The sequence below is a fragment of the Pseudomonas sp. UYIF39 genome (assembly GCF_029963765.1).
GTDB lineage: Bacteria > Pseudomonadota > Gammaproteobacteria > Pseudomonadales > Pseudomonadaceae > Aquipseudomonas.
Genome location: NZ_JALBYU010000016.1, coordinates 55924 through 111657, shown reverse-complemented (window position 1 = coordinate 111657; position 55734 = coordinate 55924). Strand labels below are relative to the sequence as shown.

The 55734-nt window shown below is 58.8% G+C and carries 53 protein-coding genes, 3 tRNA genes and 1 pseudogene (2 of these 57 cut by a window edge); 23 read left to right on the top strand and 34 right to left on the bottom strand.

Annotated elements, in window-relative coordinates; all coding sequences use genetic code 11:
- The 4 genes from mprF to MO767_RS20805 form a co-directional block, all read right to left on the bottom strand.
- Positions 1-1171: the 5' end (the start) of a bifunctional lysylphosphatidylglycerol flippase/synthetase MprF gene (gene mprF, locus MO767_RS20820; RefSeq protein ID WP_282482040.1), read on the bottom strand. Its footprint begins 1472 nt before the window's first position; 1171 of the gene's 2643 nt are visible here — the first part of the coding sequence; its start codon is at positions 1169-1171; the stop codon falls past the left edge of the window.
- 278 nt (positions 1172-1449) lie between these two features.
- Positions 1450-1526: transfer RNA gene (locus MO767_RS20815), tRNA-Met, on the bottom strand.
- Positions 1527-1758: 232 nt separating this feature from the next.
- Positions 1759-1835: transfer RNA gene (locus MO767_RS20810), tRNA-Met, on the bottom strand.
- 231 nt (positions 1836-2066) lie between these two features.
- A tRNA-Met gene (locus tag MO767_RS20805) sits at positions 2067-2143 on the bottom strand.
- Positions 2144-2442: 299 nt separating this feature from the next.
- Between MO767_RS20805 and dinB the strand changes: the two genes are divergently transcribed.
- Entirely contained in the window at positions 2443-3504 is a 1062-nt protein-coding gene (dinB, locus tag MO767_RS20800; protein WP_282482039.1) for a DNA polymerase IV, read from the top strand.
- Between the two features lie 47 nt (positions 3505-3551).
- Here dinB and MO767_RS20795 read toward each other — a convergent pair whose 3' ends face one another.
- From MO767_RS20795 to MO767_RS20780, 4 genes are all read right to left on the bottom strand, one after another.
- On the bottom strand, positions 3552-4505 hold the full coding sequence (locus MO767_RS20795) for a hypothetical protein (RefSeq protein WP_282482038.1): 954 nt from the start codon (positions 4503-4505) through the stop codon (positions 3552-3554).
- Between the two features lie 17 nt (positions 4506-4522).
- Positions 4523-6238, bottom strand: coding sequence for a proline--tRNA ligase (locus tag MO767_RS20790; RefSeq protein WP_282482037.1), 1716 nt, complete (start codon positions 6236-6238; stop codon positions 4523-4525).
- A gap of 143 nt (positions 6239-6381) precedes the next feature.
- A complete protein-coding gene (locus MO767_RS20785) occupies positions 6382-7947 on the bottom strand; it encodes an AmpG family muropeptide MFS transporter (protein ID WP_282482036.1) in 1566 nt (521 codons plus the stop codon).
- Between the two features lie 44 nt (positions 7948-7991).
- A complete protein-coding gene (locus MO767_RS20780) occupies positions 7992-8345 on the bottom strand; it encodes an MGMT family protein (protein ID WP_282482035.1) in 354 nt (117 codons plus the stop codon).
- Positions 8346-8508: 163 nt separating this feature from the next.
- Here MO767_RS20780 and MO767_RS20775 point away from each other — a divergent pair, with 163 nt between their 5' ends.
- A complete protein-coding gene (locus tag MO767_RS20775; RefSeq protein WP_282482034.1) occupies positions 8509-9516 on the top strand; it encodes a DUF481 domain-containing protein in 1008 nt (335 codons plus the stop codon).
- A gap of 109 nt (positions 9517-9625) precedes the next feature.
- On the opposite strand, the gene MO767_RS20770 is transcribed toward MO767_RS20775, so the two are convergent.
- Complete coding sequence (locus MO767_RS20770; protein ID WP_002554837.1) at positions 9626-9835, bottom strand: cold-shock protein; 210 nt, start codon at positions 9833-9835, stop codon at positions 9626-9628.
- A gap of 354 nt (positions 9836-10189) precedes the next feature.
- Between MO767_RS20770 and dcd the strand changes: the two genes are divergently transcribed.
- Entirely contained in the window at positions 10190-10756 is a 567-nt protein-coding gene (dcd, locus tag MO767_RS20765) for a dCTP deaminase (RefSeq protein ID WP_074874089.1), read from the top strand.
- A gap of 106 nt (positions 10757-10862) precedes the next feature.
- Positions 10863-11072: a hypothetical protein gene (locus MO767_RS20760; protein ID WP_282482033.1), complete on the top strand. Its 210-nt coding sequence runs from the start codon at positions 10863-10865 to the stop codon at positions 11070-11072.
- Between the two features lie 93 nt (positions 11073-11165).
- On the opposite strand, the gene MO767_RS20755 is transcribed toward MO767_RS20760, so the two are convergent.
- The 6 genes from MO767_RS20755 to MO767_RS20730 form a co-directional block, all read right to left on the bottom strand.
- A complete protein-coding gene (locus MO767_RS20755; protein WP_282482032.1) occupies positions 11166-11930 on the bottom strand; it encodes an ATP-binding cassette domain-containing protein in 765 nt (254 codons plus the stop codon).
- Between the two features lie 13 nt (positions 11931-11943).
- Positions 11944-13062 carry a succinylglutamate desuccinylase/aspartoacylase family protein gene (locus tag MO767_RS20750; RefSeq protein WP_282482031.1) on the bottom strand — a complete coding sequence of 373 codons (1119 nt, stop codon included), beginning with the start codon at positions 13060-13062 and terminating at the stop codon, positions 11944-11946.
- A 23-nt stretch (positions 13063-13085) separates the two neighbouring features.
- Positions 13086-13796, bottom strand: a complete 711-nt coding sequence (locus tag MO767_RS20745) for an ABC transporter permease (RefSeq protein WP_282482030.1) — start codon at positions 13794-13796, stop codon at positions 13086-13088.
- On the bottom strand, positions 13793-14521 hold the full coding sequence (locus MO767_RS20740; RefSeq protein WP_282482029.1) for an ABC transporter permease: 729 nt from the start codon (positions 14519-14521) through the stop codon (positions 13793-13795). Before MO767_RS20740 ends, MO767_RS20745 begins: the two co-directional genes overlap by 4 nt.
- A 56-nt stretch (positions 14522-14577) precedes the next feature.
- Complete coding sequence (locus MO767_RS20735; RefSeq protein WP_282482028.1) at positions 14578-15360, bottom strand: transporter substrate-binding domain-containing protein; 783 nt, start codon at positions 15358-15360, stop codon at positions 14578-14580.
- Positions 15361-15581: 221 nt separating this feature from the next.
- On the bottom strand, positions 15582-18032 hold the full coding sequence (locus tag MO767_RS20730) for a penicillin acylase family protein (protein ID WP_282482027.1): 2451 nt from the start codon (positions 18030-18032) through the stop codon (positions 15582-15584).
- A 358-nt stretch (positions 18033-18390) separates the two neighbouring features.
- Here MO767_RS20730 and MO767_RS20725 point away from each other — a divergent pair, with 358 nt between their 5' ends.
- Positions 18391-18948 carry a cysteine hydrolase family protein gene (locus tag MO767_RS20725; RefSeq protein WP_282482026.1) on the top strand — a complete coding sequence of 186 codons (558 nt, stop codon included), beginning with the start codon at positions 18391-18393 and terminating at the stop codon, positions 18946-18948.
- 56 nt (positions 18949-19004) lie between these two features.
- Here MO767_RS20725 and MO767_RS20720 read toward each other — a convergent pair whose 3' ends face one another.
- The 4 genes from MO767_RS20720 to MO767_RS20705 are packed head-to-tail and all read right to left on the bottom strand — an operon-like array spanning position 19005 to position 20729.
- Entirely contained in the window at positions 19005-19214 is a 210-nt protein-coding gene (locus MO767_RS20720; RefSeq protein ID WP_007906737.1) for an SEC-C metal-binding domain-containing protein, read from the bottom strand.
- Entirely contained in the window at positions 19211-19705 is a 495-nt protein-coding gene (locus tag MO767_RS20715) for an LEA type 2 family protein (RefSeq protein WP_282482025.1), read from the bottom strand. Before MO767_RS20715 ends, MO767_RS20720 begins: the two co-directional genes overlap by 4 nt.
- A 45-nt stretch (positions 19706-19750) precedes the next feature.
- On the bottom strand, positions 19751-20227 hold the full coding sequence (locus tag MO767_RS20710; RefSeq protein ID WP_282482024.1) for a YchJ family protein: 477 nt from the start codon (positions 20225-20227) through the stop codon (positions 19751-19753).
- Positions 20228-20231: 4 nt separating this feature from the next.
- Positions 20232-20729 carry a DUF6231 family protein gene (locus MO767_RS20705; RefSeq protein ID WP_046056366.1) on the bottom strand — a complete coding sequence of 166 codons (498 nt, stop codon included), beginning with the start codon at positions 20727-20729 and terminating at the stop codon, positions 20232-20234.
- A 190-nt stretch (positions 20730-20919) separates the two neighbouring features.
- Here MO767_RS20705 and MO767_RS20700 point away from each other — a divergent pair, with 190 nt between their 5' ends.
- The 4 genes from MO767_RS20700 to MO767_RS20685 all read left to right on the top strand — a co-directional run bounded on the left by MO767_RS20700 (position 20920) and on the right by MO767_RS20685 (position 23600).
- The gene (locus MO767_RS20700; protein ID WP_282482023.1) at positions 20920-21615 is read left to right on the top strand and encodes an OmpA family protein; all 696 of its coding nucleotides are present in this window, start codon (positions 20920-20922) and stop codon (positions 21613-21615) included.
- A 90-nt stretch (positions 21616-21705) separates the two neighbouring features.
- Positions 21706-22422 carry an OmpA family protein gene (locus MO767_RS20695; RefSeq protein WP_282482022.1) on the top strand — a complete coding sequence of 239 codons (717 nt, stop codon included), beginning with the start codon at positions 21706-21708 and terminating at the stop codon, positions 22420-22422.
- A 148-nt stretch (positions 22423-22570) separates the two neighbouring features.
- Entirely contained in the window at positions 22571-22849 is a 279-nt protein-coding gene (locus MO767_RS20690; protein ID WP_134418797.1) for a DUF1145 domain-containing protein, read from the top strand.
- On the top strand, positions 22842-23600 hold the full coding sequence (locus MO767_RS20685) for a collagen-like protein (protein ID WP_282482021.1): 759 nt from the start codon (positions 22842-22844) through the stop codon (positions 23598-23600). Before MO767_RS20690 ends, MO767_RS20685 begins: the two co-directional genes overlap by 8 nt.
- Before the next feature lie 46 nt (positions 23601-23646).
- Here MO767_RS20685 and MO767_RS20680 read toward each other — a convergent pair whose 3' ends face one another.
- Positions 23647-24111, bottom strand: a complete 465-nt coding sequence (locus MO767_RS20680) for a DUF2269 family protein (protein WP_282482020.1) — start codon at positions 24109-24111, stop codon at positions 23647-23649.
- Positions 24112-24210: 99 nt separating this feature from the next.
- Between MO767_RS20680 and dinG the strand changes: the two genes are divergently transcribed.
- From dinG to pdxH, 5 genes are all read left to right on the top strand, one after another.
- On the top strand, positions 24211-26355 hold the full coding sequence (gene dinG, locus MO767_RS20675) for an ATP-dependent DNA helicase DinG (protein ID WP_282482019.1): 2145 nt from the start codon (positions 24211-24213) through the stop codon (positions 26353-26355).
- 96 nt (positions 26356-26451) lie between these two features.
- Positions 26452-28980 carry a beta-galactosidase gene (locus MO767_RS20670; protein WP_282482018.1) on the top strand — a complete coding sequence of 843 codons (2529 nt, stop codon included), beginning with the start codon at positions 26452-26454 and terminating at the stop codon, positions 28978-28980.
- A 139-nt stretch (positions 28981-29119) separates the two neighbouring features.
- Positions 29120-30265 carry a serine hydrolase domain-containing protein gene (locus tag MO767_RS20665; protein ID WP_282482017.1) on the top strand — a complete coding sequence of 382 codons (1146 nt, stop codon included), beginning with the start codon at positions 29120-29122 and terminating at the stop codon, positions 30263-30265.
- Positions 30266-30377: 112 nt separating this feature from the next.
- Positions 30378-31496 (top strand): OmpA family protein, encoded by a 1119-nt coding sequence (locus MO767_RS20660; RefSeq protein ID WP_282482016.1) that lies wholly within the window; start codon positions 30378-30380, stop codon positions 31494-31496.
- Positions 31497-31520: 24 nt separating this feature from the next.
- Positions 31521-32168 carry a pyridoxamine 5'-phosphate oxidase gene (gene pdxH / locus MO767_RS20655; protein ID WP_282482015.1) on the top strand — a complete coding sequence of 216 codons (648 nt, stop codon included), beginning with the start codon at positions 31521-31523 and terminating at the stop codon, positions 32166-32168.
- A 5-nt stretch (positions 32169-32173) separates the two neighbouring features.
- Here the strand turns inward: pdxH and MO767_RS20650 are convergent, their stop codons facing one another.
- Entirely contained in the window at positions 32174-32410 is a 237-nt protein-coding gene (locus MO767_RS20650) for a hypothetical protein (protein WP_282482014.1), read from the bottom strand.
- A gap of 167 nt (positions 32411-32577) precedes the next feature.
- On the opposite strand from MO767_RS20650, the gene MO767_RS20645 reads away from it, so the two are divergent.
- From MO767_RS20645 to MO767_RS20630, 4 genes are all read left to right on the top strand, one after another.
- The gene (locus MO767_RS20645) at positions 32578-33042 is read left to right on the top strand and encodes a glycine zipper 2TM domain-containing protein (protein WP_282482013.1); all 465 of its coding nucleotides are present in this window, start codon (positions 32578-32580) and stop codon (positions 33040-33042) included.
- A gap of 687 nt (positions 33043-33729) precedes the next feature.
- A complete protein-coding gene (locus MO767_RS20640; protein WP_282482012.1) occupies positions 33730-34380 on the top strand; it encodes a hypothetical protein in 651 nt (216 codons plus the stop codon).
- On the top strand, positions 34380-34811 hold the full coding sequence (locus MO767_RS20635) for a phage holin family protein (RefSeq protein ID WP_282482011.1): 432 nt from the start codon (positions 34380-34382) through the stop codon (positions 34809-34811). The genes MO767_RS20640 and MO767_RS20635 overlap by 1 nt, the downstream gene beginning before the upstream one ends.
- The gene (locus MO767_RS20630) at positions 34808-35632 is read left to right on the top strand and encodes a DUF3618 domain-containing protein (RefSeq protein ID WP_282482010.1); all 825 of its coding nucleotides are present in this window, start codon (positions 34808-34810) and stop codon (positions 35630-35632) included. Before MO767_RS20635 ends, MO767_RS20630 begins: the two co-directional genes overlap by 4 nt.
- A gap of 66 nt (positions 35633-35698) precedes the next feature.
- Here MO767_RS20630 and MO767_RS20625 read toward each other — a convergent pair whose 3' ends face one another.
- The gene (locus tag MO767_RS20625) at positions 35699-36484 is read right to left on the bottom strand and encodes an MBL fold metallo-hydrolase (protein WP_282482009.1); all 786 of its coding nucleotides are present in this window, start codon (positions 36482-36484) and stop codon (positions 35699-35701) included.
- Positions 36485-36571: 87 nt separating this feature from the next.
- Here MO767_RS20625 and MO767_RS20620 point away from each other — a divergent pair, with 87 nt between their 5' ends.
- Positions 36572-37540 (top strand): helix-turn-helix domain-containing protein, encoded by a 969-nt coding sequence (locus MO767_RS20620; RefSeq protein WP_282482008.1) that lies wholly within the window; start codon positions 36572-36574, stop codon positions 37538-37540.
- 170 nt (positions 37541-37710) lie between these two features.
- Here MO767_RS20620 and MO767_RS20615 read toward each other — a convergent pair.
- A pseudogene (locus MO767_RS20615) lies at positions 37711-37914 on the bottom strand (toxin); the annotation flags it as partial.
- A gap of 121 nt (positions 37915-38035) precedes the next feature.
- On the bottom strand, positions 38036-39223 hold the full coding sequence (gene nhaA / locus MO767_RS20610; RefSeq protein WP_282482007.1) for a Na+/H+ antiporter NhaA: 1188 nt from the start codon (positions 39221-39223) through the stop codon (positions 38036-38038).
- A gap of 240 nt (positions 39224-39463) precedes the next feature.
- Between nhaA and MO767_RS20605 the strand changes: the two genes are divergently transcribed.
- Positions 39464-40558 (top strand): PLP-dependent cysteine synthase family protein, encoded by a 1095-nt coding sequence (locus tag MO767_RS20605; RefSeq protein WP_282482006.1) that lies wholly within the window; start codon positions 39464-39466, stop codon positions 40556-40558.
- 181 nt (positions 40559-40739) lie between these two features.
- On the opposite strand, the gene MO767_RS20600 is transcribed toward MO767_RS20605, so the two are convergent.
- From MO767_RS20600 to MO767_RS20590, 3 genes are all read right to left on the bottom strand, one after another.
- The gene (locus tag MO767_RS20600; RefSeq protein WP_282482005.1) at positions 40740-42353 is read right to left on the bottom strand and encodes an NAD(P)/FAD-dependent oxidoreductase; all 1614 of its coding nucleotides are present in this window, start codon (positions 42351-42353) and stop codon (positions 40740-40742) included.
- A 95-nt stretch (positions 42354-42448) separates the two neighbouring features.
- Positions 42449-43102 (bottom strand): hypothetical protein, encoded by a 654-nt coding sequence (locus MO767_RS20595; RefSeq protein WP_282482004.1) that lies wholly within the window; start codon positions 43100-43102, stop codon positions 42449-42451.
- 59 nt (positions 43103-43161) lie between these two features.
- A complete protein-coding gene (locus tag MO767_RS20590) occupies positions 43162-43761 on the bottom strand; it encodes a short chain dehydrogenase (protein ID WP_282482003.1) in 600 nt (199 codons plus the stop codon).
- 105 nt (positions 43762-43866) lie between these two features.
- On the opposite strand from MO767_RS20590, the gene MO767_RS20585 reads away from it, so the two are divergent.
- Positions 43867-44787 (top strand): LysR family transcriptional regulator, encoded by a 921-nt coding sequence (locus tag MO767_RS20585; RefSeq protein ID WP_282482002.1) that lies wholly within the window; start codon positions 43867-43869, stop codon positions 44785-44787.
- 172 nt (positions 44788-44959) lie between these two features.
- Here the strand turns inward: MO767_RS20585 and MO767_RS20580 are convergent, their stop codons facing one another.
- The 5 genes from MO767_RS20580 to MO767_RS20560 form a co-directional block, all read right to left on the bottom strand.
- Complete coding sequence (locus tag MO767_RS20580) at positions 44960-45661, bottom strand: ABC transporter ATP-binding protein (protein ID WP_008147292.1); 702 nt, start codon at positions 45659-45661, stop codon at positions 44960-44962.
- Entirely contained in the window at positions 45662-46429 is a 768-nt protein-coding gene (gene livG, locus MO767_RS20575; protein WP_129441792.1) for a high-affinity branched-chain amino acid ABC transporter ATP-binding protein LivG, read from the bottom strand.
- Positions 46426-47682, bottom strand: a complete 1257-nt coding sequence (locus tag MO767_RS20570) for a high-affinity branched-chain amino acid ABC transporter permease LivM (RefSeq protein ID WP_282482001.1) — start codon at positions 47680-47682, stop codon at positions 46426-46428. Before MO767_RS20570 ends, livG begins: the two co-directional genes overlap by 4 nt.
- Entirely contained in the window at positions 47679-48602 is a 924-nt protein-coding gene (livH, locus tag MO767_RS20565) for a high-affinity branched-chain amino acid ABC transporter permease LivH (RefSeq protein WP_282482000.1), read from the bottom strand. The genes MO767_RS20570 and livH overlap by 4 nt, the downstream gene beginning before the upstream one ends.
- A 232-nt stretch (positions 48603-48834) precedes the next feature.
- On the bottom strand, positions 48835-49962 hold the full coding sequence (locus MO767_RS20560; RefSeq protein WP_123366878.1) for a branched-chain amino acid ABC transporter substrate-binding protein: 1128 nt from the start codon (positions 49960-49962) through the stop codon (positions 48835-48837).
- 338 nt (positions 49963-50300) lie between these two features.
- Here MO767_RS20560 and MO767_RS20555 point away from each other — a divergent pair, with 338 nt between their 5' ends.
- A complete protein-coding gene (locus MO767_RS20555) occupies positions 50301-50606 on the top strand; it encodes a DUF2288 domain-containing protein (RefSeq protein WP_282481999.1) in 306 nt (101 codons plus the stop codon).
- 291 nt (positions 50607-50897) lie between these two features.
- Here MO767_RS20555 and MO767_RS20550 read toward each other — a convergent pair whose 3' ends face one another.
- Positions 50898-53093 carry a hypothetical protein gene (locus tag MO767_RS20550; protein ID WP_282481998.1) on the bottom strand — a complete coding sequence of 732 codons (2196 nt, stop codon included), beginning with the start codon at positions 53091-53093 and terminating at the stop codon, positions 50898-50900.
- A gap of 197 nt (positions 53094-53290) precedes the next feature.
- On the opposite strand from MO767_RS20550, the gene MO767_RS20545 reads away from it, so the two are divergent.
- Positions 53291-54187, top strand: coding sequence for an NAD(P)-dependent oxidoreductase (locus MO767_RS20545; protein ID WP_282481997.1), 897 nt, complete (start codon positions 53291-53293; stop codon positions 54185-54187).
- On the opposite strand, the gene MO767_RS20540 is transcribed toward MO767_RS20545, so the two are convergent.
- Positions 54078-55734, bottom strand: the 3' portion of a protein-coding gene (locus MO767_RS20540; protein ID WP_282481996.1) for a bifunctional diguanylate cyclase/phosphodiesterase. The gene runs 626 nt beyond the window's last position; the window shows 1657 of its 2283 coding nt (coding positions 627-2283); its start codon lies beyond the right edge, outside the window; the stop codon is at positions 54078-54080. The genes MO767_RS20545 and MO767_RS20540 overlap by 110 nt on opposite strands.

Sequence of the window (55734 nt, the reverse complement as noted above, 5' to 3'; positions counted from 1 at the left end):
GGATGAGAAAGCCGATGTGTTCCAGGCGGGTGTCGATTTCTGGGGTGGCACCGGAGAACAGCAGGACCACGCCGGACAGAAAGACCAGGACCGCCAGAATCGGTGCGGCCAGGCCGGACGCCACCCTTAAGGACTGACGCGATTGAAACAGGCGCTGACCTTCATTGATCAACAGGAATACGCAGGCCACCAGCAACGGCAGCACCACGTAGATCAGGCGATAGAGCAGCAGGGCGGCAGCGAGTGGCGCGGCGCCGAGTGTGTCGGAGAAGGCAGCCAGCAGAATCGCTTCGAACACCCCGACCCCGCCGGGAACATGGCTGAGCACACCGGCGGCCAGGGCCAGCAGGTACACCAGTAGGAACGCGCCGAAGGGCGGTGCTTCCGGCAGCAACAGATAGAGCACGGTAGCCGCGGCGGCGACGTCCAGCGCAGTGATGATCAGTTGCAGAAACGTCAGGCGACGGCCCGGCAGGCGCAAGGTGCGGCGTCCGACCTTGACCAGCAGGTTGTCCGGGTAAGGTTGCTCTGGCAGGCGGCGACGGTAAATCCCGATGGCCAATACGCTGAAGAGCAGCAAAACGGCCGCGGCGACGGCACCCAGCAACGTCTCGGACAGACCCAGGGCGGCAGAAGCGCCAGGCAGGTTGCTGAGGGTGGCGAGGGCGGCCAGCGGGGGCAGGGCGCAGCCGAGCGACAGGCTGGCGAATAGCGTCATGTGAGCGACTTCAGAAGCGCCCAGACCGTGACGTGCATATAAACGATAGCGAACCGAGCCCCCCGAGAGCATCGAAAGGCCGATGGCATTGCCGATGGCGAATGCGGTGAACCCGCCCAGGGCCAGGACTCGCGGCGCCAGGTTCACGCCCGCGTAGCGGCTGGCTGACCATTCGTAGCCCAGCAGGATGATGAAGCCGACTACGGTCGCGCCCAGCGCGCCCAACAATGCCGGTTTCGGAACGTCGAGAATCGAGTCGTGCAGAGCGTACAGATCGAGTTCGCTCAGCAGGTGGCGACAGGCAATCAGCGCGATAGCGAACAACAGCAAAGTGACTGCCAGGCCAATGGGTTGGCGGTATTTGCTGATTCGATCAAGCAGGCGCAGACGCTCGGCCTTGATCGGTTGTGTCGCTGTGACGGTGTCTTGTGGATCAGACGAGTTGGCGCGCATCAATCACCTCTTGGATTGTGCGCGACAGGATGGGGGTATCCAGCCAAGTTACCAATCCCTGTAGAAAAAAATAATCACAAATATTAACGTCTCTCACCGGGTGTCGGCGATGGTACGTCATTAGTCGTAGGGGCTTCTGTCTGTAGCTCAGCATAGTCTGGGCTCAGAGCATTGGGGATCCCGAACGGCTCGCTACACAGTGGCAGATCATTGTTGCGAAAGGACTTTTTCAACAGATACAAAAAAGGCCACTCTTTCGAGTAGCCTTTTTTGATGTTTGGTTGCGGGAGCCGGATTTGAACCGACGACCTTCGGGTTATGAGCCCGACGAGCTACCAGACTGCTCCATCCCGCGTCTGTGTGGCGGCATTCTACAGGCGAACGCCGGAGTGTCAACCGTTAATCCTGAATAGGGTCAAATAAGCGTATATGAGTGGCGAACGGTCGTGGAGGAGACTTAAGTTTCGGAATCAGAACGATTTCTCATTTCTGCGCCGTCAGTCGTTGCCCTCTCGTATATAGGCTCATATTTACAAAAGAGACGCGCACAAAAAAGGCCACTCTTTCGAGTAGCCTTTTTTGATGTTTGGTTGCGGGAGCCGGATTTGAACCGACGACCTTCGGGTTATGAGCCCGACGAGCTACCAGACTGCTCCATCCCGCGTCTGTGTATCGGCATTCTACAGGCGAACGCCGGAGTGTCTACCGTTAATCCTGAATAGGGTCAAATAAACGTAAATGAGCGGCGAACGGCCGTGGGGGAGACTTAAGGCTCGGAATCAGAACGATTTCTCAATCCTGCACCGTCAGCCGTTACCCGCTCTTTTCTATCCTGTGTTTACAAAAGAGACGCGCACAAAAAAGGCCACTCTTTCGAGTAGCCTTTTTTGATGTTTGGTTGCGGGAGCCGGATTTGAACCGACGACCTTCGGGTTATGAGCCCGACGAGCTACCAGACTGCTCCATCCCGCGTCTGTGTGTCGGCATTCTACAGAGGATCGGCAGGCTGTCAACCTTCAACCCAGAGAAAACCTCTTCCCGTTCAATCGCTTAGCTTGAAAACAGGGCTGAGTGATGGGCTGTAAGGTCGGTGTGGCAAGGCTTTCAGCTCTATCGGGTGAAGCTTTTCGATTAAGAAAATAAATTCATCGGCACTTTCCTACAAGTAGAAAAGAACATTCAGAGTACTGGTGCTATATACAGGTGTCAGTGAGATACTGCCGATCTGACAAGCCAGTACTCCATTTCTTCACCATGAACACTGCTTTTATATGACGCAGCGAAAAATCATCCACGTCGATTGTGACTGCTTCTACGCCGCCATCGAGATGCGTGACGACCCGCGCCTGGCCGGGAAGCCTCTGGCAGTGGGCGGTGCTGCGGATCGACGTGGAGTGATCGCCACCTGCAATTATGAGGCTCGGGCTTATGGGGTGCGCTCGGCCATGTCTTCCGGACATGCCTTGAAGCTGTGTCCGGACCTGACCATCGTCAAGCCACGCATGGAGGCCTATAGAGAAGCCTCTAAGGAAATTCAAACGATCTTTCGCGATTACACCGACTTGATCGAGCCGCTTTCCCTGGATGAGGCCTACCTCGACGTATCCGACAGTGCGCATTTCGGTGGCAGCGCCACGCGGATTGCCCAAGACATTCGCCGTCGCGTCTCTAATCAGCTGCACATCACTGTTTCGGCGGGCGTTGCGCCGAACAAGTTTCTGGCCAAGATCGCCAGCGACTGGAAGAAGCCTAACGGCTTGTTCGTCATTACGCCGGATCAGGTCGAGGATTTTGTCAGTGGTTTGCCAGTGAGCAAGTTGCACGGCGTTGGCAAAGTGACCGCAGACAAATTAGGTCGGCTCGGCATCGTCGATTGTTCGCATCTGCGCGAATGGGACAAGTTGGCGCTTGTGCGCGAATTCGGCAGCTTCGGCGAGCGACTCTGGAGCCTGGCCCGTGGGGTCGATGATCGGTTGGTGCACAACGACAGTCGTCGACAGTCGATCAGTGTCGAAAATACCTACGACGTGGACTTGCCGGATCTGGTGAGCTGCCTCGATAAATTACCCGAGTTACTGGAAACCCTGGCCGGCCGCATGGCGCGAATCGACAGCAGCTATCGACCCGGCAAGCCGTTCGTCAAAGTGAAATTCCATGACTTCACCCAGACCACTCTGGAGCAGGCCGGGGCAGGGCGGGATTTGGGGAGCTACCAGTTGTTGCTGACCCAGGCGTTCAATCGTGGCGGGAAACCGGTGCGGTTGCTGGGGATTGGGGTGCGACTGGAGGATTTGCGGGGCGGGTTTGAGCAGATGGAGTTGTTTGAGCGTTGAGACCTGAAAGCAAAAGATCGCCCATGCGGACGATCTTTTAGGGGGGCTTAATTCGGTCCCGGATCCGCGACCAGTCGCCCGCCATCCTTGGTCAACGACTTGAGGAATTCGCTCTGCAACTCAGGATCGTTGCGCGTCAGTTCGATCAGGCTTTGTTCCAGTTCGGTGGCTTCTTCTTCCAGCCCCAGTTCCGACAAACGTTTGACCCGGTGTACCCACTGGCTCACTTCGTCGTCTTCGAGGTCGTCGTAAATCAGCCCATGAGCTTCGAGCAGCTTGCCGCGCAGGGAGCTACTGACCGCCAGGGACGAATTGGTGTGCACATCGTCCTGAGCATTCTGGACACTGATCAGCAGCCGGCTCAAATGATTGATGTCGTGTTCGGCAAACGGGCTGTCCAGCAGGTTCACGCGCAATACACCGTTTTTGTCGGTGGTCATCTCGAACGTTTCCTTGCCGGCCTTGACCTCAACCGGGCGCTCGCTCCATGGCAGGCTCGAGTACTCGGTGCGCTTGTCGAGCTGGACCTCGTCGATTCCCGCCAGATTCTGCTGTGCACGACCATGAGACTGCGTGTTCATGAACGGGTTGAGCCCGGCGAAACCGTAGCTCAACCAATCCTTGGTCACGCTGTCCGGCAGATTGCCGAGAGCGAACACGTTGACCACGTTCGCTCCGACGCCGGCCACTACGGCCACCGCGCCCAGCGGAATCTCGTAAACCTCCCGCCAGGGTTGGTAAGGCGTGTAGCGGTCGTAGTGGCGTGTGACTTCGAATTCGGTGACTTCGAACGTCTTCTGCTCGTGGATCTTCACCCGACGTTGCGGCAGCTCAAGCACCTTGGGCTCGCCGACATCAATCTGCAGGCTGTGATCGAGCAATTTGCGCTCGACACGTTCCTCGTGCTCGCTGCGTTGTGACATGTGATTGGCACAGCCGCTGACCAGCAGGGTGCCGCACAGGGCGGCACCACCGAGGCCTAAGGTGTTTCGCTTGAACATGACTTCTCTATCTGGTGTCAGCGGCGGATACGGGACTGAAGGAAGGACAACACGTCTGCGACCGGCAGCGCTTGCGCTTCGGGCTCGGTGCGGCTCTTGTATTCAAGATTGCCTTCGGCGAGGCCGCGGTCACTGACCACGATCCGGTGAGGAATGCCAATCAGCTCCATGTCCGCGAACTTGATGCCCGGGCTGGTTTTCTTGTCGCGGTCGTCCAGCAGTACTTCGAAGCCGGCGGCAATCAGTTCTGCGTACAGCTTGTCGGTGGCTTCGCGAACCTGTTCGGTTTCGTAGCGCAGTGGTACCAGGGCGATCTGAAACGGGGCCAGCGTGTCACTCCAGATGATCCCGTTGGCGTCGTTGTTCTGCTCGATGGCCGCCGCCACCACGCGGGAAACGCCGATACCGTAGCAACCCATTTCCAGGGTGACTGGCTTGCCATTCTCGCCCAGCACTTCGCACTTCATCGCTTTGCTGTACTTGTTGCCCAGCTGGAAGATGTGCCCGACTTCGATGCCGCGCTTGATTTCCAAAGTGCCCTTGCCATCCGGGCTCGGGTCGCCGGCGACCACGTTGCGCAGGTCGGCAACGGTCGGAACCGGCAGATCACGCTCCCAGTTCACGCCGAAGTAGTGTTTGTCGTCGATGTTGGCGCCGATGCCAAAGTCGCTCATCAATTCGACGGAACGGTCAATGATGATTGGCAGCGGCAGGTTCAACGGGCCCAGGGAGCCAGCGCCGGCGCCAATGGCGTCGCGTAGTTCACTTTCGGAAGCCATGACCAGCGGGCTGGCAACGCCAGGCTGGTTGCCGGCCTTGATTTCGTTCAGCTCGTGGTCGCCACGGATGATCAGGGCAATCAGCTTGCCTTGCTCTTCAGCGTGAACCACGAGGGTCTTGATGGTCTTTTCAATCGGCAGGTTGAAGCCTTCGACCAGTTGCGCAATGGTCTTGGCGTTCGGCGTGTCGACCAGACGCAGCTCTTCGGCAGGTGCGGCGCGGGAGCTCTCGCGTGGCACGGCTTCGGCTTTCTCGATGTTCGCCGCGTAGTCGGAACCGTTACTGAAGACGATATCGTCTTCGCCGGATTCGGCCAGTACGTGGAACTCGTGGGAGCCGGCACCACCGATCGAGCCGTTGTCGGCTTCAACCGGGCGGAATTTCAGGCCCAGACGGGTGAACACGTTGCAATACGCCTGGTGCATGCGGTCGTAGGTGACCTGCAGCGATGGCTGGTCAGCGTGGAAGGAGTAGGCGTCCTTCATGATGAATTCGCGACCGCGCATCAAACCGAAGCGTGGACGGATTTCGTCACGGAATTTGGTCTGGATCTGGTACAGGTTGATCGGCAGCTGTTTGTAGCTGCTCAACTCGTTGCGCATCAGGTCAGTGATGACTTCTTCGTGAGTCGGGCCGGCGCAGAAATCGCGACCGTGGCGATCCTTGAAGCGCAACAACTCAGGGCCGTATTCTTCCCAGCGACCGGATTCCTGCCACAGCTCAGCCGGTTGGGTGCTCGGCATCAACACTTCGAGAGAGCCAGCGGCGTTCATTTCTTCACGAACGACGGCTTCGACCTTGCGCATCACTCGCAAGCCCATCGGCAGCCAGGTGTACAGGCCCGAGGCGAGTTTGCGGATCATGCCGGCGCGCAGCATCAGCTGATGGCTGATCACGACCGCGTCGGAAGGCGTTTCTTTCTGTGTGGCGAGCAAAAATTGACTGGTGCGCATGGTTGGCCGTTGTCGGTTGCTGATGACGGGAAATGACGGAGCATTGTACGGGCGAGATCTGCTGGCGTACAGGTGTGCGGTCGGCGGGTGTAGCGGGAGGGCGGGAATCCCCGCGCCCTCTGCGCTGCTTACTGCTTGAGAGCCTACGATTCTTCCGCGACCTGGGTCGGAACCGGTTCTGGTGCCGGCGTTGGCGTCGGGCCTTCGCGGCGGCTCTCCTGGAACCAGTGCAACGCGATCAACAGCAGCGTCGGAACGCCCAGCAGGGCGGTGATCAGGAAGAAATTGTGATAACCGAATTTCTCCACCATGACCCCCGAATAGCCGCCGATCAGGCGTGGCAGCAAGAGCATGATCGAGCTGAGCAGGGCGTACTGGGTTGCGGAGAACTTCAGGTTGGTCAGGCTCGACAGGTAGGCGACAAACGCCGAGGTCGCCAGGCCCGAACTGAAGTTATCCAGGGAAATGGTGAGGATCAGCATGTTCAGGTTGGCGCCCATGTCGGCGAGCATCAGGAACAGCAGGTTGGTGCCGGCTGATGCAATGCCGCCGATGAGCAGAATCGGCAAGATGCCGAAGCGCACAATCAGCAGGCCGCCCATGCCGGCGCCGACCAGGGTCATGATCAGGCCAAAGATCTTGCTGACGCTGGCAATCTGATCCTTGGTGAAGCCCTGGTCGATGTAGAACACGTTGGCCATCACGCCCATGACTGTATCGGACATCCGATAGGTGGCGATCAGCCCAAGCAGCAGGAACGCTTGCCAGCGGTAGCGCAGAATGAAGTCGTTGATCGGCGTCAGCACCGGCGCCAGGCCACGGCGGCCAATGGCTGACAGGCACAGGGCGGTGAGCGTGGTGTAGAGGATTGCCCGCAGGAGCGCGCGGTCTTCGAGCAGCAGGTTGAGCACGCTCACGCCTTCGAACAGCACGCTGGCAAAATCGGTGTTGTACAACTGAGTGAACATGGCCGGCACGGAAACCAACAGCACGATCAGCACAAACACCGATGCCAGTTGATGCACAAAGCTGTAGCGCCCGGCCTGAAGCTGCGTGCGTAGCGGCACCGGCGGTTCACGCATGAAAAAGGAGGTCAGCAGCGCCGGAACCATCAAGGCGCCGAACAGGATGTAGGTGCCGGCCCATGCCGAATGCTTATAGTTGAAACCGGTGGAGCCGAAGCCTTCAGCGAAGAACAGGGCGCCGGCGGTGGCCAGCAGCGCGGCGATCCGATAACCCGACATGTAACTGGCGGCGAGCGCGGCCTGACGGCTGTCTTCAGCGATTTCCAGGCGATAGGCGTCGACTGCGATGTCTTGCGTCGCCGAGGCGAAAGCAACGACCACAGCAATAGCGATCAACCAGGACAAATGCTTTTGCGGGTCGCAGAAACCCATCCCGATCAGGCCGAGAATGACCAGTGCCTGGGAAAGCACCAGCCAGGAACGTCGTCGACCGAGCTTGCCGAGAAATGGCAGGCGCCATTGGTCGAGCAGCGGTGACCAGACCCATTTAAAGGCGTAGGCCAGGCCGATCAGGCTTGCATAGCCGATGGTTTCGCGAGCTACGCCGGCTTCGCGCAGCCAGACCGAAAGTGTCGAAAACACCAGCATGTAGGGCAGGCCGGCGGCGAAACCAAGCAGCAACAGTACAAGCGTCGAGGGGCTGGCATAGGCGGCGAGCGCGGCGCGCCAGGTTTTACGGGGCATGGGCTGGAGTCTGCCTCAAGAAATACGGAAACAAAGCGCGCACTCTAACCGCTGTGCTCTACCGGGCGCCAGCCATGGCGCTGAATATCAACACGATTGTTCAGGATACTGATGCCCTCCATGCGCAAACGCGCGCGTTGTTCATCCCCCGACGGGCTGCCCACGGGCAGGCTGATACGCCCGCCGGCGCCAAGCACGCGGTGCCAGGGTAATTTGCTGTCACCCGGCAGCAGGCTCAGTGTCCGTCCGACGAAGCGGGCGGCGCGACCCAGTCCCGCCAACTCGGCGAGCTGACCGTAACTCACGACTTTGCCCTTCGGGACTTGCGCCAGTGTCAGGTATAGCGCCGTGCGTCGGATTTGCGCCGGACTATCGGTTTCGGTGGTGGAGTCGGTCACGTCGGCAGTTCCTGAAAAAAGTTCGCCTTACCGTCTGTAGAGTAAATCCTGGATCCCCCGTTGAGAAATGAACTCAATAGAAATAGTCGGGTCAGTCCTTGCTAGGGTCTTATTCCTACGGATAATGCCGACTTTTTTCGCAAACTTGAGCCTGTATTTGCTTATGTTGTCCAGAACCTTGCTGTGCCTCGCTGTCGTCAGCGCCTCTACGCCCTTGCTAGCCGATACCGTCTGGTTGAAGAACGGTGACAAGCTGAGCGGCAAGATCACCGTTTTCGATGGCGGCAAGCTGTTGATCCAGACCGAGTACGCCGGTGCCGTCCCGATCGACTGGAAGCAGGTTAAAACCCTGGAAAGCGATCAGGAATTGCTGGTCAAGCAGGATGCCTACACCGGCGAAAAGGCCAAGGCGCTGCATGCGGCAGGCGACGGCAAGGTCACCCTGGCTAACGGCGAGGCGCCCAAGACTGTGGAGCTGGCGAGCATTCAGCAGATTCTCAAGCCCAAGCCTATCGTCGAGGATTTGGTGTGGAAGGGTAATGTCGATGCAGCGCTGGATTATCAGCGGGCCGAGAAAGACACCGACGATTACGATATTGGCTTCAAGACCACTGCGCGTCATGGCAGATGGCGACACACCGCAGAAGGCGAGTACAACCGCGAGTTTCAGGATGACGTGATCACTACCGACAACTGGCAGGCCGAATACTCGCTCGACCGCTTCCTGACCGAAAAATGGTTCTGGGAAGGGCGCGCGGTCTATAAGCGTGACAAGGTCGAAGAGCTCTCTCGTCAGCGCACCGTCGGTACCGGCCCCGGTTACCAATTCTGGGACGACGAGCTGGGCGCATTCTCGCTGGGCTCGCTGGTCAACCGCACGGACTATGAGTTCGCTGACGGCGGCAAGGAAAACTTCTATTCCCTGGCGATGAAGTGGGATTACAACCGCTACCTGATTGGCAAGAAGGTGGAATTCTTCACCAATGGCGAAGTGGGCAAGCCGTTGTCGGGTGTGGCGGATTACGCGCTCGATGCCGAAATGGGCTTGCGCTACAAGGTGACCGAATGGGCATCGCTTAATCTGAAGGCCGAGAGAGACATCATTAGCGGCACCGACGATGCAGATTTGGATAAGACCCGGTACACCGCCGGGTTTGGCGTGGCCTGGTAAGACGCAAAAAATCGCAGCCATGGGCTGCGATTTTTTTTGCCTGCAAAACAGACAGACACAAAAAAGCCCCGCTTTTGAGGGCGGGGCTTTTTACTAAAGCAAGTACAAGTTAGATAACTTGAACTTCTTCAGCTTGCATGCCTTTCTGACCGCGGGTAGCGATGAAAGAAACCTGTTGGCCTTCTTTCAGGCTTTTGAAGCCGTCGGATTGGATAGCTTTGAAGTGAACGAACAGGTCGTCACCGGATTGTGGAGTGATGAAGCCGAAGCCTTTTTCATCGTTGAACCACTTAACGGTACCAGTTTGGCGATTAGACATGGTGTAACTCCTTGAACAAAGATAACTGCGACTCAGGAAGAACCCTGGCCGAGACTGAGTGCAAAGAGCAGGAAAAATTCTTGTAGATGGTTGGATCGAAATTCAACATATCGTGTAGAGATTCTCAGTGACACAAGCAGCACAGTGGCGCCACCTTAACCCTTTTTCCGGAACGTGCCAATGCTTACTGCGAAGGTTTCTCTGTTTTCATGACTGACGGTCCGCCGGTTTACCCGCAAGGGCCGGAAATTACGGGGGATCGGCAAGATTTGTGACCCGGACTTTGAACCCGAAGCGCGCGCCCGGTAAGATGCCGGACAGATTTTTTCCACCTCGCTATTCAGGACACCCGCCATGAGCATCAAATCGGACAAGTGGATTCGCCGCATGGCGCAAGAGCACGGCATGATCGAGCCCTTCGTAGAGCGCCAGATGCGCGGTGAAGGCGCCGACCGAGTGATTTCCTACGGCGTGTCGAGCTATGGCTACGACGTACGCTGCGCCGATGAATTCAAAGTGTTCACCAACATCAATTCGGCGACCGTTGATCCGAAGAACTTCGACGAGAAGAGCTTCGTCGACGTCAAGAGCGATGTCTGCATCATCCCGCCGAACTCCTTTGCCTTGGCACGCACCGTCGAATTCTTCCGGATTCCGCGCAATGTGCTGACGATCTGCCTGGGTAAAAGCACCTACGCGCGTTGCGGCATTATCGTCAACGTGACGCCGCTCGAGCCTGAGTGGGAAGGCCACGTGACCCTGGAGTTCTCCAACACCACCACGCTGCCGGCAAAAATCTACGCCAACGAAGGTGTGGCTCAGATGCTGTTCTTCGAATCCGACGAAGAGTGCGAAGTGTCCTACAAGGACCGTGGCGGCAAGTATCAGGGCCAGCGCGGCGTTACCCTGCCACGCACCTGATCCGTTCGTCTGGCAAGTCGTGGGAATTCTTGAGCGGGTGGACACTCTATTGGGTGTACTGCCCGGTTCGCGCAACGCGGACGGGGCCATCGCTCAGGAGTGCCCTATGAAGATCGATCCGCGAATAAGTGCCGAGCTGGCAAGGCTTGAGCCCAATCAGGTTGGCGTTTTGGCCTGGTCGTTGTTGGCACATCCACCTATCAGCACGGCGGGGGGCATCCCCGGTCAGCCTGATCCCGATACCCCCAACGAACAACCTACCGAACCCGGTGAGCCTACGCTGCCGGATGAGCCGCCTCCCGCGCCCGTTGCTTGATCGCCGCCTTCGAAAAACGAATGGCCAGTCAGCTGATGTCTTCAAAGACTTCAGCTGACTGGCCATATTTCGTTGTAGAGGTGGGAAGTGAGGCTATTTCAGGTTGCCGCTCAGGAACTGCTTCAACCGCTCACTCTTCGGATTGCCCAGCACGTCGTCTGGCGCCCCTTCTTCCTCCACCAGTCCTTGATGCAGGAACAACACCTGGCTCGATACTTTGCGGGCGAAGCTCATTTCGTGGGTCACCATGATCATGGTCCGGCCTTCTTCGGCCAGGCCCTGGATCACTCTGAGCACTTCACCGACCAGCTCCGGGTCGAGTGCCGAGGTCGGTTCGTCGAACAGCATGACTTCTGGTTCCATGGCCAACGCGCGAGCAATGGCGACTCGTTGCTGCTGACCGCCGGAAAGAAACGCCGGGTACTGATCCGCCACCCGCGCCGCCAGCCCGACCTTGTCGAGATAACGCCGCGCACGGTCTTCGGCTTCCTCTTTGCTGCAACCCAATACCCGGCGCGGGGCCATGGTGATGTTTTCCAGCACCGTCATGTGGCTCCACAGGTTGAAGTGCTGGAACACCATGGCCAGGCGCGTGCGGATCTTTTGCAGTTCATCGGCGTCGGCCACGTGCATACCGTAGCGATCCTTGATCATGCGGATGTTCTGGCCGTCCAGGCTCATGGCGCCGTCGTTGGGTTGTTCGAGAAAGTTGATGCAGCGCAGGAAGGTACTTTTGCCCGAGCCGCTGGCGCCTATCAGGCTGATGACGTCGCCGGTGTTGGCCTTGAGCGAAACACCTTTGAGTACTTCATGATCGCCATAGCTTTTATGCAGGCCTTCAATGGTCAGTTTGTACATAGGACATGCATCCTCAAGGCGAAAGTAGGTAGCCGCTGCGATAGGCTTCGGTGCCCGCAATGTGGGCGATCACCATACCGGCAGTGGCCATGCGCCGTAGTGAGCGGGCGTACATCAACCCGGCGACGGTGCAATGAACGGGGGTGACGCGGTCAAGGATCGGGTCGATGATTTCAGCAATCAATTGCCCGGCTTCGAGGTATTCCCCTGGCAGCGCGGTGAACACCAGCAGCCCGCCGACCGGTGTTGCCACCGGTTCAACACCGGCCAGCGGCGTGGCCGGGTAGGGCAGTTCGGGCAGCGACGCGGGTTCGCCGGCAATGGCGCCGAAGTGAATCAGGTAATTGATCAGCGCCTGGCAATCGAGGCTGGCCAATGGGTGATTGACGTCACCCTGACCGCGCAATTCGACGGTGACCGAAAAACTGCCCAGCGGAATATCGAAGTGTTCGCCGAAGCGTTCCTTCAACTGCCACCAGAGCAGGGTGAAGCATTCATCGAACGACTGACCGCCGGAGTCGGTAGCCAGCAGGCTGGCTTCGGCGCCGATGTACCGCGCCAGCGGCTCGACCTGCGGCCACGCCTCGGGCGTGGTGTAAAGGTGGGCGACCGCTTCGAAATCGCAATGCAGGTCCAGCACCATGTCCGCATCGCAGGCCAGCCGTTGCAGGGTGAGGCGCTGGGATTGCAGTTGTGTGCTGGCCGTCTGCTGAGCGAGGGCATTGCGTAGGCTGCTGCGAATCAGTTCGAGGTTGTGCTGTGGATCGTCGCCGAGCAGGCCTTCGATCTCGTTGCCAACGGCTTCGCTCAGATCGACGAACCAGCGGTTGAAGTTCTGCCCGCTTTCGAGGTCGTAGCGGCCGAGTGGTACATCCATCAGCACTTGTTCGAGGCCGGCCGGGTTGGCCACCGGCACCAGCACGATTTCGCTGCGCAGGCGGCCGGCGGCTTCGAGTTCCGCCAGACGCTGCTTGAGGTGCCAGGCCACCAGCATGCCGGGCATTTCGTCGGCATGCAGGGATGACTGGATGTAAATTTTGCCTTTGGCCGATGAGGGGCCGAAGTGAAAGCTGTGAATCTGTCGAGCGGTCCCCGGCAGCGGGGCCAGCAGGTCATGAATCTGGTGGAGCATGTCTCTTTATTCCTAAAGCGGGTCTAGTGGGTCGGCCCAAGGAAGGCCAGCCATCGGCGTTCGGCGAGGCGGAACAGGCCGACCAGCGCAAAGGTAACGGTCAGGTAGATCAGCGCAGCGATGCCGAACGACTGGAACGTCAGGAAGGTCGCCGAGTTGGCGTCCCGCGCGACTTTCAAGATGTCCGGGATGGTCGCGGTGAATGCCACGGTGGTTGAGTGCAGCATCAAAATCACTTCGTTGCTGTAATAAGGCAACGAACGACGCAGGGCCGAAGGCATGATCACGTAGGCATAAAGCTTCCAGCCTGTCAGACCGTAAGCCTTGGCCGCTTCGACTTCACCGTGGTTCATGCTGCGGATCGCCCCGGCGAAAATCTCCGTGGTGTAGGCGCAGGTGTTCAGGGCGAAGGCCAGGACCGTGCAGTTCATCGCATCGCGAAAGAACGCATCCAGTACGGGTTGGGCGCGCACGGCGGCCAGGCTGTAGATACCGGTGTAGCAAATCAGCAGCTGGATGTACAACGGCGTACCGCGGAACAGGTAGGTGTAGAACTGCACCGGCCAGCGGATGTAGAAGTTCGGCGAAACCCGGGCGATAGAGAGTGGAATCGACACCAGAAAACCGATGAAGATCGACGCACTGAGCAGCCACATGGTCATGGCCAGGCCGGTGATGTTGTAGCCGTCGGTATAAAGGAAAGCTTTCCAGTATTCCTGCAAGAGTTCGATCATCGTACGGCCTCCCGGGAACCGGCAGCGTAGCGGCGTTCGAGCCAGCGCAGGACGAAGTTGGAGGCGCTGGTAATCAGTAGGTAAATCAGTGCTGCAAGCACCAGGAAGTAGAACAGCTGATAAGTGCTTTTGCCGGCATCCTGCGCCGCCTTGACCAGGTCGGCCAGGCCGATGATCGAGACCAGTGCGGTGGCTTTGAGCATCACCATCCAGTTGTTACCGATACCCGGCAGGGCAAAACGCATCATTTGCGGGAAAATAACGATCCAGAAACGCTGGCCGCGCTTGAGGCCATACGCGGTAGCGGCTTCGACCTGGCCCCGTGGGACCGCGAGAATCGCTCCACGGAAGGTTTCGGTGAAATACGCGCCATAAATGAAGCCCAGGGTGATGACCCCGGCGCTGAACGGGTTGATCTCGATGTATTCCCATTCCATGAAATCGGTAAACGACGTCAGCCAGGTTTGCAGGCTGTAGAAGATCAACAGCATCAGTACCAGGTCCGGCACACCGCGAATCAGTGTGGTGTAGATCTGGGCCGGTACGCGCACCAGTTTGACTTTTGACAGCTTGGCACTGGCGCCGAGCAGCCCGAGCAATACGGCCACCAACAGCGACAATACCGACAATTTGATGGTCATCCAGGTGCCTTCCATCAGCAACGGACCGAAGCCCTGAAGGCTGAAGGCTGAGAGCCCCAGGTTTTGTAGTAGGTTTTCGAGCATAAATCAGCAACCTGATCGGATGAAAAAAGCGCCCATCGCAAGATGGGCGCCGGGCATTATTTGCCGCTGTACAGATTCAGATCGCCAAAGTGTTTCTTCTGAATGGTGGCGTAGGTGCCATCGTCGTGTAACGCTTTGATACCTTTATCCAAAAGTGCCTTGAGGTCTTTGTTACCTTTCGAGATACCGACAGCCGTTTTGGCTGGCAGTAATTCGCTGTCCACCGGCTTGCTGATTTCGTAATCGGCGCCATTTGGCGATTTCAAAAAGCTCAGTTCGGCTTGCAGCATGTCCTGGATCGCTGCGTCGAGGCGACCGGAAGTCAGGTCGGAATACACCTGATCCTGATTCTGATAGGCCTGGGTTTTCACGCCAGCCTTGTCCAGAACGGCCTTGGCATAGGCTTCCTGAATGGTGCCTTGCTCGTAGCCGACGGTTTTGCCCTTCATCGAAGCGACGTCTTCGGTCAGGCCGGAACCTTTCTTGAATACGTAAGCGGTTGGGCCGGAGAACAGCTCGCTGGAGAAGTCGATGACTTTTTCGCGGGCCGGGGTGACGGTCATCGAAGAGATCACGCCGTCGAATTTATTGGCCTTCAGGCCCGGAATCATGCCGTCGAAATCGCTTTCAACCCATTTGCACTTGACCTTCAACTCGGCGCAGATCGCGTTACCCAGATCGATGTCGAAGCCTACCAGGCTACCGTCAGCCGCTTTTGACTCAAACGGAGCGTAGGAAGGATCAACGCCAAAACGCAATTCCTTGTATTCCTTGGCCAGCGCGGAACCGGCTGCCATGCACAACGCCAGTGCAGAAAGGGTCAGCAATGCTTTTTTCATTATTCAATCCCTAAAAACCAATATGAGCGCTTGTGGCGCAGAATTATTGTTACTGGAAAGCGTAAGACCTTACGAAAGTAGCAATTTCCGAACCAGAGTCCCGAACAAGTGTTTTAAAAGGTGATTCAAGAAATGGCAAGGAGGGATTTGTGCACGAAAACGGGCGCCGGAAAATAGCCGCACCAACTTGGTTCGCAATGGCACAAATCCATGTGGGAGCCTTACTTGCCAGGTGTTAGCGTCAACCGCTTGTTGCCATACACCTTGTCAAAGTTCTGCGGCTGCATCGGCAAGCTCATGTATTGCCCCTTCAGCCAAGGATCAATGCTGTCGAGGTAGTTCGCACTCGCCGGATTGCCGGATTGCCCCGTACCGTTCTGCCCCATCAGCGGTTCCGCCTGGCCGAAGTCAACGATAAAGCGCATGGCTGGCGCCAGGGTGGTGTTGAAATCCTGACCCCAGGCGAACGCCGAGGTATTCAGCGTGGTGTGGTCGCCGCCGGCCGCAAGCGGACCGCGCACCGACTGGCCGCTGGTGTTTTTCCATTCGTAGCGGTGCAGTTTGCCCCACTGCCAGGCTTTGTGATCGCCGCCTAACTGACTGTCGCCCGCGCTGATCGCTGCCGCCAGACTGCGGGCGAGGATCGCCGGTTTATCTTCTTTCTGCGGTGTGCGAGTGTCATCCCAGAACGGACTGTCCTCACGACCCAGCAGGTGATCGGCCTGGGCCGCGTAGGACAACTTGCCGTTGGCGATAAAGGCTTTCCACGCCGGGCTGCTTTCCGGGCCCAGTTCGTCGAGGAAAATCTGTTGGGTGCTTTGCTGCAGGAACAGCTCGTAAATCGCTGCATCAGCGGAGGTCGGGCTGAGTTTGCCGTCGAAGGCCATCAAGCGGGTATAAGCCTCGCGAGCCTTGCCACGATCCGTCTCAGGCAACGCTTCGATGGCCTGCTTGAGTGGCTTGGCCATGCCCGGTGCTTCGAACATTTTCTTCAGCTTGGCAGCGAAAGTGGTGGTCTGGTCGTATTGCATCGCGATCAGGCTGCGCGTGTCGTGTTTACCCACGCCGGCCAGTTCGGCCAGGCGTTCGCCACGCTCCGGCGCCGACCATGAATTGGACAGCTGCATGCCGTAGCCATGCGGAATGACTCGCTGGTTGGCGGTGCCGAGCCAGCCTTGGGCCGGATCCTGGTCATAGGGATGGAGCATCGGGTCGGCGTAACCATCCCAATCGTAACGACTTTCCCAGCCCGGCGACGGCAGCAGGCCTTCACCTTCGCGACGGTTCGGGTAACGCCCGGTGACTTGCCAGCCTATGTTGCTGGCGTCGGCAAATACCAGGTTCAGCGCAATGGCGCGGATTTCACGGCTGGCGTCCGAGGCTTTCTCGACGGTCTGCGCCCGGGACAGGTCGAAAAACGCGTCCAGGGTCTTGTCATCGGTGAAGTTCGGCGTCTGCAAGGCCAGGCCGAAACCGTTGGCCAGCGTCGTGCCTTGGGCACTGTTGAGCAGCGGGCCATGGCGGGTTTCGTATACCACTTCGCGAATCGGCCGCTGGCCTTTGACGAAGTAGGTTTCGTTTCGCACGATTGCCGGCTGCCATTTGCCGCCGACCTCGTAGGAAAGACCATTGCCCTGGCGTTTGATTTTTTCCAGGAACAGGTCCTGGTTGTCGCCCATGACGGTGGTCATGCTCCAGGCCACTTTGCCGTTGAAACCGCCGAGTACCATCGGTAAACCGGCAATGGTTACGCCAGAAGCCTGGTACTTCGGCGCGCGGATCTGCACGTAACTGAACAACGACGGCACGCCCAGTGGTCCGTGGCTGTCGCTGGCCAGCAGGCTTTTGCCGCTGCGGCTGCGTTGCGGGCCGATCGCCCAGTTGTTCGAGGAGGTGGCGCCCAGCAAATTCAGATCGGACAGTTGGCTCGTGGCTTTGCTGATCTCGGCCAGGCCCGGGATTTGCCCGTTGAGCTTGATGCCCTGAAGTTTTTCAGCTTCGGCCAGCGGCAGTTTTTCATCGGGGGCAGATGGCGTCAGCCACGGGAGCTTGTCGGTGCTGACGGTCTGGGCCAGCATCAGCGAGGCAATCTCTTCCGGCAGGTTGGCCGACTGGCTGAAGTTCAGCAGGCAGAAAATCAGCGCCGAGTCTTCCGGTTTCCAATATTCAGGCTTGTAGCCGGTGGCCGCGAGGTCTGCCGGCAGTTTGTCGCGATAGCGGAACAGGTAGGCGTTGACGCCGCGGGCATAGACTTCGAAGAAGCGTTTGAGGCGCGGCGAAGACGCCTTGTACAGCTCGCCGGCGCTTTTCTTCAGATTGACGGCGCGCATGTAGCGGTCAGCGTCGAGCAGGTCCGAACCGGACATCTCCGACAAACGGCCCTGAGCCAACAGGCGCAGGGTGACCATTTGCGTGATGCGGTCGGTGGCGTGGACGTAACCCAGGGTGAACAACGCGTCGTGGAAAGTGTTGCTTTCGATCAACGGCATGCCCATGGCATTGCGGCGTACCGAAACGTTCTGCGCCAGGCCTTTGAGCGGCTGCACACCGGTGGTCGGCGGGAGGGTGTCCTGGGTGTTCCAGGTCTGACAACCGGTCAGGCTCAAAACACTGGCCACTGCTGCGGCAACGCCGAACCGGGGAAGAAAATGTGAAAGGGCTGGCGAGGCCATGGCAAAGCTCCTGCGGGGGGTAGTGGTGCCCGGCCTCGAAAGTCGCCGTTCACTTTTGACGGCGTCTAATGTCGCCAGACTGCGTTGCCGTTCCTCGCCATAGCGGGCTATGACTGGTCGCGGCGCCTTGTCTGACAACATTAGCCACTCGTCAAAAGATGAACGGACTTCCGAGGCCGGGCACAGTAAAGGCGCTACGTTAGTGAGCAGGAGGTGGCCGCGCAAGCGGGGTATCAGGTTATTTCAGGATTTGTCTGTGGAACGGAAAAAGATCGCCGCCTCTATCAATAGCTTGCCTGTAGGAAGAGGTGATGCTGAAGTGCGGGAAATTCAATGACCCCGCATGAGAAAAACCGGCATGGAGCTCAAAACCAACGCGGCGCTGATCATCATCGATCAACAAAAAGGCATCCTGCATTCCAAGTTGGGTCGCCGAAATAATCCTCACGCCGAGCAGCGAATTCTCGATTTGCTAGCGCATTGGCGTCGAACCGGGCGACCGCTCATTCACGTGCAGCACTTGTCCCGTTCACCTGACTCGGTGTTCTGGCCGCAGCAATCGGGGGTGGAATTTCAGGAACGGTTTCAGCCACAGACCGGTGAGCTGCTTATTCAAAAGCAGGTGCCGGATGCGTTTTGTGCGACGGGGCTCGAGCGAACTTTGCGAGAGGCGGGGATCGATCAGTTGGTCATTGTCGGCGTAGCGACCAACAACTCAGTGGAATCCACGGCGCGAACGGCCGGTAATCTGGGGTTTGAAACGTGGGTCGTGGAGGATGCGTGTTTTACCTTCGGCAAGGCTGACTACTTTGGTAAAGCCCATACAGCCGAAGAAGTGCATGCGATGTCGCTGGGTAATTTGCAGGGCGAATATGCGACGGTTGTCAGCACTGAAAAAATGCTTGCCGCTGGCTAAAACGTTGTAGGAGCCGGGGGATGCCCGACTCCTGCGCAGAGCAGTGCTTCAACGCACTATGCGCCGTGGCACTTCTTGAATTTCTTGCCGTTGCCGCAGGGGCAAGGGTCGTTGCGGCCGACGTCTTTGAGGGCGTTGCGCACCGGTTCCTGGTGGGCGTGGCCGCAGTTCGGGCCGTGGACATGGCCATGGTCGTGATCGTGGTGGTCGTGATGGTCATGATCGTGGTTGCAGTCAGGGCCATGGACATGGGGTTGCTGGGTCATCGGTTTTGCTCCGGAATTAAATCGGCGGGGATTATCACGCCATTGCGCGCCAGGTGCACGTAGTGCGCGATGAATAAACCGGTTTCCAGTTCACCTTCCAGACGATAGGGAATGGGCTGCTTGGGTTTTTTCAGCAGTTTCACCAGCTCCCGCACCTTGGGCCACAGGTTGGTACGGATAGGTACTTTAAAGTAGGCACTGTGTTTGGGACCGACCGTAAACCAATGTTCGTGCTCGCCTTCGGTCAGCAGCATGTCGCCCAAGTGTATGCGGTACTCGATGCCCCGTACTGTCAGATCGCTGTCGTTGGGGTTGTCGACGCGAAAGTGCAAAAGGAATCGTTGCTGCATCAGTTTGGCCTGGACGACTTCGACCTTGACCAGATGCACCTGCGGTTCCGGTTCATCGTCGCCGAACCAGGACGCACAGCCGCCGAGCCCCAGAAACAGGAGCAGGGTGAGGGTTTGAAAGACGCGCCGCTGACTGAGCATGGGGTGACTCCCTTTGATGCCCAGTCTAGCCTCTCGGGGGTTACATCAACTGCTGAAATAACCCGCACAACATTTCTTGAACTTCTGCCCGCTGGCGCAAGGGCACGCATCATTGCGTCCGGCCTTGAGTTGTACGGTCGGGTCGATGAAGTACCAGTGGCCGGCGTTCTGCACAAACGACGAGCGCTCGCGGTGGCTGTGCTCACCGCTGCCGTCGTGCCAGCGCGCGGTGAAGGTCACGAAGGCATGTTCCGGCTGACCGCCCAAGACCTCGGAGCTTTCCACTTCAAGGCCCAGCCAGGTGCTTTGGGCGCTCCAGTCGCTGATGGACTGCCGATCGAGGCCTGCCTGTTGTGCGGGCAGGGTGGTCGCCACCAGATAATCGATCAGCCCCAGCACATAGGCGCTGTAGCGCGAACGCATCAAGGCTTCGGCACACGGCGCCGGATGACCGGAATGGTAATGGCCGCAGCAGGCATCAAGGAGGGTGCCGCTACCGCAGGGGCAAATGGATGTACTCATTGCGTTACCACCAATATTTCCCGAAGTTTTCCGGATTGGCCCAGAACCGTGAGTTAAGCCAGTCGGGTACTTGTTTGTAGTCAAGCAGATCATAGGTGAACAGGGTCAGCACTTGATCGTCGCGCTGGAAGCGTTCGCTGGCTTGCAGGGCCAGGGAGAAAAAATCGGTCTCCTGCCAGCCGCTGGCCGGCAAGTCCGCCAGCACCGCGATGCGACTGGCGTTGAGGTTACGGATCCCGCCCAACAGGTTCAGGCCATCGCGTTTGGGCAAGTGTTCGAGGCAATCGACCACCAGCGCCAGGTCAAACCGGCGCGCCGCCAATTCGGCCGGCAATGCCCCAGGTGCCGCATGGGCAACACAAGTGTCCGGGTGCGCCAGCTTGAAGGCCTCAAGCGCGGGGAACTCGCTGGCGCCAATCAGCAACAGGCGCGCGGGGGCATAAAGATCAAGCAAAGCGGCCAACGCCTGCTGGGGCGTGCGCGAAGAAATACCTGCAATCATCGAAGATCCTCAATCAGAGCTGCCAAGACTAGCTTGCTCAAAGGGCCGGGCCTAGAGCTGGTTTGTCCCAAAAGCGCCGATGTGCCGTGAACACGGGTCAAAACTGCAATGGCCTATTGCTGGCGGAGATTAAAACTCGGGTCTTTACTACCTGAATCGGTTCTAAGCCGATCCTTCAGGAGAAAACTAGATGAGCATAGTTCGCACAGCATTACCCTTGGTTCTGCTAACCAGTGTGTTGACTGGTTGCGCAGGTTTGCAGAAAACCGACTGGCCGACCTGTGCGGCGGTCGGTGGTGTCGTGGGTGCAGGTCTCGGCGCGACCGAGAGCTCGGCATGGGCGGGGTATGGCGCGCTGCTCGTCGGCGGCACAGCTGCGGCCTATTGCTGGGTTCACGGTGATGGCGACGAAGACGGCGATGGCGTGCCGGATAGCCGCGACAAGTGCCCGGGTACACCTAGAGGCGTGCGCGTCGATGCCGACGGTTGCCCTCCACCGGTGCCTGCGCCAGTGGTCGAAGAAGCGGTTGTGGTTAAAGAAGAAGTCATCGTCATTCGCGATGTTCACTTCCAGTTCGACAAGGCCACTCTGACCCCTGCCGACAAAGTGGTACTCGATAAAATCGCCACTCGCTTGAAAGGGGAAGCGCCTAACGCCCAACTGACTGTAACCGGTCACACCGACAGTGTTGGCAGCGATACCTATAACCAGAAACTGTCGGATCGTCGTGCGCACTCGGTGGTTGAATACCTGATTTCCCAAGGCATACCCCGCAGCGAATTCGTGTCTGTTACCGGTGCCGGTGAAAGCCAGCCGGTTGCCGATAACAAAACCGCTGACGGCCGCTCGATGAACCGTCGCACGGAAATCAAAATCAACCGCTAAACCCCTCGTACTCCGCGGCTTGTGCAGTCGCTGATGCGGGTCTTTACTCCTGTGTGACCGGCATTGGCCGGTAACACAGGAGCTTTCACCATGAGTGTTCTCACACGGACCGTCTTGCCGGTTGTGCTGCTTGGCAGCCTGTTGACCGGTTGCGCTACTCACAGCGATGGCACCGCCCCCCTCAATCAACGAACCTGGCCAATCTGCAGCGTTATCGGCGGCCTGGTCGGCGGAGGTCTGGGCGCTCTCGAAAGTGGCGGTTGGGCGGCCGGCGGAGCGGCGCTTGGTATCTTGACCGGTGGCTTGATCTGTTACGCCCAGGATGGCGACGAAGACAACGATGGTGTCTTCGATCGACGTGATCGCTGCCCTGATACGCCGGCCAATACCCCCGTCGAACATCATGGTTGCCCATTGCCGCAGTACCCGGCCAGTGTGAAACCAGAACCTGCTCAATCGGAGGTCATCACCCTGAGCGACGCGGGCGACGTGCTGTTTGCCTTCAACCAATCCGAACTGACCCCTGCCGCGCAGAGCAAGCTGGATTCGCTGATGCCGAAACTGCAAAGCGCCGATGTGGTGAGCATCAAGGTGATCGGTCATACCGACAGCGTCGGCTCGGATACCTATAACCAGGCACTCTCGGAACGTCGCGCCAGTAGCGTGGCGGCCTACCTGTTGAGTCAGGGCGTGACGCCGAACAAGCTCACCAGCGAGGGCAAGGGCCAAAGTCAGCCGGTGGCCGATAACGAAACGGAAGAAGGACGGGCGAAAAACCGTCGAGTGGAGTTGCACATCAATCGCTGAGCCCCGTGATAGAGCCGTCGGACCACAATTGAAGTCAGTCCGGCGGCCATTCGGCGGCCTTCATGAAGAATTTTCCGTTGCCCTCTGGCTTATCCCGCGTGTAAGCCGGTACTGTGCGCGCAAAGAATAATTATCAACGGTGGAGCGAATGAATGTGTTTTGGGGGCTGGGCAAGTTGTTGACCCTGCTGTTCTGGCTGGTGGTGCTGGTCAATCAGCTCATGCCGTTTGTCAATCCTCTGCATCTGCTGGTCGATCTCGCCGGTAGCCTGCTGGCATGCCTTCATCTTCTTGAGGCGGTGTTCTGTTTCCGCAGCCTCAGAGGTCGCGCTCACCCTTGGCTTGATCGCCTGAAGATCCTCTTTTTCGGCGTTTTCCACCTGCAAACCATCCCGGCTCCGACCGCGCCTAAGGCTTCCCATGCGTAAACTCTGTCTGCTCGCTGCACTCATCAGCCCGTTGGCCTGCGCCCAGGTGGTGAGCGTCGAAACCAACTCGCTGATGCGTTTGCCCAACACCGCCAGCACCTTGCAGCTGGAACGCCTGGAAGTGGCCGACTACGGCACGTTGTTGATTCCCTCGAATGTGACCGAGGTATCCGTCGGTGAATTGCGTCTGGGTCGTGAAGCGCGGATCGCTATCGTACCCGGCGAACAGCCGCTTGAGCTGAAGGTCAGTCGTGCGCAGTTGTCGGAAGGCAGCCAGATTACGGCTCGCGGCGCGCCGGGGACCTACCTCAAGGCCGCCCGCTCCGGGCGTAACCTGAACATGCAGATCAAGGCACTGAGTGCGCCGCTGTTGTTGGTGGACGCTCGCGGCGGTGCGGGCGCACCGGGTTTCGTCGGTCTCGATGGGGCCAACGGTCAGGCACCGGGTTGTACCTGGGGTCAGGCCGGTCGTGGTGCCGATGGCAGTGATGGCAGCGACGGTCAGCCGGGCGCGCCGGGTGCACTGGTTCGTCTGGAAGTGCCGCGCGATTACCCTGCGCAACTGATCAAGGTCCAGGTGGCCGGCGGTGACGGTGGTGTGGCCGGGCCTGGCGGTAAACCGGGCGCGGGTGGCAAGGCCAAGGGCTGTTTCGTTTACAAGGCCGATGGCGGCAAGAACGGCCGCCCTGGGGTTGATGGTCAGCCGGGGGCCGCGGGTGCGGCGGGTTCGGTGACTGTGCAGCGGTTGTAACCCTTACTGATCGTTCCCACGAGAGCGTGGGAACGATCATGAAGCCCTAGAACATCGGCCGAGCCGTAGCAATCGCCACCAGCACCAACCCGACAATCAGATTAATCCCCACCAACTTGCGAATTTTCCCCAGCGTCGCAGCCCCGGTCGGCCAGTCCTGCGCCGCCACCGCCGTGCGCAACTCTGGCAACAACAATGCCTGAATCCGGATAAACAGCGCTGTCATCACCACGTACAACCCCATCATCACTTGCACATAGCGCGGCGCCGCTTCAAAACCGCTGTACTGCAAATGAATCATGCCCACACCGCTGACCGGCAACAGCACCACCGCGATCCAGACCCAGCGGAAAAAACCTTGAAACACTTCTACCCACAGCTTCAAGCGGGCAGGGCCTTCCAAAGCCTTCAATGCTGCGGGGCGCAAGACCATCCACGCGAAAAACATGCCGCCAACCCACACCAGGGCTGACAGTACATGCAGGGTATAAACAAGGCCAAAAGGTGTCATTGGGGTACTCCGTTCTGCGCGGGATTAATTAGCGGGGTATGATAGCGGCCGAACCGAACCACTGAAAATTTATCCAGCGTTTTTTGCGCCCGACAATCCATGATCAGCACCGAACTCAAAACCACGATCCAGGGCGCCTACTCGCGTTTTCTCGAAGCCAAGAGCCTCAAGCCGCGCTACGGCCAACGCCTGATGATCGCCGAAATTGCCAAGGTCCTCGGTGACATCGACACCGACGACGAAGGCCGGCGCAGTGGCGACCCCGCGATTGTCGCGGTGGAAGCCGGCACCGGTACCGGCAAAACCGTGGCCTACAGCCTGGCCGCCATCCCCACTGCCAAGGCCGCCGGCAAACGTCTGGTGATTGCCACGGCCACCGTGGCCCTGCAAGAGCAGATCGTCTACAAGGATTTGCCCGACCTGATGCGCAATAGCGGGCTGAATTTCAGCTTTGCCCTGGCCAAGGGGCGCGGGCGCTACATGTGCCTGTCCAAGCTCGACATGTTGCTCCAGGAAGGTCACGCGCAAACCGCCACGGCGCAGCTGTTTGAAGAAGAAGGTTTCAAGATCGAGGTCGACGAGGCCAGTCAAAAGCTGTTCACCAGCATGATCGAGAAACTCGCCGGCAATAAGTGGGACGGCGACCGCGACAGTTGGTCCACCGCCCTGGAAGACGCCGACTGGGCGCGCCTGACCACCGATCACAGCCAGTGCACCAACCGCCATTGCCCGAATTTCGGCCAGTGCGCCTTCTACAAGGCCCGCGAAGGCATGGGCAAGGTCGACGTGATCGTCACCAACCACGACATGGTCCTGGCCGACCTGGCGCTGGGCGGCGGTGCCGTGCTGCCGGACCCGCGCGACACCATCTACGTGTTCGACGAAGGCCACCACCTGCCGGACAAGGCCATCGGCCATTTCGCCCATTACACGCGTCTGCGTTCCACCGCCGACTGGCTGGAAACCACCGCCAAGAACCTCACCAAATTGCTGGCCCAGCATCCGCTGCCGGGCGACCTGGGCAAGTTGATCGAGCAAGTGCCGGAGCTGGCGCGGGAGATCAAGACCCAGCAGCAGTTCATGTTCACTGCGTGCGAGCAGGTCGCCGATTTCAAACCCGGTGAAGATGTCGAGGGCCGTGAGCGGCCGCGTCATCGCTTCGTCGCCGGGGTGATCCCCGAGCACATGCGTGAAATGGGCGTCGAGTTGAAGAAGGGCTTTGCCCGTCTGACCGACCTGTTCACCCGGCTCACCGAACTGCTCAAGGAAGGCATGGACGGCGAGGTCAACATTGGCATCGCCAGTAACCAGGCCGAAGAGTGGTATCCGCTGTTCGGCAGCCTGTTGTCCCGTTCTTCGGGCAACTGGGAATTGTGGGGCGCTTTCACTGCTGAAGACCCGGAAGACAACCCGCCGATGGCCCGCTGGCTGACCCTGGCCGAAAGCGGTTCGCTGTTCGACATCGAGGTCAACGCCAGCCCGATCCTCGCGGCGGAAATGCTTCGTCGCAATTTGTGGAACGTGGCTTACGGCGCTCTGGTGACCTCCGCGACCTTGACCGCGCTCGGCACCTTCGACCGTTTCCGCATGCGCGCGGGTCTGCCGAAAAAAGCCGTGACCGCGGTGGTTCCAAGCCCGTTCCATCATGCTGACGCTGGCGTGCTGCGGGTGCCGGACCTGAAGGCCGATCCGCGTGATGCGCCGGCCCACACCGCGGCGATCATCCGTGACTTGCCAGCTTTGGTGGAAGGCTCGCGCGGCACCCTGGTGCTGTTCTCCTCGCGCAAACAGATGCAGGACGTGTTCGACGGCCTCGACCGCGACTGGCGCAAGCAAGTGTTCATTCAAGGCAACCTGTCGAAACAGGAAACCCTGAACAAGCACAAGGCGCGGGTCGATGGCGGCGATTCCAGTGTGTTGTTCGGCCTCGCGAGTTTCGCCGAAGGGGTCGACTTGCCCGGTGCGTACTGCGAACACGTGGTGATCGCGAAGATTCCATTCTCAGTGCCCGATGATCCGGTCGAAGCGGCCCTGGCCGAGTGGATCGAGGCTCGGGGTGGCAATCCGTTCATGGAAATCTCCGTGCCGGATGCTTCGCTGAAGCTGGTCCAGGCCTGTGGTCGCTTGCTGCGTACCGAAGAAGACCGCGGCACCATCACCTTGCTCGATCGACGCCTGGTCACCCAGCGTTATGGCAAAGCGATCCTCAATGCGTTGCCACCCTTCCGTCGTGAAATTTCCTGATACACCGGTGGGCAAATTTGCCCACCGCGTTGTCTATCTCTCTGCCATCGCATTTCCACTGGCCCATTGAAGGTCGTTAGGGAGAATTTCGTTCTCATGATTCGCCGTTCGCTGCGCCGTTCGTTACCTGCCGTTTTCGCTCTGATGTTCGCAGCCCCTTTGCTGGCGGCTCCTGCCGGCCAACAGACGCTGTTCAACTTTGTGCGCCCCGCCGATGTGGTCCAGGTGGCGACTCAGGACGCCAGCCTGCCGCAATCCAACGCCGAGCAAACGGCCGAAGGCGAAGTGCTGCGTCGGGTGACGTTCAACCCGGTGGCACAACCGACCTTGCGTCTGACCCCGCAGACTGGCGCCTGGGACTGGTCGCAGTCGGGCTTCATGAGTTTGCGGATTCAGAGCGCAATGGACTGGGCTGTGACCCTGTACGTGAAAATCCAGAGCAACGACGGCAAGACGTTGGTCAGCCGCGTCGACTTGCCGGCAGGCCCTGCGCAAACTTTGTGGGTGCCGCTGCAGCCCTTTACGCCATTGAGCCTGGGCCTGAAAGCCGGCCCGCCGATGCCGATCACTTTTGAGGGGCAGCGGGTATTGCTGGCCAGCAGCGCCGGTGAGCTGGAGCGCAGCCAGGTAGTGTCGGTGACCTTGTCGATGGATCAGCCAAAAGTTGCCCAGAGCATCCTGCTGGAACGCTTTGGCGTGCAGGACGGCGATGCGGTTACCCAAGCGGCTTTTGGCGGCCTTGTAGACGCTTACGGCCAGTCGACCCGGGCCAAATGGCCAGAGAAAGTCAGCAGCGACGAGCAACTGAAAAACGCTGCCGCCAAGGAACATCAGCAACTGAAAACCTGGCTGGCCGAGCGCGAGAAATCGTCCCTGGACAAGTTCGGTGGCTGGAACAAAGGCCCGGCATTCAAGGCCAGCGGCTTTTTCCGCACCGAAAAACGCGACGGTCGCTGGTACCTGGTGACGCCGGAAGGGCATCCGTTCTATTCGCTCGGGGTCAACAGCGTCACCCCGGACGTCGACCAGACCTACGTCGCCGGCCGCGAGTGGATGTTCGAGTCCCTGCCCAAACCCGACGAGCCGCTGGCCAGCCACTATGGCGAAGGCGATAACCGTGGTGGCAACGGCGTCGATCAGGGCCGAGGCTACAATGCCGGTCGCTGGTACGACTTCTATGGCGCCAACTTGCAGCGTCTGTATGGTCCGCCGTGTGTGGTGACCAGCGACTCCAAGGCCGGTGTCGCCGAAGCGGCCAAGGCTGACGCGGTTGCGGCAACGGCAACGGTGGAGAAGGCTGCTGAGCAACCCGTCGTTCCTTCGACGGCCGAATCCGGTGTCGCCGAAGCCGCCAAGACCGGCGCCGTCGAAGCAACCGCCGCGAAAGCAGCTGAGCAAACACCTGCCGAACCCTGCAGAGCGGTGGTTGATGAACAGCGCTGGGCCAGCCACACCCTTGATCGCCTGCAAGCCTGGGGTTTCAACACTCTCGGCAATTGGAGCGCCCCGGCGCTGGCCAACGCTGACCGTGTGCCCTATACCTTGCCGCTGTCGATCGTTGGCGATTACGCCAGCATCAGCACCGGCACCGACTGGTGGGGCGGTTTGCCCGATCCGTTCGACCCACGATTCGCCATGGCCACCGAACGTGCCGTGGCCATCGCCGCGCGCGACCATCGCGACGATCCATGGCTGATCGGCTACTTTGCCGACAACGAATTGGCCTGGGCCGGTCCCGGCGACGACCCGAAAGCCCGTTACGCCTTGGCCTACGGCACCTTGAAAATGACCACTGACGTGCCGGCCAAACGCGCGTTCCTCAAGCAATTGCGGGATAAATACCGCAATCAGGCGGGCCTTTCCAAAGCCTGGGGCATTGATTTGCCGGCCTGGGAATTGATGGAAGACCCGGGCTTCGAAGCGCCGCTGCCAAGTGCCGAACACCCGGAAATCGAAGCCGACTTCAAATACTTCCAGAAGGTCTTCGCCGACACTTACTTCAAGACCATTTCCGATTCGCTCAAGTGGCACGCGCCGAACCAGTTGTTGCTGGGAGGCCGGTTTGCCATCAGCACCCCGGAAGCGGTTGAGTCCTGCGCCCAGTATTGCGACGTGCTGAGCTTCAACATGTACACCCTGCAACCGCAGGACGGTTACGACTTCGCCACGCTGCGCAGCCTGGACAAACCGGTGCTGATCACTGAGTTCAACTTCGGCTCCGCGGATCGCGGCCCGTTCTGGGGCGGCGTGACGCAATTGGCGAAGGAAGAAGACCGTGGGTCCGCTTATGCCAATTTCCTCAAACAGGCGATGAGCGAACCGTCGATCGTCGGCGTGCACTGGTTCCAATACCTTGATCAACCGGTTACCGGTCGCCTGCTGGATGGTGAGAACGGTCACTTCGGGCTGGTGGGCATTACCGATCAGCCGTTCCAGGGTTTCGTCGATAGCGTGCGCAAGAGCAATTTGCAGACCGTCGATCAGCTTGGTAAAGAGGCCGAGAAGGCCAAGGCTGAGGCGGATAAAGCCGGTCAAGCAGCACAGGGCGGCAGAAAAGGCGAGGCTGGCAAAGGCGCAGGGCAGGGCGCTGGCCATGCGGGTGGGCATTCCGGTAATGGCCACTGAGTGCTGGCAGCTGCGTAAGATTTTCTGAGTGTTTCACCCGGGCTGGATGGCGACCGCCCGGCCCGGCCCTGTTCCCAAAACCGTCAATGGCTGGAACAATGCGGCCACTTTGTAGAACGTTTATCCAGAGGAGTTGCGGGTGCAGATTCAGGGTTTTTACGAGCTGAAGTTCGAAGCGGTGCGTGAGGCTTTCGCGGCGCTGTTCGACGATCCTCAGGAACGTGGCGCAGCGTTGTGCATCCAGATCGGCGGTGAAACCGTGGTCGACCTTTGGGCCGGCAGCGCTGACAAGGATGGTACCGAAGCCTGGCACAGCGACACCATCGCCAATCTGTTCTCCTGCACCAAGACCTTTACCGCTGTGACCGCGCTGCAACTGGTGGCCGAAGGCAAGCTGCAACTGGATGCCCCGGTTGCCCGCTACTGGCCCGAGTTCGCCGCCGCCGGCAAAGAGTCCGTGACCCTGCGTCAATTGCTCTGCCATCAGGCTGGTCTGCCGGCGCTGCGTGAGCTGTTGGCACCGGAAGCCCTTTACGACTGGCAAACCATGGTTGACGCCCTGGCCGCCGAAGAACCGTGGTGGACGCCGGGGGTTGGTCACGGTTATGCCGCGATCACCTACGGCTGGCTGGTCGGTGAGTTACTGCGGCGTGCCGACGGTCGTGGGCCGGGTGAGGCCATCGTGGCGCGGGTCGCAAAGCCTTTGGGCCTGGATTTCCACGTCGGCCTGGCGGACCAGGAGTTCCATCGCGTGGCGCACATCGCCCGTGGCAAGGGCAATGTCGGCGATGCCGCCGCCCAGCGTTTGCTGCAAGTGACCATGCGCGAGCCGGCGGCCATGACCACGAGGGCGTTCACTAATCCGCCGTCGATCATGACCAGCACCAACAAACCCGAGTGGCGACGCATGCAGCAGCCGGCTGCCAATGGTCATGGCAATGCCCGCAGCCTGGCCGGGTTCTATGCCGGCCTGCTCGATGGCAGCTTGCTGGAAAGCGAAATGCTCGAGGAACTGACGCGCGAGCACAGCCTCGGCGAGGACAAGACTTTACTGACCCGGACCCGTTTCGGCCTGGGTTGCATGCTTGATCAACCGGACGTCCCCAACGCCACCTACGGCCTCGGTCCTCGTGCGTTCGGTCATCCGGGAGCCGGCGGTTCCACCGGTTTTGCTGACCCGGAACACGATGTGGCCTTCGGCTTTGTGACAAATACCTTAGGTCCGTACGTCTTGATGGATCCGCGCGCACAAAAGCTTGTGCGAGCACTAGCCACTTGTCTGTAAATCACGCTCAGGGGTTCCAGGGCCGGAACCCCAAGGCCTTTATGTTTTCCAAGCGTCTGTTTATCCGGGTCAATCCGGCTTGATTTTTCATTACTTATTTTGTGGATATCCAATGTCATCCAATAAAACTCTCGCTTTGGCCCTGTGCTTTGCTATTACCGGTTGCGCACAAACTCCACAAAATGACTCGGATGGCAGCAGCTGGTGGCCGTTCGGTTCCTCCGACAAAGTCGCCGCTAAAACCCCGGCTCCGGCCCCTCTGAAGCCTGCGGCAACCGCTCCGGTGGCCAAGACTGAAAGCGCCAGCCCTTGGTACTGGCCGTTCGGTTCCGATGACGGCGCCAACAAGACGCCTGCCAAGCCTGAAGTGAAAGCTGAAGCCAAGCCTGAAGCCAAACCGGTCGAGGTTGCCAAGGCCAAGGCTGAGGCCGATGCAGGTGGCAAATGGTGGTGGCCGTTCGGTGGTAAAGAGCAAAGCACCGCTAAAGCCGTGCCAATGCCTGATCCTAAAGTCACTCAGGCCTGGCTCGACGACTACGAACCGCGCCTGCGCGAAGCGATCAAGGGCAGCAACCTGCAACTCGAGCGCCGTGAAAACGTATTGGTGGTGACCGCGCCGGTAGACGGCTCGTTCAACCCTGACCGTCCGGCCATGCTGCTGCCGGTGACCCTCGGCCCGTTCACTCGTGTCGCGAAAATCCTTGAAGTTGATCCGAAAACTGCCGTGCTGGTGCTGGGTCACAGTGATACGTCGGGCGCCGCACCGGCCAACGTGAAACTGAGCCAGGAGCGTGCCCAGGCTGTGGCAGCGATTTTCCGCCTCAGCGGTTTGCAGCGTGATCGTTTGATGCTGCGCGGTATGGGTGGCGAAGCTCCGCGCGCTGCCAACGACAGCAATGAAGGCCGTGCCTTGAACCGTCGCGTCGAACTGCTGGTGACCCCGCAAAACACCATGGTCGCGTTGCTGAGCAAGTACAACATGCCGGCGCCGGCGCCAGTGAGCCAGGTCGCTGCCAAGGACATCAAGCCAGTGTCCACGCCGGTCACCCCTGCGCCAGCCGCGAAAAAAGCGGCTGTACCCGCCGCGAAAAAGGCCCCGACCAAGAAAGCCGCCGCCAAGAAGTCGCCAGCTAAAACCGCGACTCCGGCGAAAAAGACTGCTCCGGCCAAAGCCGCTGCCGACACGAAAAAAGTCACCGCCGCTGCCGATGCAGACGCCACAAAAAAGTGATTCGTTAACCAAAAGGAATGCGCCATGACCCAGGGCCTGGCTGATATGCGTCGCGACTACACCCGTGATGGCCTGACCGAGGCGCAAGCCCCGGCCGAGCCATTCGCGCTGTTCCATCAGTGGTTTGCCGACGCGGTGAAAACCGAGCAGGCGCCGGTGGAAGCCAACGCCATGACCCTGGCCACCGTCGATCAGGACGGTCGGCCGCATTGCCGGATTCTGCTGCTCAAGGGGCTGGACGAGCAGGGCTTCACCTTCTTCACCAACTACGACAGTGCCAAGGGCCAGCATCTGGCCGCGAACCCGTTCGCGGCCATGACCTTTTTCTGGCCGGCCCTTGAGCGCCAGGTGCGCATCGAAGGGCGAGTGGTGAAAGTTACGCCTGAAGAGTCCGACGCCTACTTCCAGGTCCGGCCACTGGGCAGCCGCCTCGGTGCCTGGGCCTCGCCCCAGAGCCGGGTGATCGCCGATCGTGCCGAGCTGGAAGCACTGCTCAAGAACGTCGAGCAACGTTTCAGCGACACGCAACCTCATTGCCCTGAGCATTGGGGTGGTTACCGTTTGTTACCGCAGCGCATCGAGTTCTGGCAGGGCCGTCCGAGCCGCCTGCACGATCGCCTCAACTATCGTTTGCAGGGTGCCGACTGGATTCTTGAACGTCTGGCACCTTAAGCCGTCTACCGATCGGGATAGCCTGCCGCAGCGGCTTCAAGCCACTGCGGCAGGTCTCGGCGCTTGATCTTCTGCGCTTGAGCGTTCGCCAGTTGCTGGAGCATGAAAACCTTTTTCTGCTCGTCTTTACCCGCCAGAGCCAACGCCAGATCGCGGTCCATCCAGCGTTTGATCCGCACGTATAGCCACCAGTGGAAATACAACCCGGCAACGGTAGTGGCGACAATGATGAAGTAATCCATGACAATCCTTGGGCAGCGGCGCAGATTCCGGAATTTGCCGCTACTGTGTGTTGAGTTCGTGGAGGTGCCTGTACCGGGCCTGAATCAAACCAATTTTATCCGGGCGATGCCGTGACAGGCGTCAAGCTGCGGAGTTTAATGAATACCTGTCCTTTGGAGTTGATGCTATGCGTAAGTCTGTTCTGCTGGTTGCTTCCTTTTCCACGATGGCGATGTTGCTCACTGGCTGCCAATCGAGCCTGACCGGTGACTCCTACTCCCGTGACGAAGCGCGTCGCGTGCAGACCGTTCGCATGGGCACCATCGAGTCGCTGCGTCCGGTGAAAATCGAAGGTACCAAGACCCCAATTGGCGGCGCCGCTGGCGCAGTCGTCGGTGGTGTCGGCGGTAGCGCCATCGGTGGCGGTCGCGGCAGTATCGTGGCAGCGGTGATCGGCGCAGTCGCCGGCGGTCTGCTCGGCTCGGCCACCGAAGAAGGCCTGACCCGTACACAAGGCGTCGAAATCACCGTTCGCGAAGACGACGGCAGCATGCGCGCCTACGTGCAACAGGTTCAGGAGAATGAAGTATTCCGTGTTGGCGAGCGGGTGCGGATTGCTACTGTTGATGGGACTAGCCGCGTTTCGCATTAAGCGGGAACACGGGTAAAAGAAAACCCCGATCAGGTGACTGGTCGGGGTTTTTTGTGTCTGTCGCTTTCAGTTTTGTCTGATCTAAAATTGTTAGTCTTGGCAGAGTCCCATGTAGTACACCAAGTTGGCTCTGAAGGGGTTGCCAACCAGTTCCATAATCGTGTTTGCATATGGGCGTGGAAAAATCTTACCGTCAATACCGCTCCCGGATCGACAGTGCATTCACAACGAATTGGTAGAAAACTTTGCTCTACTAAATGGCGTATTTCTAAAGTCGTCAGACAGCATGCTTGGTCGTCTCGACGGGAGCCAGCCAAATGACTTTTGTCTGAAGGATCTTGAGGAAGCGTCGTGGAAGTACGCGCTTGATAGGGCTTAACCTAATTCATTGGCTAGGGGCTCGCCCTTGATAGTAGACCTTTACGTCCCTAATCCTCAGACCCTTTCGCGCTCGGGCCACGGTTCACCATGCATTGCCCGCGAAACGCCTAAGCCGTTACCTCTTCTTTCCTCGTAGCTGGTGCAGGTAAGTGAGTCCACCGCCATCCAAGCGACGGACTGAGAGCATCACTCATCATTCCGTTGGAACTCCCCATAACGCTGCTCCGTCATTTGAAATGAGGGGGGCTACGGGTACTTCGTGGCGAACCCTGATAACGCTTTTTCATTCAGAAGGCGAGGGACGACATGAATACTTCAGACAGCACCACTGGGAGTCAGGCAGATAAAACCGACTCATCAGGGTCAGAGCAGAACTTCGAACACTTGAAAGAAAACGTAACTGAGGCGCTTGGCGGCGCCAGGCAGCAGGCTGACGCGCAGTTCGATGAATACAGGGATAAGGCAGCAGACCAGATTGAGGCGTTGGCAAAGGGAGCGAAATCCGTCGTTTCCGAACTTGAAAGCAAAGACGCGCTCGGCATGTCCGACTACCTCGCTGAGATGGCGGAATCCATGAGCGGCCTAGCCGGGAACCTGCGTGGAAAAAGTGCCGAACAATTGCTCCATGACGGCGCCGACCTGGCTCGTAATAACCCGACACTGTTCATTGCTGGCAGCATTGCACTGGGTTTTGGCCTATCGCGCTTTCTGAAGGCCGGTAGCGCCCCTGCGGCGACATTCACCGACTCTAGCGACCCGGCAGCAGGTAACTCAATGCCTCCATCAGGTGGTTTTGGCGCTCAACGACCCTATGAAACCTCCGTTCCATCTCGCACCGATCAAAGCCCGGGTCTGGCCACTGGCATCACCCCGGCTTCGCCAAATGAGCAAGACCATCCTTCGGACTTCGCGACGAACTCGACACCCGGTTCTACATCCTTCAAAGGAGCGCTGTGATGAACAGAGAAGATCCAGATTTGCCGGAGGTAAGACCGGTGCTCGCGCCTGATTCTGACGCTTCGGTCGTCGGGCTGTTACGGCAGCTGTCCCGAGAAGTACCCGCGCTGTTCACCAAGGAGCTCGCTTTGGCCAAAGCTGAGTTTCAAGCCAGTCTCACGACACTCAAGGCAGGCATTGCCGGTGTCGCGGGTGGTGTGATTGTGCTGCTGGCGGGGTTCATCATTTTGTTGATGTCCGCCGTCTATGGCCTCAGCACTGTGATGGCACCGTGGTTGGCAGCGCTGATTGTCGGTGCGGTGGTGATGATCGTAGGGTTCGCCATGCTGCAGTCGGGGAAAAAACAATTCGAACCGTCCAACTTCAAGCCTGATCGCACGCTGGATGCTTTGAATAAAGATCAGGAAGCGCTGCGGAGGAAAGTCTCATGAACAGTGAATTCGAAACTGAGTCGCAGAAAAGCCCCGAGGCCATCGAACGTGAAATAGACGCGCAACGGGCCAGCATCGGTAACATCGTCGATGCGCTGGAAAGCAAATTCACACCGGGTCAGGTGTTCGATCAGGCGTTGTCCTTCATGCAGAGCAACGGCACGACGTTCCTGACCAACCTGGGAACCAATGTTCGTAATAATCCCGTTCCTGCGGTGCTGACGTCGGTTGGTTTGCTGTGGTTGATGATGAGCCAGAACCGTCCACCATCCGCTCACCCAAGCTATCGCGTGGGCCCGGATCAGGACAAAGTAGGGGAATGGGCCGATGGCCTTGCTGATGGTATCGACAGTGCCCGTGACCATTTGCACCAGACTGCGGACACGCTCAAGGAGGGCTTCCAAACCGTTAAAGGCAAAGCGGCGAACCTTGGTGACAACTTGGGGGCTGCCACCGAAAACATCAGCCATGCCGTTCATGACGCCAGCGACCGTTTAGTGCGCAGTACACACGTGATGAGCAATCAATTCAGCCAGTTGCTGAAGGAGCAGCCCCTGATGGTTGCCGCTGCGGGTATCGCGTTAGGGGCCATGTTGGGGGCGGCATTCCCTTCGTCAGCGACTGAGCAACGCTATATGGGCAAAACCAGCGCAGGCCTGGCCGACAAGGTAAAACAACAGGCACGGGAAGGCTTTGAAGCGGTACGCGATACGGTGACAAAAACGACTGATCACTCGGATGTGGCCGTGAAACCGGAAGGGGAGCACCGAGCAGCATCCGATACGTCCGCCGATCTGTCTCGAGGAATGGGTACGTCATAAAGGGGTTGTATGAAAGGCGGGAGGTTCAACACTGACCTCCCGCTGCTCTCCGGTAGGCAAACAGTATTAACACCTAGTCAGCTCTAAGGTTTCGCCATCTGCGGGAATACGCAGTCTCGATTCGATATTTGCACGAATTGCTGCCGCTGAAAGATCAGCACGAGATACCGGGCAATGACCCACCGCCTCTAAATGGTTCGCTACAACTGTACCTTTGGATATTCTTGTGAACTCAACAACCTCTTCAATTCCCATGATGATTTCGCCACCGATATCGAACTGTGCACCACCGGCTGGCACGACGCTAACTTGGGGCTGATGGCGTAAAACGAACTCCCGTACAACTGGTGAAAGAATCGTATCGCCACTCAGGTAGATACTGGGTTCCCCCGGCATCTCAATGAAGTAACCGACACCATGCTCCATCAATTTGCCAATAAAGCCTTCTCCATGGGTACATTTGACCGTGTGAATCGTGCCGCCAAGGAAGGGGATACCCTGCTCGTGGTCGTTCGTAAGCGGTCGGATGTTTAAGCCACGCTTGGCCAGATATGGAGCATCGCGGGGGGTACAGATCACTGGAATCTGCTTTTCCCTCAGCCAGCGCGTCGCTGCCCGATCCAAGTGATCAAAGTGCCCCTTCTGACAATGTGTGATCAGGCAATGCGTCACCGATTCAAGTGCGTTGGCAGCTGACTCAGGCAAGTCAACCAACGGGTTTCGCAATCTGGCGCCGAACAAGCGCAGAGGTGGAAGCGCACCTTTCGGCGCGAGCATAGGATCGACGAGGATGCGGGTGAGGCCGAATTCGAGAATTATCGTAGCGTTGCGTATTTGCCGAATTTTCATCATGAAGCCTCTTAGGGAGTGGCTTCATTGTGCACGCCTGCTTCTGCGGCCATAATGGCAGAATTAGTCATAATTGATTCAATTTAAGCCATGTCTAAAACCTTACGAGTTGGCCTCCTTTTGTTTCCCCAGTGCATGCCCGCAGGTCTGCTCTCCTTCGCCGATCTACTGCACGCAACTAACCGGCGCACGGGGCGCGAGATTTTTGAAACCTGCTATGTGGCACTGCAGGCAGGGCCAGTGGAATGTGCTAATGACGTAACACTGCAAGCGAAGTACACCCTCGCCAATAGCGAGTTAGACGCCATCCTCGTGCCAGGTTTCTGGGCGGAATCCGCAGAGCAGGTGGAAAAGACTCTGGCTAACCATGCAAACCTGGTGGCGTCCCTGTCGAGCCATTCCAGGCGATGTCAGCTTTGGAGTTACTGCACGGGGGTTTGTCTGCTGGCTGCCAGCGGCCAGTTGAAAGACCAGCCGGCGACGGTGACTTGGTGGCTCGCTGAAGCGATGGTACAGCGCTACAAGAAGGTGCACTGGCGGAGCGAGCAGAACTGCGTCTTCAATGAGCGAACCGCCACCGCTTCGGGCGTAAACGGCTATCTGCCTATTGCCCAGACGCTGATAGAGCGGAATGTCAGTCCCGAAGTCTTTCGCGACTTAATCAAGTTGATGGTGCTCCCTCGTCCTGCACTCTCTCACACCGCCTTCCAGGCCATGAGCCTGATAGAGCAGTCCGGCAAGCTCCTGCGAAAGCTGCATGCTCTGCTTGAGCAGATGCCGGCTGAACAGATCACGGTGAAGGTATTGGCGGGAAAGCTCGGAATGTCTGAACGTACACTCGCTCGTAAGGTAAGAGAGGAAACTGGCCTTGCAGTGGGATCTTATGCCCGGCGTGTCAAGCTGAACCAAGTCAGTGAACGCATTGCTCTTACCTCAGTACCTGTCAGCACAATCAGTGTAGAACTCGGATTTAGCAGCGACTCAAATATGCGACGTATGTTCAAGGAATTGACCGGTCTTACGCCTGTAGAGTACCGACAGAAATTTGGCTGTTACTAGGACATTTCTGAAGTACATGGCGCATAAAAGTTACCCATAACATGCCTGATGGGAGCGCTGTTGAGTGCAGTCCGCAATCAATGGAAGAACCTAATCAGAGGAGGCTGATCGGGTAGTGGATTATGTCGCGCTATCTCGATGACGGGGCAGTGCGCATTGATAATAAATGGGCCTGCGCGAACGGCTTCGTGTTTTTTCGCGACAACTTCACGACTCCGTTCGAAGGCGTCTTGCCTCGCGAGCATGGCGTCGTAAGCGTTTTGTCTGGCTTCCCGCGCGGCCAGTTCGGTGGCCGTCATGAAGCGGTGAGTGACGTGATGACCGTCGCCTGACGGTGGGTTCTTAACCCGGGGAATGTCCTTATTGCCAGCCACTGATCTTCCTTGCGTTCGTACGTCGACAACCCCCAAAAAAGGGGCTGTGCGACGTTAACGAACGAGGCTGATCGTGACTGTAGGACGAGTCTTCAATGACTCTAAGAGTTGTCTCTGATTATCAGGATGGCAACGCAGTGCTCTTGCGACTCGCTGCCGCCGTCACTGCATAACCAATCAACGCCGCCAGTATCGAACCGGTCAAAATCCCCATCCGATCCATCCCGGCGTATTCACTGACACCCGGCTCAAACGCCAGGGAGCCGACAAACAGGCTCATGGTGAAGCCGATGCCGCAGAGGATTGCGACGCCCAATACCTGGCCCCAGTTGGCGCCTTGGGGCAGGACCGCAATGCCGATTTTCACGGCCAGCCAGGTCAGGCCGAAGACGCCGAGGGTTTTGCCCAGCAGCAGGCCGACCGCGATACCCATCGGCACGTGGTGGGTAAAGCTTTCGACGGTCACGCCGCTCAGGGACAGGCCCGCGTTGGCGAAGGCGAACAGCGGCAGGATGCCGTAGGCCACCCACGGATGCAGGGCGTGTTCGAGGGTCAGCAGTGGCGAAGGTTCGGCGTTTTTTGTGCGCAGGGGAATGCAGAAGGCCAGGGTCACACCGGCCAGTGTCGCGTGGACACCGCTCTTGAGCACACAAACCCAAAGGATCAGGCCGATGATCATGTACGGCCCGAGCTTGACCACCCCGAGCCGGTTCATCGCGATCAACGCCACGATGCACGTCGCGGCCAGAGCCAGCGAAAGGGTCGAGAGCGTACCCGAGTAGAAGATCGCAATGACGATGATTGCGCCGAGGTCGTCAATAATCGCCAACGTCATCAGGAACAGCTTCAGCGACACCGGCACCCGCTTACCCAGCAGGGCCAGTACGCCGAGGGCGAAGGCGATGTCGGTGGCCATCGGGATGGCCCAGCCACCCAGAGCTGCCGGGTCATCGCGGTTCAGAAACCAGTAGATCAGCGCCGGAACCACCATGCCGCCAATCGCCGCCGCGCCGGGCAGGACGATTTGCGACGGTTTCGACAGTTGACCGTCAAGAACTTCGCGCTTCACTTCCAGCCCGATCAGCAGGAAGAACAGGGCCATCAGGCCGTCGTTGATCCACAGCAGCGCCGGTTTGGCGATTTGCAATGCGCCGACCTGCGCCACTACCGGAGTGTCGAGAAAACTGCTGTAAAGCCACGACAGTGGGGAATTGTTGATGATCAAAGCCAGGGCAGCAGCGGCGATCAATAACAGTCCGCTGGCAGCTTCCAACTGGAAGAAACGCGTGAAAGTGCTACGCAGAGGCAAGGTCGCTCTCCATCGATGAATTCAAAAGGTGGCACACCCTAACCCGTACCGTTAGTTGTTAAAACAAAAGTTATATTCTTTTTTGTTATATGCCGTTACAACGTGAACGAACAGCAGGGACCTGAGCCTAGCAGTTGTCGGGCGTATTGAACCTCAGCTGTACCTGTGCGTGATGTAGGTTTTTTCCTAAGCTTATTAGCTGAGCCTTGCAAACAAGGCCGACTCAACGAGAAAACCACCATGAGCGACAACCGACAGTGGGCCCGCGAAGCCATCCGGATCATCGAAGCCGACTTCCAGCGCAGCGCCGACACCCACCTGATTCCCTTGCCGCTGCCGGGTTTTCCGGGCATCGAGTTGTATTTCAAGGATGAGTCCAGTCATCCCACCGGCAGTCTGAAGCACCGTTTGGCGCGCTCGCTGTTTCTGTATGCGCTGTGTAACGGCTGGCTCAAGCCCGGGGCGCCGGTGATTGAAGCGTCCAGCGGTTCGACGGCGATTTCCGAGGCGTACTTCGCCAGTTTGCTGGGCTTGCCGTTCATTGCGGTGATGCCGGCGACCACCTCCAAAGAGAAGATCGCGCAGATCGCTTTCTACGGCGGCAAGAGTCATCTGGTCGATGATCCGACGCAGATCTACGCCGAATCCGAGCGCCTGGCCCGCGAACACGATGGGCATTTCATCGACCAGTTCACCTATGCTGAGCGCGCTACCGATTGGCGGGCGAACAACAACATCGCTGAGTCGATCTTCCAGCAAATGCGCTTCGAACTGCACCCCGAGCCGAGCTGGCTGATCTCCAGCCCCGGCACCGGCGGCACCACCGCGACGCTGGGCCGTTACGTGCGTTACCGCCAACATTGCACACGCGTGCTCTGCGCCGATGCCGAGCGCTCGGTGTTCTTCGATTACTACCAGACCGGCGACGCCAGTCTGCGCCTGGATTGCGGTTCGCGGATTGAAGGCATTGGCCGGCCTCGGGTGGAAGCGTCGTTCCTGCCCAAAGTGATCGATGCGATGGTCAAGGTGCCGGACGCGTTGTCTCTGGCGGCCATGCATTACCTGGCACAGCGTTTGGGACGTCGGGTCGGCGGGTCGAGCGGGACCAACCTGATCGGCGCCTTGATGGCGGCCCAGCAGATGGCGGAGGCGGGGGAGTCGGGGTCGATCGTGGCGATACTGTGTGATGGCGGCGAGCGCTATGCGACCACCTATTACGATCAGGCTTGGCTCAAGGCCCAGGGGTATGAGTTGAATGGTTTGATGGATGCGGTGGCGGGGAGTGTCGAGCGCGGTGAGCCGCTGCCGGCCAGCGTGTTGCGCGCAAACATCTAAGCTCGTTCAGACGCTGAAAACCCTTGAGGGTGATGTAAATCGCCTGCGCACCACAAAGCCAATGTGGGAGCGAGCTTGCTCGCGATAGCGGTAGACCAGTCAGCATATTTGTCGACTGGTGAGCCGTCATCGCGAGCAAGCTCGCTCCCACAGGTTTTTTTGTTGTTTCAGGTTTTGCGTATCAGGCCTCAAGGCCAAGGATGTCGCGGGCCACGGCTTCTGCAATCCGAATCCCATCGACACCTGCCGACAGAATCCCGCCCGCATAACCCGCTCCTTCACCCGCCGGGAACAAGCCTTTCACGTTCAGGCTCTGCATCGATTCGTCACGGGTAATCCGCAGCGGCGATGACGTACGTGTCTCGATCCCGGTCAACACGGCGTCGTGCAGCGAGTAACCGCGAATCTGTTTCTCGAACGCCGGCAAGGCTTCGCGAATGGCTTCGATGGCAAACGCCGGCAAGGCCAACGCCAAATCACCCAAGGCAACCCCCGGTTTGTAAGACGGTTCTACGCTGCCCAGTTCGGTGGACGGCTTTCCGGCAATGAAGTCGCCGACCAGTTGCGCCGGCGCTTCGTAGTTGCTGCCGCCCAGCACAAAGGCGTGGGATTCCAGGCGTTCCTGCAACTCGATACCCGCCAGCGGGCCGCCCGGATAATCGACTTCCGGGGTGATCCCGACGACGATCCCGGAGTTGGCGTTGCGCTCGTTACGCGAGTACTGGCTCATGCCGTTGGTGACCACGCGGCCCGGCTCGGACGTCGCCGCCACCACGGTGCCGCCCGGGCACATGCAGAAGCTGTAGACCGAACGTCCGTTGCTGGCGTGGTGCACCAGTTTGTAGTCGGCGGCTCCGAGTTTCGGGTGACCGGCGTACTTGCCCAAACGTGCGCGGTCGATCAGCGACTGCGGGTGTTCGATGCGGAAACCCACCGAAAACGGCTTGGCTTCCATGAACACGCCACGGCCGTGGAGCATGCGGAAAGTGTCCCGGGCGCTGTGGCCGAGGGCCAGAATCACGTGTTTCGAGTGGATCTGTTCGCCGCCATTGAGCTCGACGCCGACCAGTTGGCCATCCTCGATCAACACGTCGGTAACGCGCTGTTGAAAGCGCACTTCGCCACCCAGCGCGCGAATCTGCTCACGCATGTTTTCCACGACACCGGTCAGACGGAACGTACCGATGTGCGGTTTGCTGACGTAGAGAATTTCTTCCGGCGCGCCTGCTTTGACGAACTCGTGCAGGACTTTGCGACCGATGAATTTCGGGTCCTTGATCTGGCTGTAAAGCTTGCCGTCAGAGAACGTCCCCGCGCCACCTTCACCGAATTGCACGTTGGATTCCGGGTTAAGCACGCTTTTACGCCACAGACCCCAAGTGTCCTTGGTGCGCTGACGCACTTCGGTGCCGCGCTCGAGGATGATCGGCTTGAAGCCCATTTGCGCCAGCAGCAGTCCGGCGAAAATCCCGCACGGGCCGAAGCCTACGACGACAGGACGTTGCTCAAGATCAGCCGGCGCCTGGCCGACCGCTTTGTAGCTGACATCCGGCGCCACGTTGACGTTGCGGTCATCGGCGAACGTGCGCAGCACCGTCGCCTCATCGCGAACGTTGAGGTCGATGGTGTAGATGAAGCACAGTTCTGAGGACTTTTTTCGCGCATCGTAACTGCGCTTGAACAAGGTGAAATCGTGCAGGTCATCACTGGTGATGCCCAGGCGCTGCACGATGGCAGGGCGCAGGTCTTCTTCGGGATGGTCGATCGGCAGCTTGAGTTCGGTGATTCGTAACATGACAGGATCCGGTTCGCGGGGCGCACAACTGCGCCAAGGCGTTTTAAGCCCGCGATTATAAGCCTCAAAGAATGATTCCCGTGAGGCTAAAACGATCAGTCGTTACGCGATCCGCCGAAATACCCGCAGCCCCGTTGAACCTGGCCGCCGACGCGCAGTTCGGCGCTCATGTGCTGGACGCTGCCGGTGGTGCTGTCGACGCAGCGTTGCGGTGCGACCCACAATTCGATGTGCTGGTTATTGGCTTCGGTGCTGAGGTTGAAGCGGCCATCGCCCAGTTGCTCTTCAACGTAGGGCACGGCCAATGGCGGCTGACCGGCGCGGTCGATGACCATGCCTTTGCCGCTGACTTTCACGTTCCACTCAGGCCCATGGCCGGCGGCGCGCAGGATAAGCAATTTGAAATTAGGATCGTTGCATGCAGTGCCCGAGCGCTCGACGCGGTACAGCTGCGCAAGATCGAGGCGACTATCGACGACCCTCCCGCGTACGTCAGCAAACAGCTTACCCTGGGCATCGGCCAGGGTTGCGGCCTCTTGCAGGACGCTGGTGCCGCCGGTGTCGTTGACCACATAACTGCGCTGCTCATTGCACGGCTGGAACAACAGTTTGCCGTCGGCCGCCGTCAACTGGCCCTGCATACGGGTCTGGCCCACGTGGGAGGCACTTTCACGCGGGCCGTCGAGCAACTGGCAGGCGGCGAACAACGGAAGCAGGGCAACAAGGACTAAGGAACGGGCAACACGCATCTTTGAGTCTCCAGACAAGTGCCGCCACGTTACTCAGCCTGACCGTTCATCACAAGGGTTTAGCCCACGTGAAAGGTCTGACCTGTTTGCAGGCCCTCGACGCTTTTGGCGTAGGCCAATGCCACATCCGCTGCCGGAACCGGTTTGTAACCACGGAAGTACGGCGCGTATTTGCCCATGGCTTCGACCAGTACGTTCGGGCTCACCGAATTAACGCGCAGGCCGCGAGGCAGTTCGATCGCTGCGGCGCGGACGAAGCTGTCCAGAGCACCATTGACCAGCGCTGCCGAGGCACCGTTGCGAATCGGGTCGTGGCTGAGCACGCCAGTGGTGAAGGTGAACGAGGCGCCATCATTGGCGAACTCGCGGCCGATCAGCAGCAGATTGACCTGGCCCATCAACTTGTCTTTCAGGCCCAGCGCGAAGCTTTCTTCGGTCATTTCGCCCAAGGGTGCGAAGGTCACATTGCCGGCGGCGCACACCAGTGCATCGAACTTGCCGGTTTTCTCAAACAGCTTGCGAATCGACGCGCTGTCGCTGATATCCACATGGAAATCACCGCTGTTGCGGCCGATGCGGATGATCTCGTGACGCTCGGACAGCTCCTTGTCGACCGCTGAACCGATGGTGCCGCCTGCGCCTATCAAAAGAATTTTCATGGTGCTGATCCTCGAAGTGGTTGAACGAGGTTGAAGTCTAGAGTGGTTTTTTCCATTAATAAGCGTGCTAATAGGCAACCTTTGGTTTTCTAATGGAAACAATCAATGAGCGAGATGGATGATCTGGCAGCGTTTGCGGTGTTGATCGAGGCGGGGAGTTTCACCTTGGCGGCGCAGCAATTGGGCTGCAGCAAGGGGCAGCTGTCCAAGCGCATCAGCCTGCTGGAAACGCGGTTTTCCGTGGTGCTGCTGCAACGCACCACCCGCCGCTTGAGCCTGACGGCCGCGGGTGCGGCGCTGTTGCCGCAAGCTCAGGCGCTCGTAGTCCAAGTGGAGCGGGCGCGTCAGGCATTGGCGCGGCTGAAGGACGACATGGCCGGGCCGGTGCGTATGACGGTTCCGGTATCGCTGGGGGAAACCTTCTTCGATGGTTTGTTGCTGGAGTTCTCAGGCAAATATCCCGAGGTGCAGATCGAGCTGGACCTGAGCAACAGCTACCGTGATTTGTCCCGCGACGGGTTTGATCTGGCGGTTCGCTCCGAGGTGGGCAATGACGAGCGCCTGGTGGCCCGACCGCTATTAGCCTGGCACGAAATGACCTGCGCCAGCCCTGCCTACCTTGAGCAATACGGCGAACCGCTGACGCCGCAGGCCCTCGCTGAACACCGCTGTCTGCTCAACAGTCATTACAGCGGTCGCGAAGAATGGCTCTATCACCAGCAGCACGAATTGTTGCGGGTGCGGGTCTCGGGACCGTTTGCCAGCAACCATTACAGCCTGCTGAAGAAAGCGGCACTGGCCGGCGCCGGCATTGCGCGGTTGCCGTCCTACTTGTTGCAAGCCGAATTGGCTGACGGACGTTTGCGCTGGCTCCTGCGTGACTATCAGACCCGCCGCATGCCGATGTACCTGGTTCACCCGTATCAGGGTGGTTTGCCGAAACGCACCCAAGTGCTGGCGGATTATCTGATTGGCTGGTTCAAGCGCAGCGGCGAGGCGCTGGATCGGCTTCAGCACACCACATAGATCCCTGTGGGAGCGAGCTTGCTCGCGATAGCGGTGAGTCAGTCAACATCACTGTTGAATATGAATAGTCATCGCGAGCAAGCTCGCTCCCACAGGGATCTTCATTGTTGCTGAGGTTGTGGGAGGCACAAAAAAAACGGCCCGAAGGCCGTTTTTTGTTTACCGCAAAGACTCAACCACCCAAGTACGCTTCACGCACTTTCGGATCAGTCAGCAGCGCTTCACCGGTACCTGTCATCACCACCCGGCCGTTCTCCAGAACGTACGCACGGTCAGCAATTTTCAGCGCCTGGTTGGCGTTCTGCTCCACCAAAAACACCGTCACGCCATCTTTGCGCAGCTGTTCGATGATGTCGAAGATCTGCTGGATGATGATCGGTGCCAGGCCCAACGAAGGTTCGTCGAGCAGCAACAGTTTGGGTTTGCTCATCAGCGCACGGCCGATGGCGAGCATTTGCTGTTCGCCGCCGGACATGGTGCCGCCGCGTTGGGCAAAGCGCTCTTTCAGGCGTGGGAAAAGTCCGAGAACCTTGTCCATCTGTTCCTGATAATCGCCCTTGTCGGTGAAGAACCCGCCCATGGCGAGGTTTTCTTCCACGGTCAGACGGGCAAACACCCGACGGCCTTCCGGCACGACTGCGATGCTTTTGCGCATGATCTGCGAGGAGCTCTGACCGACCAATTCCTCACCCATGTAGCGGATGCTGCCGCTGTGGGCTTGCGGCGAACCGCAGAGCGTCATCAGCAGGGTCGACTTGCCGGCACCGTTGGCGCCGATCAGGGTCACGATCTCGCCCTGGCGGACTTCGACGTTGACGCTGTGCAGGGCCTGGATCTTGCCGTAGAAGGTGGAAACGTTTTCGAATTGCAGCATTTACGCTTCCCCCAGGTAGGCTTTGATCACTTCGGGATTATCGCGGATCTGTTCCGGCGTGCCGTTGGCCAGAGGCGTGCCCTGGTTGATCACGACGATGTGGTCGGAAATGCTCATGACCAGTTTCATGTCGTGTTCGATCAGCAGCACGGTGACGTTGTGCTCTTCACGCAACATGCTGATCAGCGCCTTGAGGTCTTCGGTTTCCTTCGGGTTCAGGCCGGCGGCCGGTTCGTCGAGCATGAGGATCCGCGGGCGGGTCATCATGCAGCGAGCGATTTCCAGACGACGTTGCTGACCGTAGGCCAGGGTGCCGGCCGGACGGTTGGCGAAGGCCTTGAGGTTGACCTTGTCCAGCCAGAACTCGGCGAATTCCATGGCCTCGCGCTCGCTCTTGCGGAACGCCGGGGTCTTGAACAGACCGGCCAGGAAGTTGGTGTTCAGGTGACGGTGCTGGGCGATCAAGAGGTTCTCGACCGCCGTCATGTCCTTGAACAGCCGCACGTTCTGGAAGGTGCGCACCACGCCTTTGAGGGCAATCTTGTGGCCGGGCAGGCCCTGGATCGGCTCGCCGTCCAGCAGGATGCTGCCGCCACTCGGCTGGTAGAAACCGGTCAGGCAGTTGAACACGGTGGTCTTGCCGGCGCCGTTGGGGCCGATCAGTGCCACGACCTGTTTTTCCTTCACGCTCAGGGCTACGCCGTTGACCGCCAGCAAGCCGCCGAAGCGCATGCTCAGATTTTCGACTTTAAGGATCTCGCGGCTCATTTGCGCAGCTCCATGTGAGGACGTTGCATGGGCAGCAGTCCTTGAGGACGCCAGATCATCATCAGCACCATCAAGGCGCCGAACATCAACATGCGGTATTCACTGAACTCACGCATCATTTCCGGCAACAGGATCATCACCGTGGCAGCGAGTACGACGCCCAGTTGCGAGCCCATGCCACCCAGTACCACGATGGCGAGGATGGTCGCCGACTCGATAAAGGTGAACGACTCCGGTGTCACCAGGCCCTGACGTGCGGCGAAGAAGCTGCCGGCGAAACCGGCGAAGCAGGCACCGAGGGTGAAGGCCGAGAGTTTGATGATGGTCGGGTTCAAGCCCAGCGCACGGCAGGCGATTTCGTCTTCACGCAGCGCTTCCCAGGCACGGCCCAGCGGCATGCGCAGCAAGCGGTTGATGACGAACAGCGCGAACAGCGCCAGCAACAGTGCTACGAGGTAAAGGAAGATCACCTTGTTGATCGAGTTGTATTCCAGACCGAAGTACTCGTGGAACGTCTGTAGACCTTCAGCGGCTTTACGTTCGAAGGTCAGGCCGAAGAACGTCGGTTTCTCGATGTTGCTGATGCCGTTCGGACCACCCGTGAGGCCGGTCAGGTTACGCAGGAACAGACGGATGATTTCACCGAAGCCCAGCGTCACGATCGCCAGATAGTCACCGCGCAGACGCAGGACCGGGAAGCCGAGCAGGAAGCCGAAGGTGGCCGCTATCATCCCGGCGATTGGCAGGCAGATCCAGAAGCTCAGACCGTAGTAGTGCGACAGCAGCGCATAGCTGTAGGCGCCGACGGCATAGAAGCCGACGTAACCGAGGTCGAGCAGACCGGCCAGACCGACCACGATGTTCAGGCCCAGGCCGAGCATCACGTAGATCAGCACCAGCGTGGCGATATCCACCGCACCGCGGGAGCCGAAGAACGGCCAGACCAGCGCACCGATGATCAAAGCGATGATGATCCAGCGCTGAGTGGTCGGCAGGGTCAGGAACGTACTGGCCTTGGCCGGCATCACCGGCATGTTGGGCGAGGATTTCCAGGCCGAGCTGATCTGCTGATCGAACAGCACACGCAGGAACATCAGCACCGAGCACACGGCGATGGTGATCAGCGTTGCATTGCTGGTGCCATGGACTTCGAGGTTGATGCCGACGATGGTCAGCTTCAGACCCAGTACCGGGTAGGCAACCGCCCACACCAGCAAGGCGCTGAACAACGCCTGTTTAAGATTCCTAGTCATACTTTCTCAACCTCCGGACGGCCCAACAGGCCGGTTGGCCGGAACAACAACACCAGAACCAATAAGCCGAACGCCACGACGTCCTTGTACTGGTCGCCGAAGATATCGGCACCAAAGGCTTCCGCCACCCCAAGCACGATCCCGCCGAGCATGGCTCCGGGGATGCTGCCGATACCGCCCAGTACCGCGGCGGTGAAGGCCTTGAGGCCGACCAGGAAACCGGCGTTCGGGTTGATCACGCCGTATTGCATGCTCAGCAACACAGCCGCGATGGCTGCCAGTGCGGCACCGATGACGAAGGTCAGGGCGATGATGTTGTTGGTGTTGATACCCAAGAGGTTGGCCATCTTGATGTCTTCGGCACAGGCGCGGCAGGCGCGACCCAGGCGAGAGCGGGAGATGAACAGCGTCAGGCCTAGCATGGCGACCAGGGTCACCACGAACACCACGATTTGCATGTAGGAAATCAGCACTTCATGTGCGCCACCTGGCCCGAAAGCAATGTTGCCCGGAATCAGGTTGGGGATGGATTTGTCCTTGGAGTCTTGCGCCAGCAGAACCGTGTTCTGCAGGAAGATCGACATGCCGATGGCGGAAATCAGGGGGATCAGACGGTTGCTGCCGCGCAAGGGGCGGTAGGCGATCCGTTCGATGCTGTAACCGTAAGCACTGGTCACGACAATGGTCGCGAGGAAAGCGGCGGTCATCAACAGCGGAACACTGTCGAGTCCCATCATGGACAGGCCCGCAATGGCGATGAACGCCACGTAGGAACCAATCATGTACACCTCGCCGTGGGCGAAGTTGATCATTCCAATGATGCCGTAAACCATCGTATAGCCGATGGCGATCAGGGCATACGTGCTGCCAATGGTCAGACCATTAACAAGCTGTTGGAAAAAGTGATAGATGTCAGGCATTACAGCGCTCCTAAAAACCTGATACGCATTTCACTGGTGGAGTCATTTTCCCGCTCGAGCCCCGTGGATCTGCATCCACTTCGAACGCGAGGTTTGCCAGCGAACCGCTGATGACGGTTTTGAGATTTTCAGGTGGGGAGACTGGCGGATCACGCCAGCGCGGCCCAATACGTTCGTAAAACAAAGCCCACGGCACGCCGTGGGCTTTGTTGGCGGTCAGTCAGGCAACGCCTTACTGAGGCTTGGCTTCAGTTTTAGGTTTGCCGAAGTGCCACTCGTAAACCACAAATTTGAAGTCTTTCAGGTCGCCCTTGGCGTCGAAGCTCAGGTCGCCAGTCGGGGTCTTGAAGGAACCTGCGTGGATGGCAGCCGCCACTTTCGCAGGGTCTTCGCTCTTGGCGGCAGTGATGCCACCGGCGATGACTTCAACAGCCGAGTAGGCTGGGAACACGAACGGACCGCTTGGGTCTTCTTTCTTGGCTTTGAACGCATCAGCCAGGGCGATGTTGGCTGGATCCTGGTCGAACGATTTCGGCAGGGTTACCAGTAGACCTTCGGAAGCGTCTTTGGCGATCTGCGAAATGGAGTCGTTACCCACGCCTTCCGGACCCATGAACTTGGCTTTCAGGCCTTTTTCCTGGGCTTGACGCAGGATCAGACCCAGCTCCGGGTGGTAGCCGCCGTAGTAGACGAAGTCGACGTTGGCTTGCTTGAGCTTGGAGATCATCGAAGAGAAGTCTTTGTCGCCGGCGTTGATGCCTTCGAACACGGCAACCTTGACGTTTTTGCCTTCCAGGGTTTTCTTCACCGCGGTGGCGATGCCTTCACCGTATTGCTGTTTGTCGTGCAGAACAGCAACGATCTTCGGTTTTACGAAGTCGGCAATGTAGTTACCGGCGGCAGGGCCCTGGGCGCTGTCCAGACCGATAGTACGGAAGATCATTTTGTAACCGCGATTGGTGATGTCCGGGCTGGTGGCAGCCGGGGTGATCATGATCACGCCTTCGTCTTCGTAGATGTCCGAAGCCGGTTGAGTGGAGCTGGAGCACAGGTGACCGACCACGAACTTGACGCCGTCGTTGACGACTTTGTTCGCGACCGCTACCGCTTGTTTTGGATCACAGGCGTCATCGTATTCAACGGCTTCGAGTTTCTTGCCGTCTACGCCGCCTTTGGCGTTGATCTGTTCGATGGCCATTTTGGCGCCACTGAACTGCATATCGCCGTATTGGGCTACAGGGCCGGTTTTAGGGCCGGCGATGCCGATCTTGATGGTGTCAGCTGCGAACGAATGGCTGGCAACCCCGGCCAGAACCATAGCGGCAAACAGTTTGGAAATCTGCTTAGTAGCCTTAGTCATAGTGCTCCACTCTTACTGTTGTAGTTTTTATAGTCCTGGCGCCGTAGCAGCAGAACCGGGTCAGATATCTTCGATATCCTCCGGAAAATGCCCCCGGCAACTGTACCGGTACAGTGTAGAGCGCCAATTGTTAGCCTGGGAAGCTGGCGCCAGGGGGCAAAACCTGAGGGTGTCGCTTTTTTGAAAGAAAAAGACAGAATGGCGGCGGGGGTTCAGGCTGAATGAACAGCAATCCTTGGCTTTCCTGCACTTTTCAATCAGTGACTCAATTGCATCCGGGTTTTTCTGCCAGACCACCGACGTTATGATTACGTCGATTTCTTTTCCGGACAGGACCCATGACTCAAGAACCTAGCACCCTCTATGCCAAGCTGCTTGGTGAAACTGCATCTATTACCTGGAAGGAGCTTGAGCCGTTCTTCGCCAAGGGTGCCCTATTGTGGGTCGACCCCGGTCTGGATTTGATTGCTGCAGCGGAGGCTGTCGCGACCGATGAAGGCGAGAAAGTGGCTGCCTGGCTGGCCGCCGACAAGGTCGCCAAGCTGTCTGAAACGCGGGCGCTGGATCTTTTTGAACGTGATCCGGAGCTGTGGGCAGTGGTCGTTTCGCCGTGGATTCTGATCCAGGAAAGGGCGGCGAGCTGACGACTTGCACTCTATTGGTGCGCGACTTTGTCGGGCAAAAGTGTGTAGCCGAGTAGCGTGATGGCATGTTGCCGTAGAGAAAGGCCACAGAAGGGTCTTGGCGAGGGTGACGTGCACGTAACGGGAACAGTTTAATGAGCAGCCTTAAGGCTGCTTAATTGTTTCTGAATGTTGGAAACAAGATCAAAAGATCGCAGCATGCGGCAGCTCCTACAACGGCGCGACGCGGTGCCATGTGAACCGCAGCCCGTAGGAGCTGCCAAAGGCTGCGATCTTTTTAGGCATACCTCATCAAGCAGTCTTGCCGGTATGGTTATTCAGCGAAATAACCTTGGTCTTGCCAATGCGATGACGGTAGATCTCGCGCAAGTACTTGATCGCCTTCTTCACGCAATCCCGGGACAGACGAATGTCATTGATCGAGACGAACTTGTCTTTGTCGTTGATCAGCTCGCGGTACTTCTTCTCGTACATCGGTTTGATCGCGTACCAGTTGGTGTCGAGGATCTTCGCCGGGTTCTCGAATTCATTAAGCAGCTCGTCGATCCGGTCTTCGTCGAACTCTTCATTAATGATGAAGTCCAGGATCGAGTTATCCAGAGTCTCGTCAAAGCGGTACGGGTTTTTGGCGAAGCAACGCTTGATGAAGGCCACGATTAGCGTCAGGAAGTCGTCCGACAGGCACGGGCTCTTGGCGATCAGGGTGGTCAGCGACAGGTTGGCCGAGGCGCCGATGACCAGCGCATAGCGCTTGAGCGTGGTGTTCGGGAACAGGCTGTTGAGGTGGGTCTTCAACCGGTTCAGGTCCATGTAGGACAGCTTGTAGTCCTTCGGCAACGAAACAATCGAGACCACCGACGAGCAGTTCTTGAAGAAGTGCAGGTCGTGCAAGGCGGCCGCGTCATACCCCGAGTTCTTGTACTGCTCCAGCGAGGCACGATAGCGTTTGGATTCGATCGGCAACAAGCTGATGCCTTCGATCGCCTGGGTCACTTTGTTGAAGTGTGGCAAGTCGATGGAGCGGAAGAACAGGTCGTCGATGTTCAGGCGCTGCGGTTCTTTCTCGAATACCTTGAACTTGTCGCTGCTCGGCGGCGGAGTTTCCGGCACCACGGACTCGGCGTAGGCAATCGCTACAGGGCCGGCCAGGCTCATGAACAGGTCATTGGCGTCGAGGCGAATGGTTTCGCCAATGTCGATGCCAGCCCGACGGAAATAGTTCTGGTCGTAGTCGGTGGTGACCGCTTGCGCCGTCAGAATGTTGAAGATCTGCTGTGAGATGTATTGGTTAGCGTGCTTTTCCATCGCGTTGACGTCGATGTTCTGGATGTTGCCATCATCGCTTTCTTCGGCGTAACGCATGATGTCGTTGGAGATCAGCATCATGGCATTCCATGGGCGGATACGACCCATGACACTGGCTTCGCTGCTGTCTTCGTTGGCGAAGTTGTAAGAGAAGTCCCACTCTTCCGACAGGTATTTGCACAGCAGACGACCGGCGTTGATGTGCAGCGCCTCGGACATTTCGCTGCGGTGGTCGGAAATGTTCGGCAACACGCAGATGCCGCTGGTGAAGATCGGCTCGAACACGAAGGAATGGCCGCTCTTGCCGTCGTGCTCGTCCATCGGCTTGGTGTCGAATGTCTTGTTCATGTACGAGTGCTGCTGGGCCAGGCCGAATTCCGAGGCCATGCCCGAACCGGTACCGCCGCCGGCACTGAAGATCGAGAAATACAGGCGCGACTGGTTAGCCTTGATCCCGCAGCTGTCGATCAGGTACGAGTGAATCATCTTCCAGTCAGGGCTGGAGAACCGCTGGGTGTCCTTGTTCAGGATGATCTTGGCCAGGTACTGACCGAGGATCGGCGCGTTACCGGCGCCACCGGCGTGGACTTCCGACAAGTCCATGATTTTCATTTTGCTGTAGTCGCGCAGAAAACCGCTTTTTTCGCCCTTGCGCGAGAAGCGGATGCGGCCGGCGATGTCTTTGTCCAGGTCGCCGAGCATGACCAGCGGTTCTACCAGGAACACTGGTTTGGTGGCCTTGTTCGGTCCCAGGCGCAGGTTGTTGCGAATCCACTGTGCCGGGCTGTAGCCTTTTTCGGCGAAGCGCTTGTCCGGCGACAGGCGATCTTCGTTATTGAATTCGTTGAGGTAGAACTTGCGGGCGTTGTACACCAGCTCGGCGACGTCCAGCGCGATGTTCGAACCGCAGCGGCCCAGACCGATCAGGCACACCGACGGGAATTCCTGATCGCTGTGCTGTTCACTGTCGCTTTCCAGATGCGGTGGGCGCGGGAACACCATGTCGCGCAGGCCGTCGAGGTTATCGAGGATGCGGTCGGTATTGGTTTCGGTGAAGTACAGGTATTGCTGAGTCGATAACGGGCGCGATGGCGTCAATGGCTTCGACGGTGCGGGGCTGTTTGCCGCGGGGCTCAACGTCAGATCGGATATCGCAGTGGCCGGATTGTTTTTAGAAGTCATTGTGCGCCATGTACCTGGGCTGGTTGGTTGGGCGACACGATGTCGTCGAACCATCACGGATGGGATCTCGCGTCTTTTTCTTGCGCGTATTTGGCCCAAGCGTCAGGGTCTTGGCCTGAGCATCACTCGGGGGAATCCTTTCCTAAGTCATGATGAATCGGCCAATATTCGACGATCTTTAATCAACAGGAGGCCAAATGATGGCAGCGTTACCTTCACTCGGGTTTGCCGGGGTCGGCCTGATGGGCTTGCCGATGTGTCAGCGCCTGCTGGCAGCGGGTTATCCGCTGACGGTGTGGAATCGCAACCCAGCCAAGTGCGCGCCGCTGGTCGAGGCCGGTGCACGACAAGTCGCCACGCCGGCTGAGCTGTGCCAGCACGCCGACGTGGTGATGTTGTGCCTGGCGGATACGTCGGTGGTTCGAGAGGTGGTTTTTGGCGCGGCAGGGATTGCGCAAGGCGCGAAAAGCGGTCAACTGCTGGTGGATTTTTCCAGTCTGGAACCTACCGCGACGCGGGAAATGGCGACATCGCTGGTCAGCCAAACCGGCATGAGCTGGCTGGATGCACCCGTGTCCGGCGGAGTGGTCGGCGCCGAGGCCGGTAGCCTGGCGATCATGGTGGGCGGTGAAACGGCGGATCTTGAGCGCGTCAGGCCTGTGCTGTTGAGCCTCGGCCAGCGCGTGACCCACATGGGCGCCGTCGGAGCAGGGCAGGTGACCAAGGCCTGCAATCAGATGATCGTCGCCTGCAACGCGCTGGTTATCGCTGAAGTCGTGGCGTTGGCCGAGCGTTCCGGGGTGCAGGCCAGCCTGATCGCAGAGGCTCTGGCAGGCGGATTTGCCGATTCAAAGCCCTTGCAGATCCTGGGTCCGCAAATGGCCGAAAGCCGTTTCGAACCGGTGAAATGGCATGTGCGCACGCTGCTCAAGGACCTCGACACCGCGGTGAGGTTTTCCCGTGAGCAAGGCTCGGCCACGCCGATCAGTGGACTGGCCGCACAACTGATGCGGCTGCATGGGAGCCAGGGATTCCTGGAAAAAGATCCGTCGACGCTAGTGCAGTTGTACCGCGAGCCAGACTCAAAGGGCTGACGATGTGCGGGTGCTTGCGCTGGTTGATTTCGCTCAGCACGGGACGCAATTGCGCCAGCGGTACCGGACGACTGAGCAGGTAGCCCTGCACGAAGTCGCAGCCGTTACGCTCCAGGAACTCGTATTGCTCAAGGGTTTCGACGCCTTCGGTGACCACCTGCAAATGTAGCGTGTGCGCCATGACGATTATCGCCTGAACGATTTCCATGTCTTGGGTGGCCTTGGGGATGTCCTGGATGAAGGAGCGGTCGATCTTCAGCGTGTTGAGTGGCAGCCGTTTGAGATAGGCCAGTGACGAGTAACCGGTGCCGAAGTCATCAATCGACAGCGACACACCGAGGGCACGAATCTGGCGCAGCAATACCAGCGTATCGGCGATGTTGCCCATCAGCGCATTTTCGGTCACTTCCAGTTCCAGCCGCTGCGGCGCCACTCCGGCGACCCGCAGCGCATGTTCGATTTCATCGGCCAATTCTTCGCGCGCCAGGTTCAGGGGCGAACAGTTCACGGCGATGTGGAGTTCTTCGCAACCCTGACGCGACAACTCGCCGAGGTCCTCACAGGCTTTGCGCAGGACCCAGTTGTCCAGTTCGGCGATCAGGCCGTTGGCCTCGGCGATGGCAATGAACCGGTCCGGTGCCAGCAGTCCGTGAACCGGATGTTGCCAGCGGACCAGCGCTTCAAGTTTGCTGACCTGAGCGTTTTTCAGGTCGTAGATCGGTTGGTAATAGAGCATCAGTCCGGTGTTTTCGCGCAGGGCGTGGCGCAGTTCTTCTTCCAGTTGCAGCTCCAGGGTGGCGCGGGTTTTCAGGTCGGAGCTGAAAAAGTTCAGACCGTTGCGGCCGTTGCCCTTGGATTGATACAGCGCCAGGTCGGCGTTTTTCAGCAGCTCTTCGCACGTCTTGCCGTCTTCGGGAAACAGGCTGATGCCAATGCTGGTGGTCATGACCATGCGTCGCCCGGACAACTCGATGGGCTCCTTCATTTTCAACATGATGCGCTGGGCCATGTGGCGTGCTTCTTCACGATCGTGCAGGCTGATGAGAATGCAGAATTCGTCGCCGCCGAAGCGCGCCACCACGTCTTCGTGACTGCGTACCGAGCTCTTGATGTGGCTGGCCAAGACTTTGAGCAATTCGTCGCCGGCATCATGGCCGAGGCTGTCGTTGATCCGCTTGAAATGGTCGATGTCCAGGAACAGCACTGCCAGCATGCCGCCTTCGTTGGTTTTCTCGGTGAGTTTTTCGGCAAACATCTGGTTGAAGCCACGACGGTTGATCAGGTTAGTCAGGGGGTCGTAGTGCGCCACCTGTTGTAACGACATCCTCGCCTGGTCCAGTTGACTGAGCAGGGCGTTGACCCGTTGCAGGTCACGCTCCTTGTTTTGCAGCTTCTTGTCCGCTAGCGCCGCGCTGATGCTGCTGCCGATGATCAACAGCGTCATGACCGCCACCGTCAGACCCAGTTGTAGATGATTGTTTTCGCCGGGCAGCGGCTGGAGGCTGTTGGCGGGCAGCACCAGATTGAAGGCGGCCATGCCGGTGAAG

Excerpts from the sequence above, each read along its gene's own strand:
- livG (WP_129441792.1), bottom strand. The coding sequence starts at position 46,429 with ATGAGCCGCGAGATCCTTAAAGTCGAAAATCTGAGCATGCGCTTCGGC.
- MO767_RS20750 (WP_282482031.1), bottom strand. The coding sequence starts at position 13,062 with ATGCTCCACCAGATTCATGACCTGCTGGCCCCGCTGCCGGGGACCGCT.
- MO767_RS20720 (WP_007906737.1), bottom strand. The coding sequence starts at position 19,214 with ATGACCCAGCAACCCCATGTCCATGGCCCTGACTGCAACCACGATCAT.
- MO767_RS20795 (WP_282482038.1), bottom strand. The coding sequence starts at position 4,505 with ATGTTCAAGCGAAACACCTTAGGCCTCGGTGGTGCCGCCCTGTGCGGC.
- MO767_RS20620 (WP_282482008.1), top strand. The coding sequence starts at position 36,572 with ATGTCTAAAACCTTACGAGTTGGCCTCCTTTTGTTTCCCCAGTGCATG.
- MO767_RS20625 (WP_282482009.1), bottom strand. The coding sequence starts at position 36,484 with ATGATGAAAATTCGGCAAATACGCAACGCTACGATAATTCTCGAATTC.
- MO767_RS20595 (WP_282482004.1), bottom strand. The coding sequence starts at position 43,102 with ATGCGTGTTGCCCGTTCCTTAGTCCTTGTTGCCCTGCTTCCGTTGTTC.
- MO767_RS20585 (WP_282482002.1), top strand. The coding sequence starts at position 43,867 with ATGAGCGAGATGGATGATCTGGCAGCGTTTGCGGTGTTGATCGAGGCG.
- MO767_RS20700 (WP_282482023.1), top strand. The coding sequence starts at position 20,920 with ATGAGCATAGTTCGCACAGCATTACCCTTGGTTCTGCTAACCAGTGTG.
- livH (WP_282482000.1), bottom strand. The coding sequence starts at position 48,602 with ATGCCTGACATCTATCACTTTTTCCAACAGCTTGTTAATGGTCTGACC.
- MO767_RS20635 (WP_282482011.1), top strand. The coding sequence starts at position 34,380 with ATGAACAGAGAAGATCCAGATTTGCCGGAGGTAAGACCGGTGCTCGCG.
- MO767_RS20545 (WP_282481997.1), top strand. The coding sequence starts at position 53,291 with ATGATGGCAGCGTTACCTTCACTCGGGTTTGCCGGGGTCGGCCTGATG.
- MO767_RS20650 (WP_282482014.1), bottom strand. The coding sequence starts at position 32,410 with ATGGATTACTTCATCATTGTCGCCACTACCGTTGCCGGGTTGTATTTC.
- dinB (WP_282482039.1), top strand. The coding sequence starts at position 2,443 with ATGACGCAGCGAAAAATCATCCACGTCGATTGTGACTGCTTCTACGCC.
- MO767_RS20605 (WP_282482006.1), top strand. The coding sequence starts at position 39,464 with ATGAGCGACAACCGACAGTGGGCCCGCGAAGCCATCCGGATCATCGAA.
- MO767_RS20695 (WP_282482022.1), top strand. The coding sequence starts at position 21,706 with ATGAGTGTTCTCACACGGACCGTCTTGCCGGTTGTGCTGCTTGGCAGC.
- MO767_RS20715 (WP_282482025.1), bottom strand. The coding sequence starts at position 19,705 with ATGCTCAGTCAGCGGCGCGTCTTTCAAACCCTCACCCTGCTCCTGTTT.
- MO767_RS20740 (WP_282482029.1), bottom strand. The coding sequence starts at position 14,521 with ATGCTCGAAAACCTACTACAAAACCTGGGGCTCTCAGCCTTCAGCCTT.
- MO767_RS20790 (WP_282482037.1), bottom strand. The coding sequence starts at position 6,238 with ATGCGCACCAGTCAATTTTTGCTCGCCACACAGAAAGAAACGCCTTCC.
- MO767_RS20730 (WP_282482027.1), bottom strand. The coding sequence starts at position 18,032 with ATGGCCTCGCCAGCCCTTTCACATTTTCTTCCCCGGTTCGGCGTTGCC.
- MO767_RS20670 (WP_282482018.1), top strand. The coding sequence starts at position 26,452 with ATGATTCGCCGTTCGCTGCGCCGTTCGTTACCTGCCGTTTTCGCTCTG.
- MO767_RS20745 (WP_282482030.1), bottom strand. The coding sequence starts at position 13,796 with ATGATCGAACTCTTGCAGGAATACTGGAAAGCTTTCCTTTATACCGAC.
- MO767_RS20760 (WP_282482033.1), top strand. The coding sequence starts at position 10,863 with ATGAAGATCGATCCGCGAATAAGTGCCGAGCTGGCAAGGCTTGAGCCC.
- MO767_RS20725 (WP_282482026.1), top strand. The coding sequence starts at position 18,391 with ATGGAGCTCAAAACCAACGCGGCGCTGATCATCATCGATCAACAAAAA.
- MO767_RS20570 (WP_282482001.1), bottom strand. The coding sequence starts at position 47,682 with ATGACTAGGAATCTTAAACAGGCGTTGTTCAGCGCCTTGCTGGTGTGG.
- MO767_RS20645 (WP_282482013.1), top strand. The coding sequence starts at position 32,578 with ATGCGTAAGTCTGTTCTGCTGGTTGCTTCCTTTTCCACGATGGCGATG.
- MO767_RS20710 (WP_282482024.1), bottom strand. The coding sequence starts at position 20,227 with ATGAGTACATCCATTTGCCCCTGCGGTAGCGGCACCCTCCTTGATGCC.
- MO767_RS20640 (WP_282482012.1), top strand. The coding sequence starts at position 33,730 with ATGAATACTTCAGACAGCACCACTGGGAGTCAGGCAGATAAAACCGAC.
- MO767_RS20770 (WP_002554837.1), bottom strand. The coding sequence starts at position 9,835 with ATGTCTAATCGCCAAACTGGTACCGTTAAGTGGTTCAACGATGAAAAA.
- MO767_RS20705 (WP_046056366.1), bottom strand. The coding sequence starts at position 20,729 with ATGATTGCAGGTATTTCTTCGCGCACGCCCCAGCAGGCGTTGGCCGCT.
- MO767_RS20660 (WP_282482016.1), top strand. The coding sequence starts at position 30,378 with ATGTCATCCAATAAAACTCTCGCTTTGGCCCTGTGCTTTGCTATTACC.
- MO767_RS20685 (WP_282482021.1), top strand. The coding sequence starts at position 22,842 with ATGCGTAAACTCTGTCTGCTCGCTGCACTCATCAGCCCGTTGGCCTGC.
- MO767_RS20680 (WP_282482020.1), bottom strand. The coding sequence starts at position 24,111 with ATGACACCTTTTGGCCTTGTTTATACCCTGCATGTACTGTCAGCCCTG.
- dcd (WP_074874089.1), top strand. The coding sequence starts at position 10,190 with ATGAGCATCAAATCGGACAAGTGGATTCGCCGCATGGCGCAAGAGCAC.
- MO767_RS20630 (WP_282482010.1), top strand. The coding sequence starts at position 34,808 with ATGAACAGTGAATTCGAAACTGAGTCGCAGAAAAGCCCCGAGGCCATC.
- MO767_RS20590 (WP_282482003.1), bottom strand. The coding sequence starts at position 43,761 with ATGAAAATTCTTTTGATAGGCGCAGGCGGCACCATCGGTTCAGCGGTC.
- MO767_RS20560 (WP_123366878.1), bottom strand. The coding sequence starts at position 49,962 with ATGACTAAGGCTACTAAGCAGATTTCCAAACTGTTTGCCGCTATGGTT.
- MO767_RS20580 (WP_008147292.1), bottom strand. The coding sequence starts at position 45,661 with ATGCTGCAATTCGAAAACGTTTCCACCTTCTACGGCAAGATCCAGGCC.
- dinG (WP_282482019.1), top strand. The coding sequence starts at position 24,211 with ATGATCAGCACCGAACTCAAAACCACGATCCAGGGCGCCTACTCGCGT.
- MO767_RS20785 (WP_282482036.1), bottom strand. The coding sequence starts at position 7,947 with ATGCCCCGTAAAACCTGGCGCGCCGCGCTCGCCGCCTATGCCAGCCCC.
- MO767_RS20690 (WP_134418797.1), top strand. The coding sequence starts at position 22,571 with ATGAATGTGTTTTGGGGGCTGGGCAAGTTGTTGACCCTGCTGTTCTGG.
- pdxH (WP_282482015.1), top strand. The coding sequence starts at position 31,521 with ATGACCCAGGGCCTGGCTGATATGCGTCGCGACTACACCCGTGATGGC.
- MO767_RS20755 (WP_282482032.1), bottom strand. The coding sequence starts at position 11,930 with ATGTACAAACTGACCATTGAAGGCCTGCATAAAAGCTATGGCGATCAT.
- MO767_RS20550 (WP_282481998.1), bottom strand. The coding sequence starts at position 53,093 with ATGACTTCTAAAAACAATCCGGCCACTGCGATATCCGATCTGACGTTG.
- MO767_RS20600 (WP_282482005.1), bottom strand. The coding sequence starts at position 42,353 with ATGTTACGAATCACCGAACTCAAGCTGCCGATCGACCATCCCGAAGAA.
- MO767_RS20775 (WP_282482034.1), top strand. The coding sequence starts at position 8,509 with ATGTTGTCCAGAACCTTGCTGTGCCTCGCTGTCGTCAGCGCCTCTACG.
- MO767_RS20735 (WP_282482028.1), bottom strand. The coding sequence starts at position 15,360 with ATGAAAAAAGCATTGCTGACCCTTTCTGCACTGGCGTTGTGCATGGCA.
- MO767_RS20555 (WP_282481999.1), top strand. The coding sequence starts at position 50,301 with ATGACTCAAGAACCTAGCACCCTCTATGCCAAGCTGCTTGGTGAAACT.